The organism is Mesorhizobium sp. WSM4871 (genome assembly GCF_055811295.1).
Genome location: NZ_JBVVPU010000002.1, coordinates 631,680 through 679,099, shown reverse-complemented (window position 1 = coordinate 679,099; position 47,420 = coordinate 631,680). Strand labels below are relative to the sequence as shown.

General features: G+C 63.7%; 44 protein-coding genes (1 of these 44 only partly in view). 23 read left to right on the top strand and 21 right to left on the bottom strand.

Features of this window, described 5'->3' with window-relative positions:
• Positions 1-53: 53 nt before the first annotated feature.
• The 8 genes from lepA to AC0L2H_RS06605 all read left to right on the top strand — a co-directional run bounded on the left by lepA (position 54) and on the right by AC0L2H_RS06605 (position 10,888).
• Positions 54-1,859 (top strand): translation elongation factor 4, encoded by a 1,806-nt coding sequence (lepA, locus tag AC0L2H_RS06640; protein WP_473589454.1) that lies wholly within the window; start codon positions 54-56, stop codon positions 1,857-1,859.
• 268 nt (positions 1,860-2,127) lie between these two features.
• Positions 2,128-2,691 (top strand): ABC-three component system protein, encoded by a 564-nt coding sequence (locus AC0L2H_RS06635; protein ID WP_473589453.1) that lies wholly within the window; start codon positions 2,128-2,130, stop codon positions 2,689-2,691.
• Positions 2,688-3,209, top strand: coding sequence for an ABC-three component system middle component 5 (locus AC0L2H_RS06630; RefSeq protein WP_473589452.1), 522 nt, complete (start codon positions 2,688-2,690; stop codon positions 3,207-3,209). Before AC0L2H_RS06635 ends, AC0L2H_RS06630 begins: the two co-directional genes overlap by 4 nt.
• Positions 3,199-5,124, top strand: coding sequence for an AAA family ATPase (locus AC0L2H_RS06625; RefSeq protein ID WP_473589451.1), 1,926 nt, complete (start codon positions 3,199-3,201; stop codon positions 5,122-5,124). The genes AC0L2H_RS06630 and AC0L2H_RS06625 overlap by 11 nt, the downstream gene beginning before the upstream one ends.
• Positions 5,125-5,301: 177 nt before the next feature.
• Positions 5,302-5,478, top strand: coding sequence for a hypothetical protein (locus tag AC0L2H_RS06620; protein WP_473589450.1), 177 nt, complete (start codon positions 5,302-5,304; stop codon positions 5,476-5,478).
• Positions 5,479-5,543: 65 nt separating this feature from the next.
• The gene (locus tag AC0L2H_RS06615) at positions 5,544-6,170 is read left to right on the top strand and encodes a CDGSH iron-sulfur domain-containing protein (RefSeq protein ID WP_473589449.1); all 627 of its coding nucleotides are present in this window, start codon (positions 5,544-5,546) and stop codon (positions 6,168-6,170) included.
• Positions 6,171-6,416: 246 nt separating this feature from the next.
• Positions 6,417-8,444, top strand: a complete 2,028-nt coding sequence (locus AC0L2H_RS06610) for a hydantoinase/oxoprolinase N-terminal domain-containing protein (protein ID WP_473589448.1) — start codon at positions 6,417-6,419, stop codon at positions 8,442-8,444.
• A 269-nt stretch (positions 8,445-8,713) separates the two neighbouring features.
• Complete coding sequence (locus AC0L2H_RS06605) at positions 8,714-10,888, top strand: malate synthase G (RefSeq protein WP_473589447.1); 2,175 nt, start codon at positions 8,714-8,716, stop codon at positions 10,886-10,888.
• Positions 10,889-11,093: 205 nt separating this feature from the next.
• Here the strand turns inward: AC0L2H_RS06605 and AC0L2H_RS06600 are convergent, their stop codons facing one another.
• The gene (locus AC0L2H_RS06600) at positions 11,094-12,626 is read right to left on the bottom strand and encodes a YifB family Mg chelatase-like AAA ATPase (protein WP_473589446.1); all 1,533 of its coding nucleotides are present in this window, start codon (positions 12,624-12,626) and stop codon (positions 11,094-11,096) included.
• Between the two features lie 144 nt (positions 12,627-12,770).
• The gene (gshB, locus tag AC0L2H_RS06595; RefSeq protein ID WP_473589445.1) at positions 12,771-13,712 is read right to left on the bottom strand and encodes a glutathione synthase; all 942 of its coding nucleotides are present in this window, start codon (positions 13,710-13,712) and stop codon (positions 12,771-12,773) included.
• Between the two features lie 217 nt (positions 13,713-13,929).
• On the opposite strand from gshB, the gene AC0L2H_RS06590 reads away from it, so the two are divergent.
• The 6 genes from AC0L2H_RS06590 (at position 13,930) to AC0L2H_RS06565 (ending at position 19,905) form a co-directional block, all read left to right on the top strand.
• On the top strand, positions 13,930-15,279 hold the full coding sequence (locus AC0L2H_RS06590; RefSeq protein ID WP_473589444.1) for a putative bifunctional diguanylate cyclase/phosphodiesterase: 1,350 nt from the start codon (positions 13,930-13,932) through the stop codon (positions 15,277-15,279).
• Between the two features lie 219 nt (positions 15,280-15,498).
• Positions 15,499-16,266 carry an SDR family NAD(P)-dependent oxidoreductase gene (locus tag AC0L2H_RS06585; RefSeq protein WP_473589443.1) on the top strand — a complete coding sequence of 256 codons (768 nt, stop codon included), beginning with the start codon at positions 15,499-15,501 and terminating at the stop codon, positions 16,264-16,266.
• Positions 16,263-17,222 (top strand): 2-dehydro-3-deoxygalactonokinase, encoded by a 960-nt coding sequence (locus AC0L2H_RS06580; protein ID WP_473589442.1) that lies wholly within the window; start codon positions 16,263-16,265, stop codon positions 17,220-17,222. Before AC0L2H_RS06585 ends, AC0L2H_RS06580 begins: the two co-directional genes overlap by 4 nt.
• Positions 17,219-17,860: a 2-dehydro-3-deoxy-6-phosphogalactonate aldolase gene (locus tag AC0L2H_RS06575; protein WP_473589441.1), complete on the top strand. Its 642-nt coding sequence runs from the start codon at positions 17,219-17,221 to the stop codon at positions 17,858-17,860. Before AC0L2H_RS06580 ends, AC0L2H_RS06575 begins: the two co-directional genes overlap by 4 nt.
• Complete coding sequence (locus AC0L2H_RS06570; RefSeq protein ID WP_473589440.1) at positions 17,857-18,738, top strand: SMP-30/gluconolactonase/LRE family protein; 882 nt, start codon at positions 17,857-17,859, stop codon at positions 18,736-18,738. The genes AC0L2H_RS06575 and AC0L2H_RS06570 overlap by 4 nt, the downstream gene beginning before the upstream one ends.
• Before the next feature lie 108 nt (positions 18,739-18,846).
• Entirely contained in the window at positions 18,847-19,905 is a 1,059-nt protein-coding gene (locus tag AC0L2H_RS06565) for a D-alanine--D-alanine ligase family protein (protein WP_473589439.1), read from the top strand.
• 27 nt (positions 19,906-19,932) lie between these two features.
• Here the strand turns inward: AC0L2H_RS06565 and AC0L2H_RS06560 are convergent, their stop codons facing one another.
• Genes AC0L2H_RS06560 through AC0L2H_RS06550 form a run of 3 tightly spaced genes read right to left on the bottom strand, consistent with a single transcriptional unit; the run spans position 19,933 to position 21,150 of the window.
• Positions 19,933-20,349 carry a GFA family protein gene (locus tag AC0L2H_RS06560; RefSeq protein ID WP_473589438.1) on the bottom strand — a complete coding sequence of 139 codons (417 nt, stop codon included), beginning with the start codon at positions 20,347-20,349 and terminating at the stop codon, positions 19,933-19,935.
• Between the two features lie 19 nt (positions 20,350-20,368).
• Positions 20,369-20,833 carry an SRPBCC family protein gene (locus tag AC0L2H_RS06555; RefSeq protein WP_473589437.1) on the bottom strand — a complete coding sequence of 155 codons (465 nt, stop codon included), beginning with the start codon at positions 20,831-20,833 and terminating at the stop codon, positions 20,369-20,371.
• Positions 20,830-21,150, bottom strand: a complete 321-nt coding sequence (locus AC0L2H_RS06550) for an ArsR/SmtB family transcription factor (protein ID WP_473589436.1) — start codon at positions 21,148-21,150, stop codon at positions 20,830-20,832. The genes AC0L2H_RS06555 and AC0L2H_RS06550 overlap by 4 nt, the downstream gene beginning before the upstream one ends.
• 202 nt (positions 21,151-21,352) lie before the next feature.
• On the opposite strand from AC0L2H_RS06550, the gene AC0L2H_RS06545 reads away from it, so the two are divergent.
• Entirely contained in the window at positions 21,353-21,511 is a 159-nt protein-coding gene (locus tag AC0L2H_RS06545; RefSeq protein ID WP_473589435.1) for a hypothetical protein, read from the top strand.
• A 40-nt stretch (positions 21,512-21,551) separates the two neighbouring features.
• Here AC0L2H_RS06545 and AC0L2H_RS06540 read toward each other — a convergent pair whose 3' ends face one another.
• The 7 genes from AC0L2H_RS06540 to dnaK form a co-directional block, all read right to left on the bottom strand.
• Positions 21,552-21,839: a DUF1330 domain-containing protein gene (locus tag AC0L2H_RS06540; RefSeq protein ID WP_473589434.1), complete on the bottom strand. Its 288-nt coding sequence runs from the start codon at positions 21,837-21,839 to the stop codon at positions 21,552-21,554.
• 175 nt (positions 21,840-22,014) lie between these two features.
• On the bottom strand, positions 22,015-22,698 hold the full coding sequence (gene pyrF / locus AC0L2H_RS06535) for an orotidine-5'-phosphate decarboxylase (RefSeq protein WP_473589479.1): 684 nt from the start codon (positions 22,696-22,698) through the stop codon (positions 22,015-22,017).
• Positions 22,699-22,730: 32 nt separating this feature from the next.
• Positions 22,731-23,327 (bottom strand): NADPH-dependent FMN reductase, encoded by a 597-nt coding sequence (locus AC0L2H_RS06530; protein ID WP_473589433.1) that lies wholly within the window; start codon positions 23,325-23,327, stop codon positions 22,731-22,733.
• 240 nt (positions 23,328-23,567) lie between these two features.
• Positions 23,568-23,804: a DUF7683 domain-containing protein gene (locus AC0L2H_RS06525; protein ID WP_473589432.1), complete on the bottom strand. Its 237-nt coding sequence runs from the start codon at positions 23,802-23,804 to the stop codon at positions 23,568-23,570.
• Between the two features lie 91 nt (positions 23,805-23,895).
• Positions 23,896-24,501, bottom strand: coding sequence for a phospholipid N-methyltransferase PmtA (gene pmtA, locus AC0L2H_RS06520; protein WP_473589431.1), 606 nt, complete (start codon positions 24,499-24,501; stop codon positions 23,896-23,898).
• A 202-nt stretch (positions 24,502-24,703) separates the two neighbouring features.
• Positions 24,704-25,834 carry a molecular chaperone DnaJ gene (gene dnaJ, locus AC0L2H_RS06515; protein ID WP_473589430.1) on the bottom strand — a complete coding sequence of 377 codons (1,131 nt, stop codon included), beginning with the start codon at positions 25,832-25,834 and terminating at the stop codon, positions 24,704-24,706.
• Between the two features lie 211 nt (positions 25,835-26,045).
• Positions 26,046-27,962, bottom strand: a complete 1,917-nt coding sequence (gene dnaK, locus AC0L2H_RS06510) for a molecular chaperone DnaK (RefSeq protein WP_473589429.1) — start codon at positions 27,960-27,962, stop codon at positions 26,046-26,048.
• 507 nt (positions 27,963-28,469) lie between these two features.
• Between dnaK and AC0L2H_RS06505 the strand changes: the two genes are divergently transcribed.
• From AC0L2H_RS06505 to rpe, 3 genes are all read left to right on the top strand, one after another.
• Positions 28,470-30,407, top strand: a complete 1,938-nt coding sequence (locus AC0L2H_RS06505) for a hypothetical protein (protein WP_473589428.1) — start codon at positions 28,470-28,472, stop codon at positions 30,405-30,407.
• Positions 30,408-30,418: 11 nt separating this feature from the next.
• Positions 30,419-34,144: a DUF7929 domain-containing protein gene (locus AC0L2H_RS06500; protein WP_473589427.1), complete on the top strand. Its 3,726-nt coding sequence runs from the start codon at positions 30,419-30,421 to the stop codon at positions 34,142-34,144.
• Positions 34,145-34,301: 157 nt separating this feature from the next.
• Positions 34,302-34,982, top strand: coding sequence for a ribulose-phosphate 3-epimerase (gene rpe / locus AC0L2H_RS06495; protein ID WP_473589426.1), 681 nt, complete (start codon positions 34,302-34,304; stop codon positions 34,980-34,982).
• A 25-nt stretch (positions 34,983-35,007) separates the two neighbouring features.
• Here the strand turns inward: rpe and AC0L2H_RS06490 are convergent, their stop codons facing one another.
• From AC0L2H_RS06490 to AC0L2H_RS06480, 3 genes are read right to left on the bottom strand one after another with little or no spacing between them, the layout of a single operon-like run.
• Complete coding sequence (locus AC0L2H_RS06490) at positions 35,008-36,381, bottom strand: amidohydrolase family protein (RefSeq protein WP_473589425.1); 1,374 nt, start codon at positions 36,379-36,381, stop codon at positions 35,008-35,010.
• Entirely contained in the window at positions 36,381-37,247 is an 867-nt protein-coding gene (locus AC0L2H_RS06485; protein WP_473589424.1) for a dioxygenase family protein, read from the bottom strand. The genes AC0L2H_RS06490 and AC0L2H_RS06485 overlap by 1 nt, the downstream gene beginning before the upstream one ends.
• A 47-nt stretch (positions 37,248-37,294) precedes the next feature.
• Complete coding sequence (locus AC0L2H_RS06480) at positions 37,295-38,167, bottom strand: fumarylacetoacetate hydrolase family protein (RefSeq protein ID WP_473589423.1); 873 nt, start codon at positions 38,165-38,167, stop codon at positions 37,295-37,297.
• A gap of 142 nt (positions 38,168-38,309) precedes the next feature.
• On the opposite strand from AC0L2H_RS06480, the gene AC0L2H_RS06475 reads away from it, so the two are divergent.
• From AC0L2H_RS06475 to AC0L2H_RS06465, 3 genes are all read left to right on the top strand, one after another.
• On the top strand, positions 38,310-38,612 hold the full coding sequence (locus tag AC0L2H_RS06475; RefSeq protein ID WP_473589422.1) for a YciI family protein: 303 nt from the start codon (positions 38,310-38,312) through the stop codon (positions 38,610-38,612).
• A 38-nt stretch (positions 38,613-38,650) separates the two neighbouring features.
• The gene (locus tag AC0L2H_RS06470; RefSeq protein ID WP_473589421.1) at positions 38,651-39,649 is read left to right on the top strand and encodes a Gfo/Idh/MocA family protein; all 999 of its coding nucleotides are present in this window, start codon (positions 38,651-38,653) and stop codon (positions 39,647-39,649) included.
• Positions 39,650-39,754: 105 nt separating this feature from the next.
• Positions 39,755-40,528, top strand: coding sequence for a GntR family transcriptional regulator (locus tag AC0L2H_RS06465; protein WP_473589420.1), 774 nt, complete (start codon positions 39,755-39,757; stop codon positions 40,526-40,528).
• Between the two features lie 23 nt (positions 40,529-40,551).
• Here the strand turns inward: AC0L2H_RS06465 and AC0L2H_RS06460 are convergent, their stop codons facing one another.
• Entirely contained in the window at positions 40,552-41,322 is a 771-nt protein-coding gene (locus AC0L2H_RS06460) for an SDR family NAD(P)-dependent oxidoreductase (protein WP_473589419.1), read from the bottom strand.
• Between the two features lie 143 nt (positions 41,323-41,465).
• Here AC0L2H_RS06460 and AC0L2H_RS06455 point away from each other — a divergent pair, with 143 nt between their 5' ends.
• Together AC0L2H_RS06455 and AC0L2H_RS06450 are read left to right on the top strand one after the other, a co-directional pair.
• Positions 41,466-42,830, top strand: a complete 1,365-nt coding sequence (locus tag AC0L2H_RS06455) for a malonyl-CoA decarboxylase (protein ID WP_473589418.1) — start codon at positions 41,466-41,468, stop codon at positions 42,828-42,830.
• A gap of 122 nt (positions 42,831-42,952) precedes the next feature.
• On the top strand, positions 42,953-44,479 hold the full coding sequence (locus AC0L2H_RS06450) for a malonate--CoA ligase (RefSeq protein WP_473589417.1): 1,527 nt from the start codon (positions 42,953-42,955) through the stop codon (positions 44,477-44,479).
• Positions 44,480-44,490: 11 nt separating this feature from the next.
• Here AC0L2H_RS06450 and AC0L2H_RS06445 read toward each other — a convergent pair whose 3' ends face one another.
• The 5 genes from AC0L2H_RS06445 to AC0L2H_RS06425 form a co-directional block, all read right to left on the bottom strand.
• Positions 44,491-45,609 (bottom strand): NADH:flavin oxidoreductase/NADH oxidase, encoded by a 1,119-nt coding sequence (locus tag AC0L2H_RS06445; RefSeq protein ID WP_473589416.1) that lies wholly within the window; start codon positions 45,607-45,609, stop codon positions 44,491-44,493.
• A gap of 178 nt (positions 45,610-45,787) precedes the next feature.
• Positions 45,788-46,183, bottom strand: coding sequence for a cupin domain-containing protein (locus AC0L2H_RS06440; RefSeq protein WP_473589415.1), 396 nt, complete (start codon positions 46,181-46,183; stop codon positions 45,788-45,790).
• A 29-nt stretch (positions 46,184-46,212) separates the two neighbouring features.
• The gene (locus AC0L2H_RS06435) at positions 46,213-46,932 is read right to left on the bottom strand and encodes an SDR family NAD(P)-dependent oxidoreductase (protein WP_473589414.1); all 720 of its coding nucleotides are present in this window, start codon (positions 46,930-46,932) and stop codon (positions 46,213-46,215) included.
• Between the two features lie 39 nt (positions 46,933-46,971).
• Positions 46,972-47,271 (bottom strand): putative quinol monooxygenase, encoded by a 300-nt coding sequence (locus AC0L2H_RS06430; protein WP_473589413.1) that lies wholly within the window; start codon positions 47,269-47,271, stop codon positions 46,972-46,974.
• A 17-nt stretch (positions 47,272-47,288) separates the two neighbouring features.
• Positions 47,289-47,420, bottom strand: partial view of a zinc-dependent alcohol dehydrogenase gene (locus AC0L2H_RS06425; protein ID WP_473589412.1) — the final stretch only. 846 nt of this gene lie beyond the right edge of the window; the window shows 132 of its 978 coding nt (coding positions 847-978); its start codon lies off the right edge, out of view; the stop codon is at positions 47,289-47,291.

The following is a 47,420-nucleotide window of genomic DNA, read 5'->3' as shown; positions in this document are numbered from 1 at the left end:
CCCCACCGCCCGGCCGCTTGCCCCCTTAACCCGCCCCTGCTAAAGCGCGCGGCATGACCACGCCGCTCGACCACATCCGCAATTTCTCCATCGTCGCCCATATCGACCATGGCAAATCCACGCTTGCCGACCGGCTGATCCAGTCCACCGGCGGGCTGGAGCTGCGCGACATGAAGGAGCAGGTGCTGGACTCGATGGATATCGAGCGCGAGCGCGGCATCACCATCAAGGCGCAGACGGTGCGGCTGAAATACCGCGCCAACAATGGCGAGGACTATATCCTCAACCTCATCGACACGCCCGGCCATGTCGACTTCGCCTATGAAGTGTCGCGCTCGCTGGCCGCCTGCGAGGGCTCGCTGCTGGTCGTCGACGCCTCTCAAGGCGTCGAGGCGCAGACGCTGGCCAATGTCTACCAGGCCATCGACAACAACCACGAGATCGTCGTGGTGCTGAACAAGGTCGACCTGCCGGCCGCCGAGCCCGAGCGCATCCGCGAGCAGGTCGAGGAAGTCATCGGCATCGACGCCTCCAACGCCGTGCTGATCTCGGCCAAGACCGGGCTGGGCATCCCCGACGTCCTGGAGGCCATCGTCCACCAATTGCCGCCGCCGCGCGAGGGCGACATATCAGCCCCGCTCAAGGCCATGCTGGTCGACAGCTGGTATGATGCCTATCTCGGCGTCATCGTGCTGGTCCGCATCATCGACGGCGTGCTGAAGAAGGGCCAGACCATCCGCATGATGGGCACCGGCGCCAAATATCTGGTCGAGCGCACCGGCGTCTTCACGCCCGCCCGCATCAATGTCGACGAGCTCGGCCCCGGCGAGTTCGGCTTCTTCACCGGCTCGATCAAGGAAGTGGCCGACACCCGCGTCGGCGACACCATCACCGAGGACAAGCGCGCCACCGCCCATGCGCTGCCCGGCTTCAAGCCGGCGCAGCCGGTGGTGTTCTGCGGCCTGTTCCCGGTCGACGCCGCCGATTTCGAGGATCTGCGCGCCGCCGTCGGCAAACTCCGCCTCAATGACGCTTCTTTCTCTTATGAGATGGAAACCAGCGCCGCGCTCGGCTTCGGCTATCGCTGCGGCTTCCTTGGCTTGCTGCATCTCGAAATCATCCAGGAGCGGCTGGAGCGCGAGTTCAACCTCGACCTCATCGCCACTGCGCCCTCGGTCGTCTATCGGCTGCTGTTGACCGACGGGTCGATGAAAGAGCTGCACAACCCGGCCGACATGCCCGACGTGGTGAAAATCTCGGCCATCGAGGAGCCCTGGATCCGCGCCACCATCCTCACTCCCGACGACTATCTCGGCGGCATCCTGAAGCTCTGCCAGGACCGGCGCGGCATCCAGGCCGACCTCTCCTATGTCGGCAAGCGCGCCATGCTGACCTACGATCTGCCGCTCAACGAGGTCGTCTTCGATTTCTACGACCGCCTGAAATCGATCTCCAAGGGCTACGCCTCCTTCGACTATCACCTGACCGACTATCGCGAGGGCGACCTGGTGAAAATGTCGATCCTGGTCAATGAGGAGCCGGTCGACGCGCTGTCGATGCTGGTCCACCGCACGGCGGCGGAAAAGCGCGGCCGCCAGATGTGCGAAAAGCTGAAGGAGCTGATCCCGCACCATCTCTTCAAGATCCCGATCCAGGCCGCCATCGGCGGCAAGGTCATCGCCCGCGAAACCATCTCGGCGCTGCGCAAAGACGTCACCGCCAAATGCTACGGCGGCGACGTCTCGCGCAAACGCAAGCTGCTCGACAAGCAGAAAGAGGGCAAGAAGCGGATGAGGCAGTTCGGCAAGGTCGATATTCCGCAGGAGGCATTTATCCAGGCCTTAAAAATGGGTGACTAGCTTCTTAAGTAGTGCCTAGGGCAAAAAAATGATGCTAGTGTGCCCCAGAGTTGGGGGGTGATTCATGGCAACAATCGCGAACTACATTTCCGAAATAGTTAGCTTTTTAGTTGGCGCTGGCGCCGGCTGCCTTATAACATTTCAAGTTACAAAAAATCGCGCAGGCCCCGGCGGGACCGCCGTTAATCAGGCCGGAGCTACCGCTGGCGGCGACATGGTAGGCCGCGACAAGACGACTACAAAATAGCTTGCCTACAGGGGCGCGTAAGTGACTACCACCGTTGATCAATCGGGGGCCCGTGCCGAGCATGATATGGCGGGGCGCGATATCCGCAAGACGTACAACTATGTTGCTGCCAGTCGGGTAGGCGCAGTCGAGAAATTGCTTAAAAAGCTCGAAGCCGAAATGGAGCAGAGTCAAACTGTCAAGGATACCATTGATCGCCTTCAGAGGTACTATTCTCAGCGCTCGCACGACGGGGTTGAGGGGTTGAAAGCAAAACTGGAAGTGAGCGGGCGTATCGACTCTTATTCCGATGCTATCGAAATGAAAGAGATGTTCGTTAAACTTTTGGAACATTGGTCGCTCTACTCGTCGGCGCAAGAGATTATTGTTCATCTCTTGGCCAGGGCGGAGCGTCAGTTTAATGACGTTATATTGCCTCAGATATCTGTATGCAATACATCTGAGATAAACAAAATTGTCGGCGACTTAATTATAGATCCTACCGTAGACGACTGTGGTGGAAGCGTGATTAAAGTCGACCATAACACGGCAACGGGAATGATTTATTGGCTTGCAGAGCAATGTTTTGTACGCTGGCATAAATGACCCAGTTATCGTTTCAGCCCGCTTTTGATGCGTTTCATGCAGTCTTCCGCCTTTTGCGGCTCCGTGATTTGGTCGCAGCGGTGGGACCGTTGCCTTATGAAAAGGTCCGCATATTAGACTTCTACCTACTCTTCCCACATCAGATTCAAAACATTCGCCTAGCGCCAAAACATCAGAGGCTCAAAAAGTTGTCTGAGAGGTATGCGCACATGAAGCCGTACGGAGAACTGCCAGACAGACGACTGCTCTTCGAGCGTATGGCACCTATGCAGACGGCGGCGATCGAAACGCTCTCCGCTCGGTCCCTCGTGAGCGGTCCGGCTCTTGAAAAAGGTGACGTCAGTACCTCAGAGAGCACTATTCCGCCCGAACTGGCCCAGCGCGTCAGGCAGATCAATGAATCACAATCAGATCTCATGGAGTTTCTGACGACGCTGGCAAGCGATTATCCGCTGTCTGGGGACAATGGGCTAAAGGCAAGAACTGGCTTGATGGAGCATCGATACGATGCGGTATGAGCCAACGCTAATAGTAACGAGAGTTATCGTCGAGAGAAACGACGTCAAAGTCTATAATGAGAGCTTCCATTCGGGGGTTAACGTTGTTCGAGGGGACAATTCCTCTGGTAAATCGACAGTATTGAATTTTATATTCTATGGCTTAGGGGGCGAATTGGCAGATTGGAGTGCCGTCGCCCGCCTCTGCACGAGAGTCGTCATTGAAGCGCGGATCAACGGACGTATGGTAACTCTCAGTCGGGAGATTTCCGAATCCAGCGGACAGCAACCTATGGAGATTTTTGGGGGGCCGTATGACGTAGCGGCGGATGCGCCTCGGTCTGAATGGATACGCTATCCGTATAAAAGTACGAGCAACCGAGAAAGCTTCTCGCAGGCGGTTTTCAACCTTCTTGGAATTCCGGAGGTCTCTAGTGATCTATCCGGCAATATAACGATGCATCAAATTCTAAGACTACTATATGCAGACCAATTAAGTCCGATCGAGGACATCTTTCGATTTGAGCGGTTCGACCAGGCGAATTTGCGCGATACGGTGGGGCGCTTACTCTGCGGCGCATACGACAGCGCTCTCTATGACAACGATCAGAAGATTAGGGAATACTCGAAGGAATTGGATAAAGTTATTGGACAGCTACACAGTCTGTTCACCGTCCTTGGAAAAGTTGGCGGATCAGATCAAGGCTTAACTCCTGCGTGGATTGAAGCTCAAAGGGCCAGCTTGGAGCAAGAGCGGGCCAACCTCCAAGCCGCCATCGAGCAAGCTGAGGCAATACTTTTTTCCAGCGAATCAGATGACAAATTCACTCTGGCCTCTCAAGACAAAGCCTACCGCCAAGTTCAAGTGATTCAAGAAAACCTTGTGAGAGTTCGACAGCAACGAGACGGGCTAACGCTAACTATCGTAGACTCGGATTCGTTCATTTCGAGCCTTCGCAACAAAGTCGAAGCCCTCAAGGATTCGTCAAAGGTGGTCGAACATATCGGCGAGGTCCGCTTTCAGCGCTGTCCTGCCTGTTATGCGCCATTAGACGACGACCCAGTGCCTCATGCTTGCCACCTCTGTAAGACCCCGTTCGACTCAGAGCAAACTCAAGTACGCATATCGGCTCTAATTCTCGACACGAGTCTGCAGATCAGCCAGTCCGAGGAGCTTCAGCGAAAGCGGAATGAGCGCCTTGCTCAGCTTGGTAGTCAGCTAGAGACCTTGGAGGAGCAATGGCGTCAGGCTACTCGGCACTTGGCATCGGTGCAGCGTCTTCCATCCACGTCAGCACGCGAGCAACTTGGTGAGCTCAATCGGCGCTCAGGGTATTTAGACCGCCAAGTTGAAGATCTTGATCAGAAGGCACTTTTGGTTGAGACGATTCGGGAGTTGTCTGCTCGGCGAGAAGAATTGGAAGCCGCGATTTCGGGCCTGAAATCCCAGAACGAGACCCTGCGAGCGCAGCAACAAAATCGATTGTCTATCGCCTACACGAGAATTGCAGATGAAGTGAGAGAGTTATTGAGAAATGACTTGAGAAGGCAAGACATATTCGAAGATCCAGAAGAGGTAAGTTTTACCTTTGGCCAGAACAAAATTAGCGTCAACGGCGAAAATTATTTCTCCGCCAGCTCAAGAGCGATTTTGAAGAGCAGTTTCTATCTCGGATTCTTGGCTGCTGCGACTAAGACCGAATTCTTCCGCCATCCTCGTTTCTGCATGATCGATACCCATGAAAATATGGGGGTCGAGGCAATTCGAAGCCAGAACTTTCAATTGCAAATCCTTCGGGTGTCCAAGGAGAGCAAAGTTGAACATCAAATAATATATGCAACTGCTATGATCGAGCCCGAATTGGAGGACGACGTCTATACGGTTGGAGCGTTTTCTACGAGTGATGAAAAGACTATCGGCATCAGATTTTCTTGATGCACAGTGGCCGCACTTCAAACTCGGGACCGCCGCGCCGCCTAGTCTTCGGCGGCAGGGGGTTAAGCAGTGGCCAATGTCCAAGTGACTGAGGTGTCCGTCGCGGCCTTTCCGCTGACGCACCTTTGAGAACATCCCGCCCTGCACTATCCTCTACCCAACTCGGGGAAGCACCACATGCGCACCACTTCAGACGCCACCGCCGCGATCGGCCTCGCCATAGGCGGCGCCTTCGGTCTGGCCGGCACCTTCGTCGCCAGCGCCCCGCTCCGCGAAACGCTCTGGGCGATCGACGGCGTGGCGCTTGTGGTGGCCGCCGCGCTGCTGACGATGAATTCCAGCGGCTGGCATTGACTGTTCGCCAGCTTGACGCCGTCCTGACCCCCGGCCATAGCGTAACCCGACAGGAGACCCCACCCATGGCAGGCACGGTCGAAGGCGAGAAAATCGATGTCGGCTTTTCCGGCCGGCGCTGCATCCATTCGCGCAATTGCGTGCTGGGCGATCCGCATGTCTTCGTGCCCAACGCGCCCGGCCAGTGGATCCATCCCGAGGCGGCCAGTGTCGAGAAGATCGTGGCGATCGCCGAAAGCTGCCCGTCCGGCGCCATCACCTATGGCAGGAAGGATGGCGGCCCGCAGGAAAAGCCGCCGGCGGTCAACACCGTGCGGCTCAGGGAAAACGGCCCGCTGGCGGTGCATGCGGAGATCGTACTCGGCGGCGAGACTTCTTATCGCGCCACGCTCTGCCGCTGCGGCCTGTCGCAGAATAAGCCGTTCTGCGACAACAGTCACATCAAGGCCGGCTTCACCGCCACCGGCGAGCCGCCGCTGAAGGAGGCGCAGGTGCTGGAGGCGCATGACGGGCCGCTGACGGTGACGCCCACCGCCAACGGCCCGCTGAAGCTCGAAGGCAATGCCGAGATCGTCACCGGTACCGGCCACACCATCGCACGCACCACCAAGGTTTTCCTCTGCCGCTGCGGCCATTCGGCCAACAAGCCGTTCTGCGATGGCAGCCACAAACGCGTGGGGTTTGTGGGGTAGGCGCTGGTAATCTCCCCCCTCGAGGGGGAGATGTCGCCGAAGGCGACAGAGGGGGTCGCCTCGCATGGAGCGCCGGCATCTTCTGTCCGCGATGGGGCGTCGCGTCAGGACGTACCGACCCCCTCTGGCCTGCCGGCCATCTCCCCCGCAAGGGGGGAGATCACCTCTTCTTGGCCCATCTCTCTTGCCTTTATCCGCCGTTCCGTATCGGCTAAGGGGCGGGGACGAAATTCGCCGGACCAGCCAATGACCGCCAAGCCCAAACCCTCGCCTTTGTTCCTCGGCATCGACACCGGCGGCACCTACACCGATGCCGTGCTGTGGTCGGAAGCCGGCGGTCCCCAGGGCAAGGTGCTGGCCAAGGCCAAGGCGCTGACCACGCGCCATGATCTGGCGGTCGGCATATCGGGTGCGGTCGATGCGGTGCTGGAGAAATCCGCCACCGATCCGGCCGCGATCAAACTGGTGTCGATGTCGACGACGCTCGCCACCAACGCGCTGGTCGAAGGGCAGGGCGGGCGCGTGGCGCTGGTGATGATCGGTTTTTCCGAGGGCGACCTCGCCCGCGACGGGCTGAAGGCGGCACTCGGCACCGACCCGGTCGTGTTTTGCCCCGGCGGCCATGATGTCCACGGCAATGCGGCAAAGCTCGACCTCGCCGGGCTGGAGGCCGCACTGCCGGAGCTCGGCGCCTCGGTGTCGGGCTTCGCCGTCTGCGCCTATTTCGCTACGCGCAACCCGGCGCATGAGATCGCTGCCCGTGAACTCATCCGCGACAAGACCGGCCTGCCGGTCACCGCCAGCCACGAATTGTCGGCCAAGCTCGGGGGCCCGCGCCGGGCGCTCACCACGCTGCTCAACGCCCGGCTGATCTCGATGATCGACCGGCTGGTGGCGGCGACCGAAGGGTTTTTGGCCGCCCGCAAGATCGCCGCCCCGTTGATGGTGGTGCGCGGCGACGGCGCGCTGGTCTCGGCGGCCTTTGCCCGCCAGCGGCCGATCGAGACCATTCTTTCAGGCCCGGCCGCCAGCCTGGTCGGCGCCCGCCACATGACCGGGCTCGACAATGCGGTGGTCTCCGACATCGGCGGCACCACCACCGACGTCGCCGTGCTCGATCAGGGCCGTCCCCGGCTCGATCCGGAAGGCGCCACGGTCGGCGGCTTCCGCACCATGGTCGAGGCGGTGGCCATGCGCACCTTTGGCCTCGGTGGCGATTCCGAAGTGGCGCTGGAGGATGGCGCGCTCAATCCGAAAATCCTGCTCGGACCGCGCCGCCTGGTGCCGCTGGCGCTGGCCGGCATGGTGCATGGCGAGGCCGTCACCTCTGAACTGGAGCGCCAGCTGCGCGCGCCGAATCCCGGCCGCATGGATGGCCGCTTCGCCCTGCGCACCGGCGTGCCGGAGCGGCTCGCCGCCGGCCTCACCGCGCCGGAAGCGCGGCTCTACGAGACGATCGGCAGCGTGCCGCTGGCGCTGGACAGGCTGCTCACCTCGAACGCCCAGAACGCCACCCTGAACCGGCTGGTGTCGCGCGGCCTGGTGCATATTTCAGGCTTCACCCCTTCGGATGCCGCCCACGTGCTGGGCAAGCAGGCCAACTGGGATGCGGCGACCGCCCGGCTCGGCGCCGAGCTATTCATGCGCAAGCGCGACGGCCGCGGCCAGTTCATCGCCGCCACGCCGGAGGCGATCTCGGAACGGGTGCTGCTGACGCTGACGCGCTGGTCGGCCGAATACATCCTCGAAACCGCCTTCGCCGAGGACGGGCTGGATGGCGCCGCCACCGTGGCGCATGCGCTGGTGCAGCGCGCCGTCGATGCACACCCCGGCATCGCCCGGCTCAGCGTCGCGCTCGACCGTCCGGTCATCGGCCTCGGCGCCTCGGCGCCGCTGCATTATGCCGGCCTCGCCGAACTGGTCGGCAATGACTGCGTCGTGCCCGAGGATACCGACGTCGCCAACGCGCTCGGCGCCGTCGTCGGCCAGGTCCGCGTCTCGGCCGAGGCCCGCGTCAGTCAGCCCAAGGAAGGGCTGTTCCGCGTTTCGTCGGGGGAGACGGTGCGCGATTTTCTCGACGAGGCCACAGCGATCGCGGCGGCCGAGGCCGATGTCCGCGCGCTCGCCGCCGGGCGGGCGAAAGATGCCGGCACCGACAGCGCCGAGATCGAAATCGCCAGCGAGTTCAGCGTCTCGACGGTCGAGGGGCAGCGCATGTTCATCGAGGCGCATGTCGTGGCGGTGGCGTCGGGAAGGCCGAGGATTGCGGTGTGAGCACGTAATCTCCCCCCTCGAGGGGGAGATGTCGCCGAAGGCGACAGAGGGGGTCGTCTCGCGTGGAGCGCTATTCTTTCTATCGCAGGAGGCCGGGCCCGGCGTGAAAGGTCGAGCCCGGTCGGACCGACCCCCTCTGGCCTGCCGGCCATCTCCCCCTCGAGGGGGGAGATTGGCGCCCCAAAATCCACCCCTTCACCCTAAGCTGAATTGACCCTGCCGGCCCAACATGCCAAAGGCGCGCAAAGCCTTCGCCTGGAGAAGCCCTGATGACCGATCGCATCGAGATCGCCGGATTGCGGATTGCCCGCGAATTGCACGACTTCGTCGCCAACGAAGCGCTGCCGGGGACCGGCATCGAGGCGGACGCCTTCTGGGCCGGCTTTGCTGCCATCGTTAGCGATTTAGCGCCGAAGAACCGGGCGCTGCTGGAAAAGCGCGACGCCATGCAGGAAAAGCTCGACGGCTGGTACCGCGACAATGGCGCCCCGGTCGACATGGAAGCCTACAAGTCCTTCCTGAAGGAGATCGGCTATCTCGTGCCGGAAGGGCCGGCCTTCTCGGTCGCCACCGGCAATGTCGATCCGGAGATCGCCCGGGTTGCCGGGCCGCAGCTCGTCGTGCCGGTGATGAATGCGCGCTATGCGCTGAACGCCGCCAATGCCCGCTGGGGCTCGCTCTATGACGCGCTTTACGGCACCGACGCCATCCCCGAGACCGAAGGCGCCGAAAAGGGCAAGGGCTTCAACCCCGCGCGCGGCGCGAAGGTCATCGCCTGGGCGAAGAATTTCCTCGATGAGGCGGTGCCGCTCACCTCGGGCAAATGGGCGGGGGTGAACGGGCTTTCGATCGCCAATGGCATGCTGCGGCTGGGCGAGGGCGCGGGCGCCAGCACGCTGGCCGACCCCAGGCAATTTGCCGGCTATCGCGGCGATGCCGCCAATCCCGATGCTGTCCTGCTGGTCAGGAACGGGCTGCACATCGAGATCGTCATCGACCGCGCCAACCAGATCGGCCGCACCGATCCGGCTGGGATTGCCGATGTCGTGCTGGAATCGGCGCTGACCACCATCCAGGACTGCGAGGATTCGGTCGCGGCGGTGGATGCGCAGGACAAGGTCGTGGTCTACCGCAACTGGCTCGGCCTGATGAAGGGCGACCTGGCGGAAGAGATCACCAAGGCCGGCAAGACTTTTACCCGCAAGCTCAATCCCGACCGCGCCTACACCGCGCCCGATGGTGGCGCACTCACGCTGCCCGGCCGCTCGCTGATGCTGGTGCGCAATGTCGGCCACCTCATGACCAATCCGGCGATTCTTGACCGCGACGGCAACGAGGTGCCGGAAGGCATCATGGATGCGGCCATGACGGCGCTGATCGCATTGCACGATGTCGGGCCGAAGGGGCGGCGGATGAATTCCCGCGCGGGCTCGATGTATGTCGTGAAGCCCAAGATGCACGGACCGGAGGAAGTCGCCTTCGCCGTCGAGATCTTCGACCGCGTCGAGGCGCTGCTCGGCATGGCCAGCAATACCATCAAGATGGGCATCATGGACGAGGAGCGGCGCACCACCGTCAATCTCAAGGAGGCGATCCGCACGGCAAAAGACCGCGTCGTCTTCATCAACACCGGCTTCCTAGACCGCACCGGCGACGAGATCCACACTTCGATGGAAGCCGGCCCGATGATCCGCAAGGGTGACATGAAGCAGGCCGCCTGGATTGCCGCCTACGAAGCCTGGAATGTCGACACGGGCTTGGAATGCGGGCTGGCCGGCCACGCCCAGATCGGCAAGGGCATGTGGGCGATGCCGGACCTGATGGCGGCGATGCTGGAACAGAAGATCGCCCACCCCAACGCCGGCGCAAACACCGCCTGGGTGCCGTCGCCGACGGCGGCGACGCTGCATGCCACGCATTATCACAAGGTCGATGTGCAGGCCGTCCAGGCGGCGCTGAAGAACCGGCCCAAGGCCAGGCTCGACGACATCCTCTCTGTGCCGGTGGCGGTGCGGCCGAACTGGTCGCCGGCCGACATCCAGGCCGAGCTCGACAACAATGCGCAAGGCATTCTGGGCTATGTCGTGCGCTGGATCGACCAGGGCGTCGGCTGTTCGAAAGTGCCAGACATCCATGATGTCGGCCTGATGGAAGACCGCGCCACGCTGCGCATCTCCTCGCAGCACATCGCCAACTGGCTGCATCACGGCGTCTGCACCGAGGATCAAGTAATGGAGACGATGCGGCGCATGGCGGCCATTGTCGATCGCCAGAACCAAGGCGACCCACTCTACCGGCCGATGGCGCCGGATTTCGACAGCTCCATCGCCTTCCTCGCCGCCTGCGACCTGGTGTTCAAGGGCCGCGTCCAGCCCAACGGCTACACCGAGCCGGTGCTGCACGCGCGGCGGTTGGAACTGAAAGCGAAAGAGCAGGCGGGCTGAGGTTCCCCTCCCCCTCGAGGGGAGGGTGGCCCGAAGGGCCGGGTGGGGTCGCCGAGGGTCACCTCGGCGTTTCCGAATTTCAAAACGACCCGATTGCGTTGCCATGTTCTTCCCGAGGCGCATAGTCAGAATGGGCGTTGGCGCACCTTACGCAGGACCCCACCCGGCCGCTTCGCGGCCACCCTCCCCTCAAGGGGGAGGGAGCTCACGCTGCCTGCGCCATCCGCTCCGAGCTCATCCGGTAGGAGATCGCCTCGGCCAGATGAATCCGCCCGACCGCCTCGCTGGCGTCGAGATCGGCCAGCGTGCGCGCCACCTTCAGTACGCGGTGATAGGCGCGGGCGGAAAAGCCGAGCTTTTCGCTGGCATCCCTAAGCAGCGACAGGCCCGATGCATCCGGCATCGCGATCTCCTCGATGACCGAAGGCGAGCAATGCGCGTTGGTGGTGGCGGAGGTGACGCCAAGCCGTTCGAAACGTTCGCGCTGGAGCGTGCGGGCGCGCGCCACGCGCAACGCCACATCGGCGCTTTTCTCCGCCCGGTCCGGCCGGATCAGATCGCCGGCCGAGACCGCCGGCACCTCGATCCTGAGATCGATGCGGTCGAGCAGCGGGCCGGAGATGCGCGCCTGGTAGTCGGTGCGGCAGCGGTCGCCGCGCAGGCAGCGATAGCCGGGCTCGCCGGCCATGCCGCAGCGGCACGGGTTCATCGCCGCGACCAGCTGGATGCGCGCCGGATAGGTGACGCGGTGGTTGGCGCGCGCGATCATGCAGTCGCCGGTCTCCAGCGGCTGGCGCAGCGCGTCGAGCGTCTGCGGCGAGAATTCCGGGAATTCGTCGAGGAACAGCACGCCATGATGGGCAAGCGAGGCCTCGCCCGGCCGCACGCGCAAGCCACCGCCGACCATCGCCGCCATCGAGGCTGAATGATGCGGGGCGCGGAATGGCCGCCGGTCGGTCAGCTTGCCCTCGCCGAGCTCGCCGGCGACCGAGGCGATCATCGAGACCTCCAGAAGTTCCTTCGGCGCCAGCGGCGGCAGGATCGACGGCAGCCGCTGCGCCAGCATCGATTTACCCGAGCCTGGCGGGCCGACCATCAGCAGATTGTGTCCGCCGGCCGCCGCCACTTCGAGCGCCCGCTTGGCGCTCTCCTGGCCCTTGATATCGGAGAGGTCGGGCAGGTCGCGCGGCGCCAGCTTGATGCCGGCTTCGGGCCTCGACAGCACCTGCGTGCCGCGAAAATGGTTGGCAATCGCGATCAGGCTGCGCGGCGCCAATATGTCGAACTCCTTGCCGGCCCAGGCCGCTTCCGGCCCGCAGGCGAACGGGCAGATCAGGCCCTTGCCCTCGGCATTGGCGCCGATCGCCGCCGGCAGCGCGCCGGCCACCGCGGCGATGGTGCCGTCGAGCGACAGTTCACCAAGCACGACATAGCCGGCCAGCATGTCGCCCGGAATGGCGCCGAGTGCCGCCATCAAGCCAAGCGCGATCGGCAGATCGTAATGGCTGCCTTCCTTGGGCAGATCGGCCGGCGCCAGATTGACCGTCACCTTCTTCGACGGCATCGACAGGCCGGAGGCATGCAACGCCGCCTGCACCCGCTCGCGGCTTTCGGCCACCGCCTTGTCGGCCAGGCCGACAATATGCATGCCGACCTTGCCCGGCGCGATCATCACCTGCACGTCGACCGGCACGGCCTCGATGCCCTGGAAAGCGACCGTGCGAACCCGCGCCACCATTCTAATCTGCCCCCGGATACCGGCTTGCCCGAAGCCCATGCGATCATGCCGCGAACGGCGTCACCGCAGACAACCACAGATTTCCGTCTTAGGCAAGAACATTACGGGAACAACTGAGCGACGCGTTCGGCGGCGCAAGAGCAATTACTTCCGCTTGCCCTCGACACAATCCCAGAACAGTCCAGCGATATCGGCGCCGCCAAAACGCAGGACCTCGCGCAAGCCGGTCGGCGAGGTCACGTTGATCTCGGTCATGTAGTCGCCGATGACGTCGATGCCGACCAGGATGAAACCGCGCTCTTTCAGCGACGGACCGATGCGCGCGCAGATTTCGCGCTCGCGCTTGGTCAATTCGGTTTTCTCGGCGCGGCCGCCGACATGCATGTTGGAGCGCGAATCGTGCTCGGCCGGCACGCGGTTGATGGCGCCGACCGCCTCGCCGTCGATCAGGATGATCCGCTTGTCGCCCTTGCGCACGTCCTTGAGATAGCGCTGCACGATATAGGGTTCGCGAAACATCTGGCCGAACATTTCAAGCAGCGAGGCGAGGTTACGGTCGGCCTCGTGCAGATGGAAGATGCCGGCGCCGCCATTGCCGTAGAGCGGCTTGACGATGATGTCGCCGAACTCCTTGCGGAAGGCGGCGACTTCCAGGGGATCCTTGGTGATCAGCGTTTCCGGCATCAGGTCGGGAAATTCGGTGACGAATATCTTTTCCGGGCTGTTGCGCACCCAGGCCGGGTCGTTGACGACCAATGTCCTGGGATGGATGCGTTCGAGGATATGCGTCGTCGTGATGTAGTTCATGTCGAAAGGCGGATCCTGCCTGAGCAGGATGACATCCATCTCGGACAGGTCGGTGCGCACCTTCTCGCCCAGCGAATAGTGGTTGCCCTTCTCGTCGCGGACTTTCAGCTCCTCGATGCGCGCGAACACCTTGCCGTCGCGCATGGACAGCCGGTCGGGCGTGTAGTGAAACAGCTGATGGCCGCGCCGCTGCGCTTCCAGCGACAGCGCGAACGAGGTATCGCCGGCAATCGAGACGGTGGAGACGTGGTCCATCTGGACGGCGACTTTCAACTTCACGGCAGGTCTCCAAGGCTTTGAATCCATGCATCGCGCTTTCCGAAGATCGGGCCGATGCATCGAGAGCGATATACGGAACTTGGCGCCTTCTGCCAATTGGCCAGAGCCCATATGACGCACGCTTCGCTTGGCGCAGGGATACCTTTCCTAAACGGTTTGCTGCCAGTGTTTGCCGCCAGTGTCGGAATTCATTCCGGCTTGAAAGACAGGGACACCGATGCAAACTCCGTTTGGCACCGGGCAGACAGGCAGGGACAGCACGGATCAGGCCTTCACCGATCCGCTGACCGGGCTGGGCAATCATCGCCGCTTCTTCGACAAGGTCGACCGCCTGATCGGCGACCGCGCCGACGACCCCGCGCCCTTCGCCGTCGGCATCCTCGATCTCGACGGCTTCAAGCCGATCAACGACCTGTTCGGACACAAGGCCGGCGACGACATACTGGTCCAGGTGGCCATGCGGCTGCGCGCTTCGATGGACAGCTACTCCACCGTCTGCCGCATCGGCGCCGACGAATACGCCTTTCTCTATCCGATGGTGTTCAGCGAAGAGGCGGTCGCCGCAAGAGCGCGCATGCTGATCGAGATACTCTCGGCGCCCTACGATGTCGGCGAACGCACCGCCAGGCTTTCGGCCTCGGTCGGCTGCTCGCTGTTCTATTCGGGCGACGAGACCACCGAGATTCTGGTCAGAAAGGCCGAGACGGCGCTCTATCATGCCAAGCGTTCGGGCCGCGGGCGGGTCGTCGTCTACAGCCGGGAAATGGAAGAGGCGGCCAAGCGCGTCACCCGCATCGAGCAGGCGCTGCGCCGCGCGGTTTCGGCCGGCGAGGTCGAGCCGTATTTCCAGCCGATCGTCGATCTCAGGACCCGCCGCGCCGTCGGCTTCGAGACGCTGGCGCGCTGGACCGATCGCGACCTGGGTTCGGTCTCGCCGACGGTTTTCATCCCGATCGCCGAAGAACGCGGCATCATCGGCCCCCTGTCGCAGCTTGTGTTGCGCAAGGCCGCCGAGGCGGCCAGGAGCTGGCCGAAAGACCTGTTCCTGTCCTTCAACCTGTCGCCCTCCCAGCTCGTCGACCAGAACACCGGCCTGCACATATTGTCGATCCTCGACCGCACCGGCTTCGATCCGCGCCGGCTGGAGATCGAGATCACCGAAACCGGCCTGATGAACGATCCGGCGTCCGCCGAGAAGATCGTCGAGGACCTGCGCCGCGTCGGCATCCGTGTCTCGCTTGATGATTTCGGCACCGGCCAGTCCTCGCTCGGGCGGCTGCGCGAATTCCATTTCGACAAGCTCAAGATCGACCGCGCCTTCGTCGCCTCCATTCTCGACGATCGCCCGTCGGAACACATTATCCGGGCAATCCTGGCCATGTGCGAAGGGCTCGGCATGGATGTGGTCGCCGAGGGTATCGAAGAGGAGGCGCAGGCCCGGCGTCTCGTTCAGTTCGGCTGCGCCGGCGGGCAGGGGTTCCTGTTCGGCCGGCCGGCCGATGCCGACGCCACACTCGCCTATATCAGGAATTCGTTCCGCAGCGACATGCGCGCAACAGTGGCCTGACGACCGGCGGCGCCGCCGCCGCGGCGCGACGATCCCTGTCAGACTTGATGCATGTCGCGCAAAAGCCTGCCCACGGGCTTGACCCGAGGGTGCGCAGCGGTTTTGCGAAAACGACTTGCAGGAAAACATGTCAGCGAATCTGCTTTTTCGCCCTTGCTCCCCCGACCTGGCTGGATAGGATGCGCGCCGGCCGGACAGGGCCTGGATCGGGAGAGAAAAATGATGCCATCGGCGCGTTTTGTTGACCTTGAAGGGGCTTCGGTGCTGATCACCGGCGGTGGTTCCGGCATCGGCGCCGCCTTGACCGAAGGTTTTGCCCGCCAGGGCGCGAAGGTTGCCTTCATCGACATCGCCGAGCGTCCGAGCACGGCACTGGCCGACCGCATCGAAAGGGAGCTCGGCCGGCGGCCGCTCTATCTCAAGGCCGATCTGCGCGACATCGAGGCGCTGCGCGCCGCAGTCGCCGAGGCGGTTGAGGCGCATGGCGATGTCACCGTGCTGGTCAACAATGCCGCCCTTGACGATCGCCACGCCGTCGAAGACGTCACCGTGGAATTCTGGGACAACAATCACGCGGTCAATCTACGTCCGCATTTCTTCACCGCGCAGGCGGTGGTGCCAGGCATGAAGCGGGCCGGCGGCGGATCGATCATCAACTTCACGTCGACATCGTTTCTGATGAATTTCCCCGACATGCCGGCCTATACCGCCGCCAAGGCCGGCATTATCGGCCTGACCAAGGGTCTTGCCGGCAATCTTGGCGCCGACCGCATCCGCGTCAACGCCGTTGCGCCGGGCTGGGTGATCACCGAGCGGCAGAGAGAGCTGTGGGTCACTGAAGAAAGGCTCGCCGCCCATGTCGCCAAACAATGCATCAAGGACGTCATGCAGGCCGACGACCTCGTCGGCACGGTGCTGTTCCTGGCCTCGGATGCCTCGCGCATGCTGACGGCGCAGACGCTGATCGTCGACGGGGGTTATCTGTGAGTCCAGGGACTGCGGGCAACGCTCCGGCGGTCGCGGCGGTCGACTGGGGCACCACCCGTCTCAGGGCCTGGCTGCTTGACGGTGCCGGCACGGCGCTTGCCGAACGCCGTGGCGATGACGGGCTGATCACCGCGCGCGAAAAGGGCTTTTCGACCGTGCTCGAAGGCCACCTCGCCGCCATGGGCGCCCCGGCGTCGCTGCCAGTCATCATCTGTGGCATGGCCGGCTCGCGCCAGGGCTGGCTGGAGGCGCCTTACGTCACCGTGCCGGCGCCGATCGGCGCCATCCTGGCGGAGGCAACCCGCATTCCCGGCCAGCGCCGCGACATCCGCATCGTGCCGGGCCTTGCCCAGCGCGACGCCGACGCACCTGACGTCATGCGCGGCGAGGAAACGCAGCTTGCCGGCGCCGGTTTGCCGGCAAAGGGCCGCCATCTCGTCTGTATGCCGGGCACTCATTCGAAATGGGTCGTCGTCGAGGACGGTGCCGTCGCCGGTTTCGGCACCTGGCCGACCGGCGAGCTTTATTCGGTGCTGGCGGCGCATTCGATCCTGCGCCATTCGCTGGGCGAGCAGCCCAGCCCGGTCACTTCGGACAATCCGTTCTTCCGGCGCTGGTGCGAGCGCGCGCTGGGCGAAGGCGGCGATGTCACATCGAGACTGTTTGCGATCCGCGCCACCGGCCTGCTGCAGGACCTGAAAGCCGACGATGCCGCCGCTTGCCTGTCCGGTCTGCTGATCGGCGGCGAGATCGCCTCGGCCAACCGCCGCTATGGGAAGAGCGCCGAACCGATCGTGCTGATCGCGTCCGGCGGGCTCGGCGCGCTCTATGCCCAAGCGCTCGCCCTCGCCGGGCTTGAAATCAGGACCGTCGATGCCGACGAGGCAGTGCGCGCCGGCCTGGTCGAGGCGGCGCGTGAAAATGGCATGATCGCCGCAAATGGAGTCGCCGCATGACCGAGACCGCACCTTTTCCGAAGCTTGGGCGCGGCCTTGTCGCCATTCTGCGCGGCCTCAGGCCGGATGAGGCTGTGGCCGTCGGTCAGGCGGTTTTCGAGGCTGGTATTGAAGCCATCGAAGTGCCGCTCAATTCGCCTGAGCCCTTTGTCTCGATCGCCAGCATCGTCAAGGCCCTTCCCCCGGCGGCCGTGGTCGGCGCTGGCACGGTACTGACCCCAGCCGATGTTGATGGCTTGCACAAGGCTGGCGGGCGTCTGCTGGTCAGCCCCAACATCGACGCTGAAGTGATGGCCCGCGCAATGAAGTACGGCATGGTGACGATGCCCGGCGTGTTCACGCCTACCGAGGCGTTCCAGGCCATCCGGCTCGGTGCCTCGGCGCTGAAATTCTTCCCGGCCAGCGTGCTTGGCGCCGCCGGCATAGCGGCGATGCGCGCGGTCTTGCCCTCCAGGACGCTGGTCGGCGCGGTTGGCGGTGTCTCGGAAAAGGACTTTGCCGGCTACAAGGCAGCCGGCGTCAGCATCTTCGGCCTCGGCTCAAGCCTGTTCAAGCCTGGCATGAGCGTCGATGAGGTGGCGACGCGGGCGCGGGCCTCCGTCGCGGCCTGGGATGCGGCATTTGGAGCAGCGCCATGACCGAGACCATCGTTTCCGTCTTTTCCGATCATGTCTGCCAGCTAGGCGAGGGGCCGAGCTACGACCCGGCCACCGATACGCTCTACTGGTTCGATATCGTCAACGGCCAGCTTCTGGAAAAAAGCTTGTCCGGTGGTGCGACCACCGCCCACGACCTTGGCCAGATGGCGAGCGCCATCGCCATCATCGACGGGCAGCGCCAGTTGATCGCCACCGAGACCGGCCTCTTTGTCCGCGATATCGCGACCGGCAAGCTGACGCTGCACACGCCGATCGAGGCCGACAATGCTGTCACCCGCTCGAACGATTCCCGCGTCCACCCATGCGGCGCCTTCTGGGTCGGCACGATGGGCAAGGGCGAGGAGAAGGGCGCCGGCTCGATCTACTGGTTTTTCAAGGGCGAGTTGCGGCAACTCTATTCCGGCATCACGGTGTCGAACTCGATCTGTTTTTCCGGGGATGGCACGATCGCCCATTACACCGACACCAGCACCGGCCTGCTAATGCGCGTCGGCTGCGATCCGGCAACCGGGCTGCCGGTTGGCGAGCCGAAGGTCTTCGTCGATCACCGCTCGGCAAAGGGCTATATCGACGGCTCGGTGTTCGACCGTGACGGCATATTGTGGAACGCCTGCTGGGGCGGCAGCGTCATCGAGGCCTACGCGCCCGACGGCAAGCTCGTTCGTACGGTCGCCATGCCGGTGACGCAGCCGTCCTGCCCGGCCTTTGTCGGCCGGAATGCCGACCGGCTGGCGGTCACCTCCGCCTGGTCGGGCAAGAGTGAGAAGCAGCGCCTGCTGGACCTCCAGGGCGGCATGACCTTTCTGCTCGACATCCCGGTAAACGGCCGCCTCGAGCCGCGCGTGCTGATCGCTTGAGCATGACCACGCTGTCGTGCGGGCGTCCGGCCGGTGTCGGTTCAGCGAAAGCCTGATACATTGGCCATGCGATGGTAGGCGATCGCGCCGCCAGGAATCGCTCACCCCATGTCAAGCCGCAAGCCGAAGCTGATCCTCGTCTACGAGCCGGAAAAGGCCTGCATCGACCGGCTGGTCGCCGATGGCCATCTGCCGGAACGCGCCGCCGAGATCGCCTCTTATCTGGCGCAGTCGACCGATATGGCGCCCGAATTGGACGCGTTGACGGCGGCCTGCCTGAAGCGCGGCCTGTCCTTTGCCCCGGTGGCGCTCGACGATGCCGCGGGCGCGCTCGCCGGCGAGGACCCCAGGGCGACGCTGGTCTGGACGCTGACCGACGGCATCGCCTATTTCCGTGGCGGCGCCGCACCTGCTCTGGCGCGGCTGAACGGCCTCAAGGTGATAGGCGCCGACGATGCGCTGTTTGCGCTCTGCCAGGACAAGTTCCGCGCCGGCGCCGTGCTTGGCGCCCTCGGCCTGCCGGTGCCGCAGGCGGGCCTCGCCCGTGACGGCCAATGGGTGGTCGAGCCGCCGGCCTCGCCGGCCGGCTGGTTCGTCAAGCCGAACCGGCTCGGCGCCAAGATCGGCATCTGGGCGGATTCGCGCAGCAGCGATCTCGGTCACGTACTGGAACTCAGCCGGCGCGTCTTTGCCGCCTATGGCGACGGTGTCGTCGTGCAGCCCTATGTCGCCGGGCGCAATGTGCGCGCAAGCTTTCTCGGTCTGAAGCCGGACACCGGCATCGAAGCGCTCGGCATCGCCTTTGTCGATTCGGGCGGCGATTTCCAGACCATGGCGGATAGCCTGGCGCTGTACGGCGACACCGGCAACGCTGCGAGGGCGGCGGGAACCTACGCCGAGCCGGTGCTGCAGCAGGTCGCCGACAGCCAGCCTGTCGCTGACACCAGGATACGCCGGATCGCGCAAAGGCTGATGACCGGGCTTGGCCTGCGCGACGTGTTTTCCATCGATTTCAGGGTCGAGGCCGACGACACGATCCATCTCATCGAGTTCGAAGTCTGCCCCGGCCTGCCCTGCTTCGATTTCCGCGCCTATTGCCGCAAGCAATGGGACATGGGCCTCGCCGACGCGATGGCCGAAACCGCTGCGAACCGGCTGATCGGTTGAACGCCGAAATTCCCGGCTGGGCGGCCCCTATCCCTGCGGCATTCGCTCGAATGTCTGCAATAGGGGGTCCATCGTGTCCCAGGCGTGGCCGCGGATGCTGTATGTAAGCGCTTGCGGTTGGAACTGGCCCGGATCGTCAAGGCTGGCCGCGTGGATTGCTATCGCGTCCGGCGTGGCGGGGAACGTCAGGTAAACCGGCGTTCCACAGGTCGGGCAGAAGGCGTGGACTTTTTCATTCCCGCTGTCGCTCATTATCCGCCAGGTTCTCGCTTCGCCCGTAATTGTCGCAGCGGTGCGCTGCGACAAGGTCAGATAAGATCCGTGCCCGGTGCCGCTGCGTTTCTGGCAATCGAGGCATTGGCAGTGGTTCTGGAAGATCGGCTCGCCGCCTGTTTCATAACGGATCGCGCCGCATGCGCATCCACCGGTATAGCGCTTGGTCATTGTCATTCTCCCGCTGGGGCTACGCCGATTTCGGCTTGGCGAAAATGTCGATGCCGCTGCCGGTTTCGAGGAAGGATTTCATGCTCGACAGCACCGCCGGCCAGCCTTGGCTGATGCCTTTCGCCATGCCGCTGCCGGCTTCGAGTTCGTCATGGGTGACGGTCAGCCGCACCATGGTGTCGTACTCCTCGATGCCGAACGTCACCCGGCTGTATTTCGACGGATCGTCGGCCTGCGAGGCGTTCGCCCAGGTCATCACGAGACGGGTCGGGGGCGAGATTTCGACGACCTTGCCGACCAGTTCGACGGTGCGCTCGTCATTGGCGCGGATATGTTCCCATTTCGATCCCGCCTTCCAGTCGGAGACGTTCTCGTGGCCCCAGTAGCGCCGTGCGATATCGGGCCTGGTTATGGCCTCGAACACTTTTTGCGGCGTCGAGCGGATATAGGTCACGTAGACAAAGCTGGTCGTCTCTCTGGTCATTGGTCGTCTCCTTCGAGTTCTTGCTTCAGGTCGTGCAGCAGGCTGAGCCGCTGCCGTTCGAATTTCCGCACCCAGCGCTCGTAGATGTCGTGCAGCGGCACCGGGTTGATGAAGTGCAGCTTCTCGCGGCCACGCTTGACCGTGCTCACCAGGTTGGCCGCCTCCAGCAGGTCGATGTGCTGGGTGGCGGACTGCCTTGCCATGTCCAGGTTCTCGCAAAGCTGGCCGAGCGTCTGCCCGTTCTTCTCACAAAGAAGGTCGAGCAGCCTTCTGCGTGTCGGGTCGCCCAGCGCTTTGAAAACCTTGTCGGCGTCCATCGGCCTCACTCTGTTGTGAAGCCAATATGCAGGTAAATACCTGCATGTCAATGTCGATCTTTCGGCCTCGCAATTATTCGACGAAGCTATTCGGACTTGGGCGTCGATTGCTCGATGGGTCGTGCGCCGGCCACATACCGATTGCCGTCAACCAACACCCTCTGGGCTTCGGATGAAGACAAGATCAAGTCGGTGTCTGGGAATGTTCGCAGGGCCACTTCACCGTGTGACGCTGCACGGCCCTGACGGCGCGGCTAAAGATGTCGGACCCGGCGAATTGCTTGTCCTGCCACTTGGCTGGGAGGGCGAATGGACCATCCACGAGAAAACGCGGAAGCTCTACATCCTGCATTCGGTCTGACCGCCGCGGCGGTTGTGCCCCCGGTTCGATCGAACAGGCCCTAAAGCCCCTCGACCAGCACGATCTCGCCATCGGCGACCTTCTGGCGGATGGAGACGGCGCGCTGATATTCCGGCGAGTGGTAGCAGTCATGCGCGTCGGCGAGCGACGGAAACTCGATGATCACATTGCGTGCGCGGCCAGGGCCCTCGGCCTTTTCATGCTCGCCGCCGCGCGCCAGGAATTTCACGTCGAAGCGGTCGAAGGCGAGCTTGGCGGCGGCGACATAATCCTTGTAGCCTTCGGCGTCGCGCACATCGACGCGGGCGATCCAATATCCCTTGGGCATGTTTTTCTCCTTGATTTTCCGTCTATACGGCAAGGGCCGGTTTTGAAAGTCGCTCCGGCGAGCTGGCTGGTGGTGGTTTCGAGAACCGGAGCGGAGCGTACTTAAAGTACGTTAGCACCGGAAGCACAGAAAACGCCGCCAGATGGCCGCCGGAGTAGAGTTTCAGAACTGGCCCTTAAGCTGAGCGCATCTCGGCCAAGATGGCTTCCGCGACCGCGCGCCTGTCGGCCGCGCCGACGATCGGCCGGCCGACGACGAGATGGCTTGAGCCGTTGCGGATCGCCTGTGCCGGCGTCACCACGCGTTTCTGGTCGCCATGGTCGCTGCCCTTGGGCCGTATGCCCGGCGTCACCACGGCCATGTTGGGCCCGACGATCCGGCGCACCGCTTCCGCTTCCTCGGCCGAGCAGACGATGCCGCCCATGCCGGCATGCAGCGCCTGTTCGGAACGTCTCAGCACCAGCGTATGCGGGTCGTATTCATAGCCGGCGTCGATCACGTCCTGCTCGTCCATCGAGGTCAAAACGGTGACGGCCAGCAGGCAGAGATCGCTGCCCCTGGCGGCCTCGACCGCCGCCCGCATCGTCTTGGGATAGGCATGCAGCGTCAGCATGGTCATGCCCATCTTGGCGATTGCCTCGACGCCCTTGGCCACCGTGTTGTCGATGTCGAGCAGCTTCATGTCGAGGAAGATCCTGGTGCCGCCGCTGGCGAGTTCGCGGGCGAAATCCAGCCCGCCGGCGAAGGCGAGCTGATAGCCGATCTTGTAGAAGGAAACGACGCCGTCGAGCTCACGCACCACCTTTTCGGCTTCCTTCAGCGTCGGCACGTCGAGGCCGACGATCAGCCTGTCCTGCATGGTGCCGGCACGCAAAGCGTCTTCGGCGTGGATCACGCCTCGATCCGGCTGGACAGCATGCGCGAGGTTTCGATCAGCGTGCGGCATAGGTGCTCCATCGATTTGTGCAGTCTTTCGTCCTTGAAATTCCCGGCCTCGTCGAAGGCGTTGCCGCCCTCCGGCACCGAGCACTCCGGCGTCACCACTTCCATCTGGCAACGCACCAGCACGGCGCGCAGATGGTTGATGCAGCGTATCCCGGCGAAGTTTCCTTTGGAAGACGAGCACAGGCCAGCGACCTTGCCGGCAAGCGGCCTGAACGAGCGGCTGCCATCCCGGCGCGCCCGGCTCACCCAGTCGATGCTGTTCTTGAGCAGCGGCGGGATGGAGCCATTATATTCGGGCGTCGCGATCAGCACGCCGTCATGGGCGGCGATCAGCCGGCCGAGCTTCATGGCGTTTTCAGGGATGCCCTTTTCCTTTTCCAGATCCTCGTCCAGGATCGGCAGCGGATAGTCGGCGAGCGAGATGCGGCTCACCTCGGCGCCCTGCATGGCAAGTTCCTTCTGCGCCACATCGGCGGTCCTGCCGCTATAGGCGCCTGATCGAACCGAGCCGGCGAAGACGAGAATTTTCGGGATCACTGCCATTGGCCAACCTTGTCCCGGACAGGTACAGCCAAGGATCGCTCAAATCAACGCATCAGCCCGAAAAAGCGGACCCGATGGGACAATCGACCTTTCATGTGACCTTGCGTTTAGGGATGACTTCCACGGCATCCTTGAACGCCTCCGGAAGAAATCGCGGAGCCGGGTACCACACCTCAGTTTCGGGGTAATCACTCGGATCGACGGACGTGTCTGGTTCGGTCAACCCGGTGTCAGCCGCCCCTAGTCATACTTGCCAAGGTCGATCGCAGTGCCGGCCAATTCGTGCAAGCGTGCGGCACGAGCCTCATCTATCGGGTAGTAAACTCCGCAAAGGGACTGATCATCAACAAGCAGAACCGGACGCATGTCCTCTTCACAGAAGTCCTTCAGGAAGATGCTACCGCTCAGTTTTTCATCTTTTTTGTCAAACCACTCCAGCTCCCACGCTACTGTCACTCCGTTCCAGATTACCCACATCTTCTTTCTCCTCCGATAGGTAGGCGGTCGATGTGGTGGACAGCTTACCGCAACAGTCGAACTCGGTCGTTCAACAGGAGCGGATTTTGAGTTAATCCACCCCGCGCCGGTAGATCCATAGCTGCGTCGGCGGGATGTTGCGGATGATGAAGTCGAAATGCTTCACCGTATAGTCGCCGCGGCCGGGCGGGATCGGCGACAGCGGGCCATAGGTCAGTTGCACGACCGGGCGGCCTTCGGGGATGCGGTCGAGCAGGCTTTCGATATAGGCGATGCGCTGGGCGATCGGAAAATTGAGCAGTGGCACGCCGGAGACGACTGAATCGAACACCATGTCGCGTCTGTCGCCAAGCGTGGCGTCGAGATTGAAGGCATCGCCCTCGATGACATTGACGCCGGGATAGAGCCGGCGCAGATGGCGCACGAAATCGGTGGAATATTCGACCGCGTAGAGATTTTCTGGCTTTACGCCCTGCTCCAGGATGGCGCGGGTGATGACGCCGGTTCCAGGCCCGACTTCGAGTACCGGCAGGCCGGATTTGGGATTGACGATCGAAGCCATCTTGCGGGCGGTGATGGAACTGGTCGGCACGATCGAACCGACCGCCTTCGGCTTGTCGATCCAGCCCTTGAAGAATTTCAGTTCGTCGTCGAACTTTTCCGCCAGCGCTTTTCGCAATCCGGGACCACGTGCCATGCAAGTTCTCCTGAACGCTCCCCCGGGACGCTACTTAGCAGTTAAGCAGTCCAAGGCAAGGCGAATGCCCGCATAAGGTGTTGATGACGCTAAGGCATGTCGCGCAAAAGTGCGCGGCGGTTGTGCGATAACGACATGCATCAAGCAAGTCGAGCAAGCCTTGCGAGCAGCTCTATTCTACACCTTGCCCGCTTGAATTGCTTCAGCGCTCGCCGAAGGTTTCGAAAAAGTCCTTCATGCGGGCGAAAAAGCCGCTCGACTGGGGCGAATTGTCCTGCGAGGAAAGCTGCTCGAATTCTTCCAGCAGTTCGCGCTGGCGGCGCGACAGGTTCTGCGGCGTCTCGACCGCGGTCTGGATGTAGAGATCGCCGACATTCGGCTGGCGCAGCACCGGCATGCCCTTGCCCTTGAGGCGGAACTGGCGGCCGTTCTGGGTGCCTTCGGGCACCTTCACCTTCGTCTGTGTGCCATCCAGCGTCGCCACTTCGAAGGAGCCGCCAAGGGCGGCCGTCGTCATCGAGATCGGCACCTTGCAATAGAGATCGGCGCCGTCGCGCTGGAAGAACTCGTGCGGCTTGACAGCGAGGAAAATATAGAGATCGCCGGACGGGCCGCCGCGCAGGCCGGCCTCGCCCTCATTGGCGAGCCGGATGCGGGTGCCGTCCTCGATACCGGCCGGGATGTTGACCGACAGCGAGCGCTCCTCGGTGACGCGCCCCTGGCCGGCGCATTTCGGACACGGGTCCTTGATGGTCTGGCCGCGCCCCTGGCATTGCGGGCAAGTACGCTCGATCGAGAAGAAGCCTTGCGTGGCGCGCACCTTGCCATGGCCGTTGCACATCGAGCAGGTGACCGGCTGGGTGCCCGGCTTGGCGCCGCTGCCGGAACATTCCGTGCAAGAGATCGAGGCCGGCACGTGGATTTGCGCGGTCTTGCCGGCAAATGCCTCTTCCAGCGTGATTTCCATATTGTAGCGCAAGTCGGCGCCGCGCTCGCGCCCGCCCGACGAGCGACGCTGGCGCCCGCCCATCATGTCGCCGAAAATATCCTCGAAGATGTCGGCGAAGCCGCCGGCTCCAAAGCCCTGCGCCCCGCCATTCATGCCGCCCTGTTCGAAGGCGGCGTGGCCGAAGCGATCATAGGCCGCGCGCTTCTGCGGGTCCTTCAGCGTCTCGTAGGCCTCGTTGATTTCCTTGAACTTGTGCTCGCAGGAATGGTCGCCGGGGTTGCGATCGGGGTGGAACTGCATGGCGAGCTTGCGGAAAGCGCTCTTGAGCTCCTTGTCGTCGGCGCCCTTTTGCACGCCCAGCGTTTCGTAGAAATCAGCTTTCATCTTTTCCCGCTGTCCGGATGCTCAATGTCTTGGGGCATTGTTCGTATCTTTTGCCGGCACGTTGCTTCGATTTAGGTGCGATGGCGCCGGGATGCCAGTGTCGAGAAGGGGTTGCCCGCATTTTTTCGACAAGGCCTGCACTTTTTCGGCGAGGGTTGCAAAAAAGCCCGGCTGTGCGCCGGGCTTTTCGCTCTATTCGCCGTCAGACGGCTCAGGCCGACTTCTTCTTGTCGTCGTCCTCGTCGATTTCCTCGAAATCGGCATCGACCACGTCCGAGTCCTTGGCGGCATCCGCCTTGGCGTCGGCTTCCGCGGCTTCCTTCTGCGAAGCCTCGTACATGGCCTGGCCGAGCTTCATCGAGACTTCGGCGAGCGCCTGCGTCTTGGCCTCGATCTCGGCCGCGTCGTCGCCTTCGGCAGCCGTCTTCAGCGCCGCGATCGCATCGGCGATCGCCGTGCGGTCGGCCTCGGGAACCTTGTCGCCGTACTCCTTCAGCGACTTCTCCGAGGAATGCGCCAGCGCTTCAGCCTGGTTGCGGGCCTCGACCAGCCCGCGCCGCTTCTTGTCGGCCTCGGCATTGGCCTCGGCGTCCTTCACCATCTTCTCGATGTCGGCGTCGGAGAGGCCACCGGACGCCTGGATGCGGATCTGGTGCTCCTTGCCGGTGCCCTTGTCCTTGGCCGAGACGTTGACAATGCCGTTGGCGTCGATGTCGAAAGTGACCTCGATCTGCGGCACGCCGCGCGGCGCCGGCGGAATGCCGACCAGGTCGAACTGGCCGAGCGCCTTGTTGTCGGCGGCCATTTCGCGCTCGCCCTGGAAGACGCGGATGGTCACGGCAGACTGGCTGTCTTCCGCCGTCGAGAACACCTGGCTCTTCTTGGTCGGGATCGTCGTGTTGCGCTCGATGAGGCGCGTGAACACGCCACCGAGCGTCTCGATCCCGAGCGACAGCGGCGTCACGTCGAGCAGCAGCACGTCCTTGACGTCGCCCTGCAGCACGCCGGCCTGGATGGCGGCGCCCAGTGCGACGACCTCATCCGGGTTGACGCCCTTGTGCGGCTCCTTGCCGAAGAACTGCTTCACGATCTCCTGGATCTTGGGCATGCGGGTCATGCCGCCGACCAGGACGACCTCATCGATTTCGCCGGCCTTCAGTCCGGCATCCTTGAGCGCCGCCTTGCAGGGCTCGATGGTGCGCTGGACAAGATCCTCGACCAGGCTTTCGAACTTCGCCCGGGTCAGCTTCAGCGTCAGGTGCTTGGGGCCGGTGGCGTCGGCGGTGATGAAGGGCAGGTTGATCTCGGTCTGCGTGGTCGACGACAGCTCGATCTTGGCCTTTTCAGCCGCTTCCTTGAGGCGCTGCAGCGCCAGCTTGTCGTTCTTCAGGTCGATGCCTTGTTCCTTCTTGAACTCGGCCGCCAGATATTCGACCAGGCGCATGTCGAAATCCTCGCCGCCGAGGAAGGTGTCGCCGTTGGTCGACTTCACCTCGAAGACGCCGTCGCCGATCTCCAGCACCGAAATATCGAACGTACCGCCGCCAAGGTCATAGACGGCGATGGTCTTGCCTTCCTTCTTGTCGAGGCCATAGGCAAGGGCAGCCGCGGTCGGCTCGTTGATGATGCGCAGCACTTCGAGGCCGGCGATCTTGCCGGCGTCCTTGGTTGCCTGGCGCTGGGCGTCGTTGAAATAGGCCGGAACGGTGATGACCGCCTTCTCGACTTTCTCGCCGAGATAGGCCTCCGCCGTTTCCTTCATCTTCTGCAGGATCATCGCCGAGATCTGGCTGGGCGACTGCTTCTTGCCGCCGGCCTCGACCCAGGCATCGCCGTTGTCGCCCTTGACGATCTTGTAGGGGACAAGCTTCTTGTCCTTTTCCGTCACCGGATCGTCATAGCGGCGGCCGATCAGGCGCTTGACCGCAAAGATGGTGTTTTCAGGATTGGTGACCGCCTGGCGCTTGGCCGGCTGGCCGACAAGGCGCTCGCCGTCGCTGTTGATGGCGACGATGGAAGGGGTGGTGCGCGCGCCTTCCGCATTCTCGATGACCTTCGGCTCCTTGCCATCCATGATGGCGATACAGGAGTTGGTCGTTCCCAGATCGATACCGATAACTTTTGCCATTTTTCTAGTCTCTCCGCTAAGCAGGCTCTCAGGACCCGTAAGGCGTTCCGACGAAAGCCCCTGTTCACAAGAAATTCCGTTCCCAGCAACCGGCATTCCGGCGCTGAACGGCTTGGCGCGTATATAAGAACAGGCTGCGCAACGCGCAAGCACTCTGCGCAAGGCGTCAATCACCCTTTGCTACAGCATCCCCATGAACCTTTCCGCGTCCGTCCGCGACTGACGCTCAGGCGCCGCATGGCGCGGCCCGGAAAGGACAGCCCGATGACTGGAAAACCAGAGGTTCCACGGTTTGCGGGAGCAACAGGGGCTCGGCGCGGCCACCGCTTTCGGGACGAGGTCGATGCGCTGGGCTTTCCGCTGCTTGCGTTGACCCTGCCGAGGTGCAGGCGTATCGTGGGGAAAGCAGGCAATTCGATCAGGGAAAAACGTGCCGGAAGCCCGCGCCTTGCCCTGATTTGCGCGGTCAGGCCGGATGTTTCTCCCGCAGCCAGCGGGGGGAACTCAATGTCTTGCGAATACGGCACCTTCGTGCCCGCCGGCCGCTTGCGCCGCGCCATGCATAAAGCCAGCGCTTTCCTGACGATCGCCGCCGCCAGCCTGTGGCTTGGCGCTGTCGCCCGGGCGCAGGAAACGCAGATCATCCATCCGGGCTCGATGGCGGTGACCGGATTTTCCGGCACCATCATCCCCGATTTCGAGGAGGGCCTGCCGCCAGGTATCGATCCGGTCGACGAGACCTTCGTCGATCCGGCGCGCGCCACCTTGCGCGTTTTCGACGTTTCAGGGCTTGGCGGGCCGGCTTCGGGCCAACTCGTCTACACGCCGCCGCCTTTCGAGGCGACCGCCGGGCAGATCGGCCAGGTGTTCGCCATCACCTATGACGACGGCGCGCGTGATGGCGTTCCATCAGGCATTCCCAACGTCTATGCCGGCGCCACTTCGCTGCACGGCATCCGCATCGTCACGCCGGACGCCGATGATGACGGGCGGCCCGAGCGCCAGCGCCGCGGTGTGGCCGGCGCCACCTTCATGGACGGCCAGTTCGGCACCGAAAATGGCGGCGGACCGGGCACGATCTGGAAGATCGACGGCGTCACCGGCGCCGTCTCCAAATTCGCCGACCTCGACGCCAACAGCGGTCCCGGCATCGGCGACATCAGTTTCGACACCATCCACCGCCAGTTCTTCGCCTCCGACCTCGACACCGGCCTGATCCACCGCCTCGACGCCAATGGCGAGCCGGTCGACGCGTTCGACCATGGCGTTGCCGGGCGCCCGGCGCACGGGCTAGCCCCTGTCGCCGACGACGGCTCGGTGATGGACATTCAGGGCGCCGCCTTCGACAGTGAAGACCCCGGCACATGGGGCTATACGCAGGACGAGCGCCGCGTTTGGTCCGTCGCCTATCATGGCGGACGGCTCTATTATTCGCTCAGTGAAAAAGCCGAGATCTGGTCGGTGGGCATTGCCCGCGACGGCAGTTTCGCCGGCGATCCGCGTTGGGAGCTGACGGTCAAGGCCGACAAGGACTACGCCGTCACCGACATCGCCTTCGACAACAGGGGCTTCATGTATCTGGCGCAGCGCGGCCCGGTCGAAAACCGCTACGACTACAGCCAGTTCGCCGATTCCGGCGAAGGCGAGGTCATCCGCTACTACAGAGAAAACCCGGACGATCCGGCGACGGAATCGATCTGGGTGGAAATGCCGCAGGAATATGCGGTCGGCTTTCCGCAGGATAACCGGCAATCGGCCGGCGGCCTCGACCTGCAATATGGCTATGATGCCGACGGCAATCTCGACACATCGGTCTGCACCGATACGCTGGTCAACACGGGCGACAAACTGCGCGACAATCCGGCATTGGGCGAACAGCTCGCCGTACACGGTGTTCAGATCACGCCGACACCGCTGGTCAAGCCGGCCAATGTGCCGCCTTTCGGCTCCTGGTTCGTCGATTTCGACGGCTATTTCGAGGACCCGGAAGTCGAGGGCCATGTTGGCGATGTCGAGGTCTGGCGCCCCTGCGAAGGCCGTGCCGGCTACTACGACGAGGTGCCTGGCGGCGGCTATCTGCCGCCCTTCTATCCGCCGGATTTTCCGCCTCCCGGCAATCTGCCTCCCTGTCTCGATGTCGAGGATGTCAGGTATTTCTGCACGCCCTCAGGCCTCGATGCCGATCTCTATCTCCATGACCAATCAGGCTTTGGCGGCGATTCGATCAAGGCGCAGTCGAGGACGCCTGGCGTCGGGGTGAGCGCACCCCTCTCGCATGCTCCCGGCTCCCCCTACACGGTCAACATCACCGGCCATTACCCTGGCGACACGGTTGATGTCGGGCTCTGCTTCTACAGGCAGTCCGACCGCGACAAGGGCGGCTATTACCCTTGCTGCAAGATGACCGTGCCGCTCAGAACGCCTGCCGTCAGTTGCGAACGTTGAGGGAGGGGAAGATGAACATTCTTGCCCTGTCCCCACTCGCGACGAACACTCAAAAAGCCGTCATGGAGACGATCATGAAACCCCTGTCATATGCCAGGCGCGGCGCGCGCTGGCTGATGGCGGCCGGTATCGCGGTCGCCATGCTCACCCCGGCGCCCGGCTTCGCCGAGGACCTTGCGCCGGCCGAGATTGCACCAGTCAGCACTGCCCAGGCCGACATCGACAAGCCGCAGCCGATCGATCCCGATTCGATCGTGATTGCCGGCCCGGAACCGAAGCTCGAACTCGACAATCCGCGTGTCGTCAATCCAGAACGCGGGCGGATCGTGCCCTTCTTCACCAAGAAGGGCGGCCAGAGAAGCTGCGATTATGTATTCTATACGCTGAGTTTCGGTCTGCGCGGCAATGCGCAAGCTTTTGCCAATCCGGCATTTGCGGCCGCGCTGAAAAAGGCGAAGCTCGACTTCAAGGACCAGCTTCCGCATGGCTTGAAGATCGTCAACGTGAATGTCTCCGGCGACGGCACCGACGCCGTCGGCGGAGCGTTGCCCGCCGCCACGATCAGCAGCTCGGCCAATCCCGACGATACGGCTGAAGTTTCCGATTTCCGGATCTCCGCCAGCGATCTCGATGGTATCGGCGCCGCGAACGAACGTGTCATCACCTTCCAGATCACCGCCAGGATCGACCATGCGGTGTTCCCTGCGCCGGCCGTGGTCGACAACCAGGGCATGATCAAAGTGACCGTCGGACCGGGCAGCGGGACCACCATCCCGTCGCAGGATCCGGGCAAGCCGGACGACGGCAATTTCCTGACCGGCGAAAAGACCTCGATCAGGATCGACGTCACCAAGTGCGACCCGCCGCCGCCACCTCCCGGCAAGGAATGCTTCAAGGTCGAACGCGGCACGGTCGATTGCGTGCCCGGTGGCGGCGCTTTCATCTACCACATGCCGGTCGGCCAGGAGATGGGCGGCAAGTGGGTGCAGGTTTCGACGACGACGCCCGGCATCACCATCATTCCCAACACGCAAAAGGTGCCGGCCGGCGGCGGCGTGCTCGACTGGAAGATCGTCGGCGCCTCGCCTGGAGACGTCATCCACTTGATCGTCACCGGCATCGAAACCTATGCCGGTCCGAAGGAAGGTTGGGGCCTGTGCTGCACGCAGACGATCGACATCGTCATCCCGCGTGACCTCAGGTGCCCGAAGGACAAGGAGCCCGATCTCAAGGTCGAAAAACGCGCCGATGTGACGCGTTGCACGATGGCCGGCGGCTGCGACTTCACCATCCGGGTCATCAATGTCGGCGACGGCCCCTATAACGGCAAGATCGTCCTCGACGAGGTGACGCTGCCGGCCGGCTCGACGCTGGATTCAGGGCCCAATCCGCCCTGGGTCTGCGTGCCCGGCGTAACTCCGATGATTTGCACCCGTCCGGTGACCACGCTCAATCCGGGCGCCTCCGTCGACCTCAAGCTCGGCTTCAAGCCGGCCGGCGGCTGGCAAGGCGGGGCGTTGCGCAACTGCGCCAGCTACAATTATGGGGCGAGCGGCAAGCCGCTGTTCGGCAGCCAGCAGAACGATCGCGGCTGCGCCTCGATCCCGATCTGCCGGCGCGGCGACCGCGACTGCCGCCCGCCGGTGGAGAAGAAGGTCGATCTCATCCTGAAGAAGCGCGCCCGCACCGAATTCTGCTCGGCCGATGGGGTCTGCACCTTCGTGATCGACGTCATCAACAATGGCAGCGTCCCCCATAACGGGCCGCTGACGGTCATCGACACCTATCCCGGCGGCGCGCCGGCGTCCTCGACCTTCGGCCCGGCCCCGCCCTGGACCTGCGGACCCAACGGCCCCGGCCAGTTCCGCTGCGACAATGCCGGCATCGTGCTGATGCCGGGCGCCTCGACGCCGATCTTCGTCAAGGCGGTGCTGCCGGCCGGCTACCGGCCGGACACGGTCGAGAACTGCGCCGAGGTCAAGGCCATTCCCGGTGAGAACGACCTCACCAACAACAGGGCCTGCGCCAAGGAACGCATCCGTCGTCCCAATGGCGGTCAGCCGGCGCTTCGCATCACCAAGGTGTGCAATGGCGCGCTGGCGGGTGCCGTGGCGGTTTCCTGCCGTATAACCGTCACCAGCGTCGGCACTGTCGCCCCCACCGGTCCGGTGCGGGTCAACGATGCCGCGACGCTGGTGGCCGGCGGCGCACCCGTCCAGATCCAGACCGTCGCCCCCGACGGCGCGGAATGGGCGTGCGGACCGGTTCCAGCCAACACGCTATCGTGCCAGATTCCCGGCGCCGTCATGACGCCCGGAACCAGCCGCCACTTCGACGTGACGGTTGTCGGCAATGGCGAGTTCGAGAACTGTGCGCGCGGCTCCTACGGCCCGGCGCCAGGCGACGACATCGTCTATCCAATCGGCCGGGCCTGCGCCAAGGGCGGCGGCGCCTCGACCATCCGTGTCGAGAAGACCGGCGACGCCGAGTGCCGGCCCGGCCAGCCCTGCACGTTCGAGATCACCATCACCAACGAAGGGGCGAACCCATTCTCCGGTCCGGTCCGCATCGGCGATGCGATCGGCATCGAAGGCCTCGGCCGGCTGGAAGGCGTCGCGATCACCTCGATCGAACCGCCCTTTGGCTGCTCGCCGGAACCGGCGACCTTGCCCGCGTCCTGCATCGCCAACCTGACGCTTGGCGCCGGGGAAAGCCACGTTCACAACGTGACCGTGGTGCTTCCCGACGACGGCCGCCTGGCCAATCTGCAAGGCACGGTCAATGGCCAGAACTGCGTCGGCGTGCTCTCTCCCGACACGCGCGTGCTAGGCGGCGGCGATGCACTGTCCGGCAATCAGGCCAATGTGCAGGGCGATCGCGGCAAGGCCTACGCCTGCCATCCCTTCACCGTCAGCAATGAGGTGGAGAAGGAATGCTCGGCGGGCTTCGTCATGAACGACGCCGGCCGGTGCGTCTGTCCGCAAGGCACGAGATTCCGCAACGGCCAGTGCTCGTCGGGTGGCGGCACGGTCATCATACCGAAGCCGAAGGACCCGCAGCGCTGCGTGCTGCTCAAGGGACAGATCCGCACCGAGGACGGGCGTTGCATCTGCCCGCGCGGAACCGAGTTGGACAACGGCAGATGCGTGTCGACCGACCAGCCGCCCGTCCGGCAGTGCAAGTTGCTGCCTGGCCAGATCCGGACCCAGGACGGCGATTGCATCTGCCCCAGAGGAACGGAGCTGAGAGGCGACACATGCCGGCCGATCCGCAAGAAACCACCCGTCGAGGAACAGTGCAAGCTGCTGCGCGGCCAGATCCGCACCCAGAGCGGCGACTGCATCTGCCCGCGCGGGACGGAGCTGCGAGGCAGGGCTTGTGTGCCGATCCGCAAGAAGCCCGAAGTGGAACAGTGCACCATCCGCGGCCAGGTCCACAACAAGCGCGGCGCCTGCGTCTGCCCGAGGGGCACCGAGGTGATCAGAGGCGCATGCCGCCGGGTTCAGGTGGAATGCGCGCCCGGCAGCCAGGTGATCAACGGCATATGCCAGCCGATCATCAAGCGGCGCTGCCCGGTCGGGACAGTCGGACGCTATCCGGACTGCACCCCGGTTCGCAGGAGGCCGGGCGTGGAGATCGATCCGAATCTCCTGAACCCGAACATCCTGCAGCAGCTTGTGCCGAGGCAGAAGCAACGGATTCCCCTGAAGCAGGATCCGGCGCGCATATTGAACTGACGATCCGTACCCCGCCGGAGCGATCCGGCGGGGCTGGTTGTCGACATTTGAAGTCATCGCGGCGGGGACAAACCGGCTTCCCCTTTTCCAGATCATGGTCTAGCAAGTCGATCCAGACGAAGCGCCCGCAAGCGGGGGCGCCTGGAAAGGCCGCATTATGAGCAGAAAGACCCTGATAGCGCCATCGGTGCTGGCGTCGGATTTCTCCAGGCTCGGCGACGAGGTCGAGGCGGTGGCGGCGGCCGGAGCCGACTGGATCCATCTCGACGTCATGGACGGGCATTTCGTGCCCAACATCACCTTCGGCCCGCCGGTGATCAAGGCGATCCGCAACCGCACCAAGGCGTTTTTCGACTGCCATCTGATGATCGCGCCGGCCGATCCCTATCTGGCCGCCTTCGCCGACGCCGGCTGCGACGGCATGACGGTGCATGCCGAAGCCGGGCCGCACCTCGACCGTTCTCTGCAGACGATCAGGAATCTCGGCAAGAAGGCCGGCGTGTCGCTCAATCCGGCGACGCCGGAAAGTGCTGTCGAATATGTGCTCGACCGGCTCGATTTGATCCTGATCATGACCGTCAATCCGGGCTTCGGCGGTCAGGCTTTCATTCCGGCCATCGTCGACAAGGTGAAGCGGGTGAAGGCGTTGATCGGCAACCGGCCGATCCGCATCGAGATCGACGGCGGCATCTCGCCTGAAACAGCGCCCCTGGTCACCGCCGCCGGCGCCAGCGTGCTGGTCGCCGGTGCGGCTATCTTCAAGGGCGACGGCGTCGAAGCCTATCGGACGAACATCGAAGCGATCAGGACGGCGGCGGACAAGGCGGCCATCGGCTAGAGGGGCAGCCGGCGGCCGCTGCGCCTCAGCCATTCATCTGCGTCGGGATACCGAGCTGCGACACGATACGCCTGCCCGAGGCTTCGAGGTCGCGTTTCACCCGCTCTGTATCGTTCCACAGCAGCTTTCCGTCGCGCTTCCTGAATTGGCCTGCGATCATCACGGTTTCCACATTGCCGACATTGGACTGCATGATGACGGTCGAATAGGGATCGTGAACCGGCCACATGTTCCAGTCCGTGGCGCGCAAAATGGTGATGTCGGCCTGCTTGCCCGGCGTCAGCGAGCCGATCCGGTCGTCCAGCCCGAGCATCCTTGCGCCTTCCAGGGTGATCCAGCGCAACGCATCCCTTGTCCTGACCGTGCAGGCTTCGGGGATCGCACCGGTGGTCCGGCGCGACAGCTCATTGTCCAGCGCGCGTTGGCAGGCCAGCGCCATGCGCGCCACCGTGAACATGTCGGTGGAAACCAGCGATTCGATGTCGACGCCGAAGGACGGCTGCCCGCCTGCCGCCAGCACCCGGCCGGTGATGGGAAAGCCGTGGCCTTGCGTCATCTCGTTCTCCGGCGTCACCGTGAAGGAGACGCCGGCGTCGACGAAGCGCCTGATCTGCTCATCGCTCAGATTGTTGCCATGCACGATGTTGATGCCGGGTCCGACCAGTCCCTCGGACTCCAGCGTCTCCCAGCCGCCCGGCGTCCTGGCCTCGCCGCCGCCCTGATGCATCGAGGCGACCATGCCGAACTCACGCGCCAGCCGGAAATCGGCGCGGGCGACATCCATCGTCGAGTAATGCGGCCCGAGGATAGCCAGGCCGAGCGTCACCAGCTGGTCGCGGCCGGCAAAGCGGCCGCGCAGCAGGCGCTCGATCTCGTGGCGCGGATGCGGCACTTCGGAAAAATGCGGCTGGCCGGGTTTCGGATCGGGCTTCGGCGATCCGTGCAGGAAGACCGAGCGGATGCCGCTCTCGAACAGCGCCTCGACCGCCGCATCCGTATGGTCCGATGTCGGATTGTTGTGACACCAGTCGCCGAGCGTGGTCGCCCCGGCATTGATCTGGCCGATCGCACCGGCGAGCGTGGCGATGTAGATGTCCTCGGGCCGGAAGGCTGTCGCCAAGCCGCGGTGCACCCAGCGGAAATATTCGAGCAGCGTCATGTTGGAGGTGAGGCCGCGCAGCCCGGTCTGCCACGTATGCATATGGGCGTTGACGATACCGGGAATGACGATGCGCCCGCGCCCGTCGATCACCTCGGCCTGATCCGCCTGCAAGTTCTGCCCGACGGCGGCGATCCGGTTGCCGACGACCAGCACGTCGCCGTCGAGGAAATCGCCGACCCTGTCGTCCATCGACAGCACGATGGCGTTGCGGATCAGGGTGCGCGGCTCTTGCGCCATCAGGCATTGCCCTGCAGCGGCACCAGCGTGAAATCGAAATCGAGCCGCTTGTCCGGCCGCCGTTCGAGGCCGGGAGGGCCGGCGTCGCTGGCGCGCATGGCGTCCAGCTTTCTCACCAATGGTTCGCGCACGCCGAAGACGGCGTCATTGTCGACGAACTTGTCATGGGTGAAGAAGATTTCGGTGACGATCGGCTTGTGGCACTCAGCCTTGACGATGAAGTGGAAATGCGACGGCCGCCACGGCGATCGGCCCGCCGCCGCCACAACGGCGCCGACCGGACCGTCCATCGGGATCGTATAGGGCGCCGGCTCGACGGTGGTGAAGGCATAGCGGCCCTCGGCATCACATTCTTGCTTGCAGCGCAAATTGTCGTCGTCCTGCGCTGCGTCCTGCGTGGCATATTCGCCTTTCGCATCGGTCTGCCACATGTCGACGATCGCCCCGGGGATGGGCTTTCCGGCCGTGTCCCGCACAACGCCGGTAACCAGCAAGGTCGTGCCTTCATTGTCCTTGACCAGATCGGCGCCGAAGGGAACCGTCGGGCTGTCGTCCGAATAGAAGGGGCCAAGCACGCTGCCGATCGTGGCGCCCGGCGTTGCGTTCAAGAGATCGACCAGCGAGGTCACGCCCATGACGTCGGACAAAAGCGCGAATTCATTGCGCTTGTCGTCGCTGATCTGGCCCGCCCGCCACAGGAAATCGACCGTCGCCAGCCATTCCTCATGCCTCAGGCCGACCTCGCGGACGAAGGCATGGACATGGTGGGTGAGCCGATCCAGCAGGTGACGCAAGCGCGGGTCGGGCGCGTTGTTCCAGGCCTGCTGCACGGCCTCGGTGATGTTGTCGGCGGTGATGTCGCGCATGGTGCCGTCTCCTCCCGTGCCGGCCTGTCATTTCCCTTACCCGCTTGTCACTTGGCGGTGGAACGCGGTTCTTCGGCCGCGATGCTGTTGCGCAGGATGCCGATGCCTTCGATCTCGACCTCGACCACATCGCCGGGGCCCATCCAGAGCGGCGGCGTGCGCGCATAGCCGACGCCTTGCGGCGTGCCCATCGCGATCATATCGCCGGGTTCAAGCGTCATGAACTCGGAAATGATCGAGACCGCCATGGCAACCGAAACCATCATATCGGCGGTGCTCGCATTCTGCACCGTCTCGCCGTTCAGCCGGCAGGCGATGCTGAGGCCGGAAGCGCCGGCGGGAAGCTCGTCCGCTGTCACGATGACCGGACCGACCGCACCCGTCCTGTCGAAATTCTTGCCGGGCGTCCATTGATGCGTCTTGCGTTGATAATCGCGGATCGAGGCATCATTGAAGCATGTGTAGCCGAAGACATGACCCAACGCATCGGCCTTCGGGATGTAGCGTCCGGCCCGCCCGACGATCACCATCAGCTCGGCCTCGAAATCGAGTTTTTCCGAGACGTGCGGCGCGATGATCGCCTCGCCCGCCGGCAGCAGCGATGTTGCCGTGCGCAGGAAGATCGCCGGATAGTCCGGCACCGCGTAGCCGCCTTCCTGCGCATGCGCGCGGTAGTTCAGGCCAAGGCAGACGATCTTGCCTGACGGCTCAAAAGGCAGCGCCAAAGGCGTCGTCGCCAGCTTCTGCCAGGCGGCGGGCGGCAGGACCTCAACCTGTTGGGCTATCGCGGCGAGCCCGTCCTTACCCCAGTTGATGAGCTCGAGCAGGTCGGGGCTCGACGAGCCGAGCACGGCGATGTCGGTCCCGCGCACGACGCCCAGCCGCCGCTCGCCATCCTCGATGCAAACCGCAAAACGCATGAAATCCCTCCTGTGATCTCCTCTGTTAAAATCGCTAATTTTGCTGATGTCAATATATTATCGATTTTATTGCAAAGCGCGGCGTATTTCCCTATGGTCGGGACGCCAGACCGATTCAGGCCCACACAGGAGAAAAATGCCCATGCTTTTCGCCATCCATGCCCTTGACGGAGACAATGGCCCAGAGGGTAGAAGCCTCCAACGCCGGCTGGCCAGCCAGGATGCGCACAAGGCGCATCTGACGACGGCTGCAACCTATGGCGTCACCCTCATTATGTCCGGACCGCTGGTGGAAGACGACGGCGCCACGATGAAGGGCAGCCTGTTGATCGTCGACGCCGAAGGGCGCGGCGCAGTCGAGGCGTTCAACGGTGCCGATCCCTACAACAAGGCCGACGTCTGGGGCAGCGTGACGATCACCGGCTTTCAGAAGCGCCAGGGCTGACGAAAACCCGGAAGTCGATCGAACAACGGAGGACAGGGATGCGTGTCGCGGTCGCGGGCCTTGGCTGGTGGGGCAAGCAGATCATCTCTTGCCTCGACAAGAGTGCGCATTTCCAGGTGCTCTACGGTGTCGATCCGGCGCCGCCGGAAGGTGCGCTCGATTTCCTTGGCCAGCATGGCGTCGGCCATGCCGCCGATCTGGCAACGGTGCTTGCCGACGATGCCGTCGAAGGCGTCATCCTCGCCACGCCGCACCAGTTGCACGAGGGGCAATGCCTGGCGGTGATTGCCGCCGGCAAGGAATTGTTCTGCGAAAAGCCGCTCACTATGACCGCTGCAGGTGCTGCCCGTGTCATCGAGGCCTGCCGCAAAGCCGGCAAGATCCTCGGCATCGGCCATGAGCGCCGCTACGAGGCCTGCTTCGAGCAGGTCCAGAAACTGCTCGACGACGGCACGCTGGGCAAGCCGCTGCTGTTCGAGGCCAATATCAGCCATGATCTGTTCCGCGACATCGACCGTTCGAACTGGCGGCTGGACCCGAGGCACGCGCCGGCCGGCATGATGACGGCGACGGGCATTCACCGGACCGATCTCTGCGTCGCCTTCTTCGGCGCTGCCGCCGAAGTCCGCGCGCAGACGTCGAGCCTGATCTTCGAGCCGCCCGCCACCGATTTCGTGACCGCGTCGCTGACCTTCAAATCCGGCGCGCGCGGAACGATCAGCCTCCTGTCCTGCACGCCCTATTACGGACGCGTCACGGTGTTCGGCGACAAGGGCTGGATCGAGGTTGTCAGCGAAGGCAATGTCGACCAAGGCAAGCCGACCATCGTCACCGTCTGCACCGGCACAAGAGAGCCGCGTCAGGTGACGGTCCATCATCCGGCCGACACGGTCACCGCGAATTTCGAGGCCTGGGCTGCTGCCCTCGCTGGCGAGAAGCCTTATCGCTTCACCCCTGCCCAGCTTCTCGACAACATCAAGCTGTTCGAGGCCATCGTCACCTCGGCGAGCCAGGACGGCGCGGTCGTTCGCCTTTGAGGAGCACGATCTTGCCCTTGAGGGCCGCAAGCCCGACATTGTAGGATAGGCGAGGAGCCGACCATGGCGGATACGGGCAACACTACGCAGGCAACAGGAGCCGCATTGACGTACGCAACGGCCGATCTGAATGACGAGGGCGCGTTGCCCAAAAGCACGCTTGCCAGCACCGTCTATCATCAGCTTCGCGACGACTTGCTGCACGGCGTGCTTGAAACCGAAAGCAAGCTGCGCGTCGAATGGGTGGTTTCTAGATACGGCGCTGGCGCTTCGCCCGTTCGCGAAGCGCTTAACCGGCTTGCCTCGGAAGGCCTGCTCGGCCGCCACGACCAGCGCGGCTTCTTCATCATGCCGCTCAGCGCGGCCGAACTGGAGGAACTGACGCGCACCCGCTGCTGGCTGGAAGAGCGGGCGCTGCGCGAAGCCATCGCCAACCGCACGCATGAGTGGGAGGAACAGCTCGTACTGGCGCTGCACCGCCTGTCGCGCACGCCGCGCCGTTTGCCTGAGGATCCCCTGGCGATCAGCTCAGATGCGACCAATCCCGCCCCAACCAATCCAGATTGGGAGAAGCTGCATCGCGCCTTCCACCGCGCGCTGATTTCGGCCTGCAGGTCGCGCTGGCTGGTGGGGTTCTGCGACCAGCTTGCCGACCAGGCCTATCGCTATCGCCAGATGGCGCGCGGCGGCGCCGGCGTCCAGCGCGACGAACTCGGCGAGCATCGCCTGATCGCCGAACGTGCCCTCGACGGTAATGCCGACGGCGCGGTCCAGGCCTTGCTCGACCATTACCGCCTGACGACGGCATTGTGCATGGAGCGCTTCAGCCAGAGCGAGGACCCCAAGGCGGCCTCGGGCAAGGCGCGCCGGCGGCTGTAGCGGCGACCTTGGGTGCGATGCTTTTAGCCTGCGGTGCTGCCGCCATCGACGAACAGGATATGGCCGGTGACGAAGTCGGAAGCCCTGGCCGCCAGGAAGATCGCGGCGCCGACAAATTCCTCCGGCTCGGCGGGGCGGTTGAACGGGATGCGCGACATGAAGAGATCGCGCACTTCCGGTGTCTTGAGGATGAAATCGGCAAGAGGTGTCTTGATGACCGACGGTGCGATGCAATTGACGTTGATGCGATGCTGCGCCCATTCCGTCGCCAGTTGACGCGTCAAAAGATGCACGGCGCCCTTGCTGGTGCCGTAGCTGACATAGCCGAGCGGATGACCGACAAGGCCGCGCACCGAGCCGATGGTGATGATCTTGCCGCCCTGGCCGCGCGCGATCATGCCGCGCGCCACTGCCTGTGCCGGCAGGAACGTGCCTTTGACGTTGATCGCCAAGATGCGATCGAATTCCTCAGGCTCCAGATCGACCGCGGCGGTGCGCCTGGCAAAGCCGGCCGCCGTCATCAAAATGTCGATCTTGCCGAGCGCCGCCTCGGCCTTGGCGACTGCGTCGGCAACGCTTGCCGCATCGGTGACGTCGCAGGGCGCCCCGATCACCGTGCCCATGGCCTCCAGCCCCTTCACTGCGGCGTCGACCTTGTCGGCGTCGACATCGGAAATGACAACCGAGGCGCCGGAGGCGAGGTAGGCTTCGGCGACCGCGACGCCGAGCCCGCCTCCGCCACCGGTGATGAAGGCGACCTTGCCGGCCAGCGTGAATTGCCCTGCGACGTCCATGAAAATTCATCCTTCCGCGAGAAAACCTTCGGGTCATTTTTAGCGATTTTTATTGCCACGTCAAAGTTATATCGATATTTTCCGGGGACACTTCGCGTGTTCCCGAGCCTGCCTGCGCGGCTCCAATTCAGTGGTCAGGATTGATGGACCGCAGCCCCTTCTTCGCCGATCTCCTGAACACCATCGCCGATCGCGGCCGGATGATGCTGAACCTCGTTCGCGGCGACGAGCCGGTCTCGGCCGACAGCCTGGCGCGTCTGTGCACGCGTCTGCTTTCCAGCCAGGGCGAGGCCTCGGGCGTCGCCTATGCCCGCGAAATACTCGAGCGCTGGCGCGCCCTCGATGCCGACGGCAGGCTGGCCTTCCTGCACGTGCTGCGCGATCGTTTCGGCACCGACCATGGCAGGCTTGCCGATGCGGTGGATGCCTATCGCGACGCGCCCGACGATCGCACGGCGCTCGCTTTGCACGACGCCGCCGAGCCGGCCAGGCAGGAGCTGCTGCGCCGCCTGAACCTTTCGCCCGGCGGCATCGAGACGCTGGTGCGCATGCGCGAGGATCTGCTCGCCCGGCTGACAACATCGCCCGACCTTGCCATCGTCGATGCCGACTTCACGCATCTTCTGTCGTCATGGTTCAATCGCGGCTTCCTGGTGCTGCGACGGATCGACTGGTCGACGCCGGCCAACATCCTGGAAAAGATCATCCGCTACGAGGCGGTGCATGCCATCCACACCTGGGACGATCTGCGCCGCCGCATCGAGCCCGACGACCGGCTCTGCTATGCGTTCTTCCACCCGCAGCTCGGCGACGAACCGCTGATTTTCGTCGAAGTCGCGCTTACCCGCGCCATGCCCTTGACCATCGCCGAGTTGCTTGCCGACGAACGGCCACCGGTGCAGCCGCGGCTGGCGACGACGGCGGTGTTCTATTCCATCTCCAACTGCCAGGAGGGCCTGCGCGGCATCTCCTTCGGCAATTTCCTGATCAAGCAGGTGGTCGAGGATCTGCGCCGCGATCTTCCAGGACTGACCGATTTCGTCACGCTGTCGCCGGTGCCGGGTTTTGCCCGCTGGCTGGCCGAACAGACCGATCCATCCGCCGCCGAGGCGCTGAACCTCGTCGCCAACGAAAGTTGGCACGCGGACCCTGCGCTGCGCGAGCGCGCGGGCCAGCACTTGCTCCCTCTGGCGGCGCAGTACTTCCTCGAAGCCCGCACCACCTCCGGCAAGGTGATCGATCCGGTCGCGCGGTTCCATCTCGGCAATGGCGCGCGGCTGGAGCGCATCAACTTCCTCGGCGATCTGTCGCCGCGCGCCTTGCGGCAGGCGCATGGCCTGATGGTCAACTACAGCTACAGGCTCGACGACATCGAGAAGAATCACGAGCTGTTTGCCGCCAAGAACGATGTGGCGGCCGCGCCCACCGTGCGCCGCCTGCTGCCGAAGACCGTGGCGAGGTCGGCGACGCCGCAGCTTTTGCCGCCTGGCCGATCCGCCCAACCCTAGAGCCGGATGATTTCAGGTCAAATCGACCTAAAATCTGAATCCGGCTCTAAATCAAAGTGATAGAGCATGATGTTTTCCGAAAACCGCTTCACACTTTTCGGCATCATGCTCTGGAGGAATACATGAGCAATCATTTGTTCGACGCGTTTCGCGCGGCGATGCCCGCCCCCGGGCGACTCCTGATGGAGACGGATGACGGGCGCTCGCTGACCTATGGCGACATGCTGGCGCGGTCGGCGCAACTGGCGCATGCGCTGCTGCAACTGGGCGTCGAGCCGGGCAATCGCGTCGCCGTCCAGGTCGAGAAGAGCTCTGAGGCGGTTCTGCTCTATCTCGCTTGCCTGCGCGCCGGTGCCGTCTTCCTGCCGCTCAACACCGCCTATACGCTGACCGAGCTCGGCTATTTCTTCGGCGATGCCGAACCGCGCCTGGTCGTCTGCGATCCCCGCAGCGCGACCGACCTCGAACCGTTGGCGCAGGCATCGGGCGCTACGACCGTGACGCTCGGCCGCAACGGTGAAGGCTCGCTGATTGACCAGGCCTCGCGGCAGTCCGAGGATTTCCATGATGTGGCGCGCGGACCGGACGATCTGGCGGCGATCCTCTACACGTCGGGCACGACCGGCCGCTCGAAAGGCGCCATGCTCAGCCATGAAAACCTTGCCTCCAACGCACGGGTGCTGGTCGAGCACTGGCGCTTCACCTCCGACGACGTGCTGATCCACGCGCTGCCCATCTTCCACACGCATGGCCTGTTCGTCGCCACCAATGTCATCCTGATGGCCGGCGCCTCGATGCTGTTCGAAACCAAATTCGATCCGGCCCGCATTGTTTCCCTGCTGCCCCGCGCCACGGCGCTGATGGGCGTGCCGACCTTCTATGTGCGCCTGTTGCAGCAGGACGGCTTGAATGGCCAGGCGGCAAAGAACATCCGCCTGTTCGTATCCGGATCGGCGCCGCTGCTTGCCGAGACGCACAAGGCCTGGCGCGAGCGCACCGGCCATTCGATCCTCGAGCGCTACGGCATGACCGAGACCAACATGAACACGTCGAACCCCTATGAGGGCGAACGCCGCGCCGGCACGGTCGGCTTTCCCTTGCCTGGCGTGGCACTGCGTATCGCCGATCCAGACGGTGGCGGCACCCTTGCCCAGGGCGAGGTCGGCATGATCGAGGTGAAGGGCCCCAACGTCTTTTCCGGCTATTGGCGGATGCCGGAAAAGACCAAAGCCGAGTTCCGCGACGACGGTTTCTTCATCACCGGCGATCTCGGCCTGATCGACGCCGACGGCTATGTCCACATCGTCGGGCGGGGAAAAGACCTGATCATCTCCGGCGGCTACAACATCTATCCGAAAGAGGTCGAGAGCGAGATCGACGCGCTTGCCGGCGTCAGCGAAAGCGCCGTCATCGGCGTTGCCCATCCGGATTTCGGCGAAGGCGTCACCGCGGTCGTGGTGCGGGCGCCGGCGTCGACCATCGCTGCTGCCGATATCGTCGGCGCCATCGCCGGGCGGATCGCCAAATACAAGCACCCGAAGCAGGTGATCTTCGTCGACGAACTGCCGCGCAACACGATGGGCAAGGTGCAGAAGAATGTTCTGCGCGAGACCTACAAGGACCTCTACGCCTCTCAGAAAGCCGGCTAACGGCGTGGAGCTCAGGCGGCCGGCTTCTGCCGGTTCGGGAACACGGAGGGCCGCGCGTTGGGATGAGCCGGCATGGCGCGCGGCGCATAGGGCGCCTCGGCGCCCAGCTCCTCTGCCGCATGCCAGGCCCAGCGCGGATCCCACATGGCGCCGCGCGCCATGCAGATGAAGTCGGCCTTGCCGCTGGCGATGATCTCCTCGGCCTGCCGCACACCGGTGATCAGCCCGATCGCCATCGTCGGAATATGAGCTTCACGCCGCACCGCTTCGGCGAAAGGCACCTGATAGCCGGGGGACAGCGGTATCTTCTGGCGCGGATCAAGCGCTGCGCTCGAGGCGTCGATATAGTCGCAGCCGAGCGCCTTCAATTCCCTGGCCAGCACGATCGTATCGGTGATCGTCCAGCCGCCATCCACCCAGTCGGTGGCGGAAACGCGCACGCCCATCGGCTTGTCCTGCGGCCATGCCGCCCGCGCTGCCGCGAAGGTCTCCAGCACCAGCCGCATGCGGTTTTCGAGGCTGCCGCCATAGGCGTCGGTGCGCACGTTGGACAGCGGCGACAGGAACTGGTGCATGAGGTAGCCGTGGCCGGCATGCAGTTCGATCAGGTCGTAGCCGATGCGTTCGGCACGGCCGACCGCGGCGACGTAGTCCGCCTTGAGCTCCGCGATGTCGTCCAGCATCATCGCCCGCGGCACATGCCAGCCCTGGTCATAGGCGAGCGCCGAAGGCGCCACCGTCTGCCAGGCGCCTTGCTCTTCGCTCAGCGGCTTGCCGCCGAGCGCCGGCGGCAGGGTCGATCCCTTGCGGCCGGCATGGCCAAGCTGGATGCCATGCTTGGCAACGCCATACTGCCGGCAGAAATCGATGATCCGCTGCAGAGCCCGCTCATTGTCGTCGGTGCACAGGGTCGCGCATTTCAGCGTGATCCGGCCAGTCATGCTGACATGGGTGGACTCGGTCATCACCAGCCCGCCGGAGCCGCCCATCGAGAACTGGCCAAGCTGCAATATGTGCCAGTCGGTGGCCGAGCCCTCGACCGAATTATACTGGCACATCGGCGACACGACGATGCGGTTCGGCAAGGTCAGCGCTCTGAGCGAGATCGGCGAAAACAGAGCACTGCTCATTCCAAATCTTCCTCCCTGCGCCGCTCGCATACCGGATCATGCCAAAGCCGAACGGGCGAGGCATGCGCAATGATTCTCAATATGAACCTCGGGTCAGGCCCAGAAAAAAAGGCCCGCTACTTGCGTAGCGGAGCCAGGTCCTGGGAGGAATTTGCAAGTAGAGAACGGGGGGCGCCTGTCAGCCGGGCAGCTCGGCCTTTTCGGCTTCGCTGCCGGCGCCGCCCGGCGGCAGGAAACTCGCGGCGAAGGCCAGGGCGCGCAGCGGCTCGTCGCCGACGGGCGCGATCGTGTGCACGGCATTAGGTGGAATGTGGATCAGGTCGCCGGGCGCGACCTCGCGTTTTTCGGCGCCGATCTGCATCAGCGCGCGGCCCTTCAGCACATAGTAGAATTCATGCGTGTTGTGCCGGTGCGGCTCCAGATGCGAACCGGCCGCGATCTCGAACTCCGAGACATATTCGAGATAGGAGCCTTCGGTCTCGGCGCGCATAGCTTCCTTCGGCACCATGAAATAGGTGCGGCATGTACCGCCATGTTCGATGGTCGGTTCGATCCTTGCATTGGTCACGTTCATCTTAATCCTCCGCTACTGAACGCAGCGCCTCACTGCGCCAGGTAACCGCCGTCGATCACCAACTCGCTGCCGGTGATGAACGATGAATCGTCGCTCGCCAGGAACAGGCAGCCATTCGCCACTTCGCGCGGCGTTCCCATCCGGCCCATCGGCGTCTGCGCGATGATGCCGGCGTTCATATCGTCCGGCTGGGCTTCGACCAGCGGCGTGCGGATAAGTCCGGGATGCACCGAATTGACCCGGATGTTTTCGGGCGCGTAGGTCACAGCGGCATTCTTTGTCATGTTGCGCACGCCGCCCTTGGCGGCGTTGTAGGCGGCAGCGCCCGCGACCCCGACGCTGCCCCAGATCGACGAGAAGTTGACGATCGAACCTTTGCCGGCCTTGCGCATGGCTGGCAGCACCGCCTTGATGCCGAGAAAACTGCCGGTGAGGTTGACGGCAACGACCGCGTTCCAGGCGTCGAGATCGGTCTCCATGAGTTGCTCATAGGCGCGCACGATGCCGGCATTGTTGACCAGAATGTCGAGCTTGCCGTGCCGGGCGAGGATCGTCTCGACCGCCTTTTCCCAATCGTCCGGCCTGGAAACGTCCAGCGTCAGCGCCTCGATGCCGTTGGCCGGCTTCACCGGCTTGACGTCGCCGGCATAAACAATGGCGCCTTCCTCGGCGAACAGCTCGGCGACCGCGCGGCCGATGCCCTGCGCCGCACCGCTGATCAGCGCTATCTTTCCATCAAGCTTTGCCATGACGGCGCCTCCCAGAATCTATTCGCCGATCATCGTCATCTATTTGCTGATCATCGTCATCAGCCGGATCTGCGGTGGCACCGCGAACAGCTCGCCGGCGCGGCGCGCGAACTCGTGCAGGCTCGGCGTTTCCATGTGCTTGTCCCATTCCGCCCGGTTCTTCCAGTTCTCATAGAAGGTGAACTCGGCCGGCCTGTCGTCGTCCTGGTGCAGGTCGTAGTCGATGCAGCCAGGCTCCGCCCGCGTCGCGTCGATCAGCGACAGCAGGAATTTCTTCGTCTCTTCGATCTTGTGCGGCCGGGCGACGAGATGCGCGACGACGGTCAATTGCTTGGACATGATTTTCTCCCCTTGGTTCAGGCCGTCAGCGTGACCTTGATGCACTGGCTGGCATCCTTGCCGAGCTCGAAAGCGGCAACCGCCTCGTCGAGACCGAATGTGTGGGTCTGGATCGGCGTCAGGTCGATGCCGGTCCGCTCCAGGAAGCG

Bases quoted from the DNA above. Each gene is read 5' to 3' on its own strand.
- AC0L2H_RS06625 (WP_473589451.1), top strand. From the start codon at position 3,199: ATGCGGTATGAGCCAACGCTAATAGTAACGAGAGTTATCGTCGAGAGA.
- AC0L2H_RS06445 (WP_473589416.1), bottom strand. From the start codon at position 45,609: ATGAGCAGTGCTCTGTTTTCGCCGATCTCGCTCAGAGCGCTGACCTTG.
- AC0L2H_RS06630 (WP_473589452.1), top strand. From the start codon at position 2,688: ATGACCCAGTTATCGTTTCAGCCCGCTTTTGATGCGTTTCATGCAGTC.
- AC0L2H_RS06430 (WP_473589413.1), bottom strand. From the start codon at position 47,271: ATGTCCAAGCAATTGACCGTCGTCGCGCATCTCGTCGCCCGGCCGCAC.
- AC0L2H_RS06555 (WP_473589437.1), bottom strand. From the start codon at position 20,833: ATGACCAGAGAGACGACCAGCTTTGTCTACGTGACCTATATCCGCTCG.
- AC0L2H_RS06435 (WP_473589414.1), bottom strand. From the start codon at position 46,932: ATGGCAAAGCTTGATGGAAAGATAGCGCTGATCAGCGGTGCGGCGCAG.
- AC0L2H_RS06480 (WP_473589423.1), bottom strand. From the start codon at position 38,167: ATGCGTTTTGCGGTTTGCATCGAGGATGGCGAGCGGCGGCTGGGCGTC.
- AC0L2H_RS06470 (WP_473589421.1), top strand. From the start codon at position 38,651: ATGCGTGTCGCGGTCGCGGGCCTTGGCTGGTGGGGCAAGCAGATCATC.
- AC0L2H_RS06525 (WP_473589432.1), bottom strand. From the start codon at position 23,804: ATGTGGGTAATCTGGAACGGAGTGACAGTAGCGTGGGAGCTGGAGTGG.
- AC0L2H_RS06540 (WP_473589434.1), bottom strand. From the start codon at position 21,839: ATGCCCAAGGGATATTGGATCGCCCGCGTCGATGTGCGCGACGCCGAA.
- AC0L2H_RS06585 (WP_473589443.1), top strand. From the start codon at position 15,499: ATGATGCCATCGGCGCGTTTTGTTGACCTTGAAGGGGCTTCGGTGCTG.
- AC0L2H_RS06545 (WP_473589435.1), top strand. From the start codon at position 21,353: ATGTTCGCAGGGCCACTTCACCGTGTGACGCTGCACGGCCCTGACGGC.
- AC0L2H_RS06485 (WP_473589424.1), bottom strand. From the start codon at position 37,247: ATGCGCGACATCACCGCCGACAACATCACCGAGGCCGTGCAGCAGGCC.
- AC0L2H_RS06500 (WP_473589427.1), top strand. From the start codon at position 30,419: ATGAACATTCTTGCCCTGTCCCCACTCGCGACGAACACTCAAAAAGCC.
- AC0L2H_RS06455 (WP_473589418.1), top strand. From the start codon at position 41,466: ATGGACCGCAGCCCCTTCTTCGCCGATCTCCTGAACACCATCGCCGAT.
- AC0L2H_RS06450 (WP_473589417.1), top strand. From the start codon at position 42,953: ATGAGCAATCATTTGTTCGACGCGTTTCGCGCGGCGATGCCCGCCCCC.
- AC0L2H_RS06575 (WP_473589441.1), top strand. From the start codon at position 17,219: ATGACCGAGACCGCACCTTTTCCGAAGCTTGGGCGCGGCCTTGTCGCC.
- lepA (WP_473589454.1), top strand. From the start codon at position 54: ATGACCACGCCGCTCGACCACATCCGCAATTTCTCCATCGTCGCCCAT.
- AC0L2H_RS06560 (WP_473589438.1), bottom strand. From the start codon at position 20,349: ATGACCAAGCGCTATACCGGTGGATGCGCATGCGGCGCGATCCGTTAT.
- AC0L2H_RS06550 (WP_473589436.1), bottom strand. From the start codon at position 21,150: ATGGACGCCGACAAGGTTTTCAAAGCGCTGGGCGACCCGACACGCAGA.
- dnaJ (WP_473589430.1), bottom strand. From the start codon at position 25,834: ATGAAAGCTGATTTCTACGAAACGCTGGGCGTGCAAAAGGGCGCCGAC.
- dnaK (WP_473589429.1), bottom strand. From the start codon at position 27,962: ATGGCAAAAGTTATCGGTATCGATCTGGGAACGACCAACTCCTGTATC.
- rpe (WP_473589426.1), top strand. From the start codon at position 34,302: ATGAGCAGAAAGACCCTGATAGCGCCATCGGTGCTGGCGTCGGATTTC.
- AC0L2H_RS06590 (WP_473589444.1), top strand. From the start codon at position 13,930: ATGCAAACTCCGTTTGGCACCGGGCAGACAGGCAGGGACAGCACGGAT.
- pyrF (WP_473589479.1), bottom strand. From the start codon at position 22,698: ATGCAGGACAGGCTGATCGTCGGCCTCGACGTGCCGACGCTGAAGGAA.
- pmtA (WP_473589431.1), bottom strand. From the start codon at position 24,501: ATGGCACGTGGTCCCGGATTGCGAAAAGCGCTGGCGGAAAAGTTCGAC.
- AC0L2H_RS06615 (WP_473589449.1), top strand. From the start codon at position 5,544: ATGGCAGGCACGGTCGAAGGCGAGAAAATCGATGTCGGCTTTTCCGGC.
- AC0L2H_RS06460 (WP_473589419.1), bottom strand. From the start codon at position 41,322: ATGGACGTCGCAGGGCAATTCACGCTGGCCGGCAAGGTCGCCTTCATC.
- AC0L2H_RS06490 (WP_473589425.1), bottom strand. From the start codon at position 36,381: ATGGCGCAAGAGCCGCGCACCCTGATCCGCAACGCCATCGTGCTGTCG.
- AC0L2H_RS06530 (WP_473589433.1), bottom strand. From the start codon at position 23,327: ATGGCAGTGATCCCGAAAATTCTCGTCTTCGCCGGCTCGGTTCGATCA.
- AC0L2H_RS06605 (WP_473589447.1), top strand. From the start codon at position 8,714: ATGACCGATCGCATCGAGATCGCCGGATTGCGGATTGCCCGCGAATTG.
- AC0L2H_RS06570 (WP_473589440.1), top strand. From the start codon at position 17,857: ATGACCGAGACCATCGTTTCCGTCTTTTCCGATCATGTCTGCCAGCTA.
- AC0L2H_RS06475 (WP_473589422.1), top strand. From the start codon at position 38,310: ATGCTTTTCGCCATCCATGCCCTTGACGGAGACAATGGCCCAGAGGGT.
- AC0L2H_RS06610 (WP_473589448.1), top strand. From the start codon at position 6,417: ATGACCGCCAAGCCCAAACCCTCGCCTTTGTTCCTCGGCATCGACACC.
- AC0L2H_RS06565 (WP_473589439.1), top strand. From the start codon at position 18,847: ATGTCAAGCCGCAAGCCGAAGCTGATCCTCGTCTACGAGCCGGAAAAG.
- AC0L2H_RS06600 (WP_473589446.1), bottom strand. From the start codon at position 12,626: ATGGTGGCGCGGGTTCGCACGGTCGCTTTCCAGGGCATCGAGGCCGTG.
- AC0L2H_RS06440 (WP_473589415.1), bottom strand. From the start codon at position 46,183: ATGAACGTGACCAATGCAAGGATCGAACCGACCATCGAACATGGCGGT.
- AC0L2H_RS06505 (WP_473589428.1), top strand. From the start codon at position 28,470: ATGTCTTGCGAATACGGCACCTTCGTGCCCGCCGGCCGCTTGCGCCGC.
- AC0L2H_RS06620 (WP_473589450.1), top strand. From the start codon at position 5,302: ATGCGCACCACTTCAGACGCCACCGCCGCGATCGGCCTCGCCATAGGC.